The 42,714-nt window shown below is 62.8% G+C and carries 42 protein-coding genes; 12 read left to right on the top strand and 30 right to left on the bottom strand.

Translation table 11 applies throughout. The annotated features are described in order from the left end of the window. From ACK5L9_RS17455 to glmU, 4 genes are all read right to left on the bottom strand, one after another. Positions 1-295, bottom strand: a 295-nt coding sequence (locus ACK5L9_RS17455) for a transposase (protein WP_416912729.1), incomplete at its 3' end; no start/stop codon positions are given. 132 nt (positions 296-427) lie between these two features. Then, on the bottom strand, positions 428-619 hold the full coding sequence (locus ACK5L9_RS17450; protein WP_416912728.1) for a hypothetical protein: 192 nt from the start codon (positions 617-619) through the stop codon (positions 428-430). Positions 620-1,120: 501 nt separating this feature from the next. Then, the gene (gene glmS, locus ACK5L9_RS17445; RefSeq protein ID WP_416912727.1) at positions 1,121-2,938 is read right to left on the bottom strand and encodes a glutamine--fructose-6-phosphate transaminase (isomerizing); all 1,818 of its coding nucleotides are present in this window, start codon (positions 2,936-2,938) and stop codon (positions 1,121-1,123) included. Further along, positions 2,938-4,281 carry a bifunctional UDP-N-acetylglucosamine diphosphorylase/glucosamine-1-phosphate N-acetyltransferase GlmU gene (gene glmU, locus ACK5L9_RS17440; RefSeq protein WP_416912726.1) on the bottom strand — a complete coding sequence of 448 codons (1,344 nt, stop codon included), beginning with the start codon at positions 4,279-4,281 and terminating at the stop codon, positions 2,938-2,940. Before glmU ends, glmS begins: the two co-directional genes overlap by 1 nt. A 115-nt stretch (positions 4,282-4,396) precedes the next feature. Between glmU and ACK5L9_RS17435 the strand changes: the two genes are divergently transcribed. Then, the gene (locus ACK5L9_RS17435) at positions 4,397-5,071 is read left to right on the top strand and encodes an HAD hydrolase-like protein (RefSeq protein WP_416912725.1); all 675 of its coding nucleotides are present in this window, start codon (positions 4,397-4,399) and stop codon (positions 5,069-5,071) included. A gap of 175 nt (positions 5,072-5,246) precedes the next feature. On the opposite strand, the gene bfr is transcribed toward ACK5L9_RS17435, so the two are convergent. Together bfr and ACK5L9_RS17425 are read right to left on the bottom strand one after the other, a co-directional pair. Further along, on the bottom strand, positions 5,247-5,732 hold the full coding sequence (bfr, locus tag ACK5L9_RS17430) for a bacterioferritin (protein WP_416912724.1): 486 nt from the start codon (positions 5,730-5,732) through the stop codon (positions 5,247-5,249). Next, a complete protein-coding gene (locus tag ACK5L9_RS17425; RefSeq protein WP_416912723.1) occupies positions 5,680-5,973 on the bottom strand; it encodes a (2Fe-2S)-binding protein in 294 nt (97 codons plus the stop codon). The genes bfr and ACK5L9_RS17425 overlap by 53 nt, the downstream gene beginning before the upstream one ends. Before the next feature lie 121 nt (positions 5,974-6,094). On the opposite strand from ACK5L9_RS17425, the gene queA reads away from it, so the two are divergent. The 5 genes from queA (at position 6,095) to ACK5L9_RS17400 (ending at position 11,880) form a co-directional block, all read left to right on the top strand. After that, positions 6,095-7,141 carry a tRNA preQ1(34) S-adenosylmethionine ribosyltransferase-isomerase QueA gene (gene queA, locus ACK5L9_RS17420; protein ID WP_416912722.1) on the top strand — a complete coding sequence of 349 codons (1,047 nt, stop codon included), beginning with the start codon at positions 6,095-6,097 and terminating at the stop codon, positions 7,139-7,141. A 78-nt stretch (positions 7,142-7,219) separates the two neighbouring features. After that, a complete protein-coding gene (locus ACK5L9_RS17415; protein ID WP_416912721.1) occupies positions 7,220-8,464 on the top strand; it encodes an MFS transporter in 1,245 nt (414 codons plus the stop codon). A gap of 80 nt (positions 8,465-8,544) precedes the next feature. Next, entirely contained in the window at positions 8,545-9,936 is a 1,392-nt protein-coding gene (lpdA, locus tag ACK5L9_RS17410; RefSeq protein ID WP_416912720.1) for a dihydrolipoyl dehydrogenase, read from the top strand. Between the two features lie 209 nt (positions 9,937-10,145). Continuing rightward, on the top strand, positions 10,146-11,381 hold the full coding sequence (locus ACK5L9_RS17405) for a hypothetical protein (RefSeq protein ID WP_416912719.1): 1,236 nt from the start codon (positions 10,146-10,148) through the stop codon (positions 11,379-11,381). Positions 11,382-11,478: 97 nt separating this feature from the next. Further along, complete coding sequence (locus ACK5L9_RS17400) at positions 11,479-11,880, top strand: hypothetical protein (protein ID WP_416912718.1); 402 nt, start codon at positions 11,479-11,481, stop codon at positions 11,878-11,880. A gap of 22 nt (positions 11,881-11,902) precedes the next feature. Here ACK5L9_RS17400 and ACK5L9_RS17395 read toward each other — a convergent pair whose 3' ends face one another. After that, entirely contained in the window at positions 11,903-12,661 is a 759-nt protein-coding gene (locus ACK5L9_RS17395; RefSeq protein ID WP_416912717.1) for an N-formylglutamate amidohydrolase, read from the bottom strand. 108 nt (positions 12,662-12,769) lie between these two features. On the opposite strand from ACK5L9_RS17395, the gene pyk reads away from it, so the two are divergent. The 4 genes from pyk to rplT all read left to right on the top strand — a co-directional run bounded on the left by pyk (position 12,770) and on the right by rplT (position 15,161). Continuing rightward, the gene (gene pyk, locus ACK5L9_RS17390) at positions 12,770-14,215 is read left to right on the top strand and encodes a pyruvate kinase (RefSeq protein ID WP_416912716.1); all 1,446 of its coding nucleotides are present in this window, start codon (positions 12,770-12,772) and stop codon (positions 14,213-14,215) included. Positions 14,216-14,248: 33 nt separating this feature from the next. After that, positions 14,249-14,473 (top strand): hypothetical protein, encoded by a 225-nt coding sequence (locus ACK5L9_RS17385; RefSeq protein WP_416912715.1) that lies wholly within the window; start codon positions 14,249-14,251, stop codon positions 14,471-14,473. 111 nt (positions 14,474-14,584) lie between these two features. After that, positions 14,585-14,785 carry a 50S ribosomal protein L35 gene (gene rpmI, locus ACK5L9_RS17380; protein ID WP_143791292.1) on the top strand — a complete coding sequence of 67 codons (201 nt, stop codon included), beginning with the start codon at positions 14,585-14,587 and terminating at the stop codon, positions 14,783-14,785. A 16-nt stretch (positions 14,786-14,801) separates the two neighbouring features. Then, a complete protein-coding gene (rplT, locus tag ACK5L9_RS17375) occupies positions 14,802-15,161 on the top strand; it encodes a 50S ribosomal protein L20 (protein ID WP_416912714.1) in 360 nt (119 codons plus the stop codon). Positions 15,162-15,255: 94 nt separating this feature from the next. Here rplT and ACK5L9_RS17370 read toward each other — a convergent pair whose 3' ends face one another. The 10 genes from ACK5L9_RS17370 to ACK5L9_RS17325 all read right to left on the bottom strand — a co-directional run bounded on the left by ACK5L9_RS17370 (position 15,256) and on the right by ACK5L9_RS17325 (position 26,117). Further along, positions 15,256-16,239, bottom strand: a complete 984-nt coding sequence (locus ACK5L9_RS17370; protein WP_416912713.1) for an aldo/keto reductase — start codon at positions 16,237-16,239, stop codon at positions 15,256-15,258. 210 nt (positions 16,240-16,449) lie between these two features. Next, positions 16,450-17,457, bottom strand: coding sequence for a hypothetical protein (locus ACK5L9_RS17365; protein WP_416912712.1), 1,008 nt, complete (start codon positions 17,455-17,457; stop codon positions 16,450-16,452). Between the two features lie 9 nt (positions 17,458-17,466). After that, positions 17,467-18,552 (bottom strand): ABC transporter ATP-binding protein, encoded by a 1,086-nt coding sequence (locus ACK5L9_RS17360; RefSeq protein ID WP_416912711.1) that lies wholly within the window; start codon positions 18,550-18,552, stop codon positions 17,467-17,469. Positions 18,553-18,559: 7 nt separating this feature from the next. Then, positions 18,560-19,384 (bottom strand): carbohydrate ABC transporter permease, encoded by an 825-nt coding sequence (locus tag ACK5L9_RS17355; protein WP_416912710.1) that lies wholly within the window; start codon positions 19,382-19,384, stop codon positions 18,560-18,562. Positions 19,385-19,388: 4 nt separating this feature from the next. Then, positions 19,389-20,279, bottom strand: a complete 891-nt coding sequence (locus tag ACK5L9_RS17350) for a carbohydrate ABC transporter permease (RefSeq protein WP_416912709.1) — start codon at positions 20,277-20,279, stop codon at positions 19,389-19,391. Between the two features lie 61 nt (positions 20,280-20,340). Beyond that, a complete protein-coding gene (locus tag ACK5L9_RS17345; protein ID WP_416912708.1) occupies positions 20,341-21,753 on the bottom strand; it encodes an ABC transporter substrate-binding protein in 1,413 nt (470 codons plus the stop codon). A 46-nt stretch (positions 21,754-21,799) separates the two neighbouring features. After that, positions 21,800-22,312: a VOC family protein gene (locus ACK5L9_RS17340; protein ID WP_416912707.1), complete on the bottom strand. Its 513-nt coding sequence runs from the start codon at positions 22,310-22,312 to the stop codon at positions 21,800-21,802. A gap of 124 nt (positions 22,313-22,436) precedes the next feature. After that, a complete protein-coding gene (locus ACK5L9_RS17335; RefSeq protein WP_416912706.1) occupies positions 22,437-22,916 on the bottom strand; it encodes a MaoC family dehydratase in 480 nt (159 codons plus the stop codon). Then, positions 22,913-23,929 carry an aldo/keto reductase gene (locus ACK5L9_RS17330; protein ID WP_416912705.1) on the bottom strand — a complete coding sequence of 339 codons (1,017 nt, stop codon included), beginning with the start codon at positions 23,927-23,929 and terminating at the stop codon, positions 22,913-22,915. The genes ACK5L9_RS17335 and ACK5L9_RS17330 overlap by 4 nt, the downstream gene beginning before the upstream one ends. Before the next feature lie 142 nt (positions 23,930-24,071). Continuing rightward, positions 24,072-26,117: an FAD-dependent oxidoreductase gene (locus ACK5L9_RS17325; RefSeq protein WP_416912704.1), complete on the bottom strand. Its 2,046-nt coding sequence runs from the start codon at positions 26,115-26,117 to the stop codon at positions 24,072-24,074. A 98-nt stretch (positions 26,118-26,215) separates the two neighbouring features. Here ACK5L9_RS17325 and ACK5L9_RS17320 point away from each other — a divergent pair, with 98 nt between their 5' ends. Further along, positions 26,216-26,893 carry a TetR/AcrR family transcriptional regulator gene (locus tag ACK5L9_RS17320; RefSeq protein ID WP_416912703.1) on the top strand — a complete coding sequence of 226 codons (678 nt, stop codon included), beginning with the start codon at positions 26,216-26,218 and terminating at the stop codon, positions 26,891-26,893. On the opposite strand, the gene ACK5L9_RS17315 is transcribed toward ACK5L9_RS17320, so the two are convergent. The 12 genes from ACK5L9_RS17315 to araD1 all read right to left on the bottom strand — a co-directional run bounded on the left by ACK5L9_RS17315 (position 26,883) and on the right by araD1 (position 40,595). Beyond that, positions 26,883-27,704 (bottom strand): carbohydrate ABC transporter permease, encoded by an 822-nt coding sequence (locus tag ACK5L9_RS17315; RefSeq protein WP_416912702.1) that lies wholly within the window; start codon positions 27,702-27,704, stop codon positions 26,883-26,885. The genes ACK5L9_RS17320 and ACK5L9_RS17315 overlap by 11 nt on opposite strands. Beyond that, complete coding sequence (locus ACK5L9_RS17310) at positions 27,701-28,585, bottom strand: carbohydrate ABC transporter permease (protein ID WP_416912701.1); 885 nt, start codon at positions 28,583-28,585, stop codon at positions 27,701-27,703. Before ACK5L9_RS17310 ends, ACK5L9_RS17315 begins: the two co-directional genes overlap by 4 nt. Before the next feature lie 59 nt (positions 28,586-28,644). After that, complete coding sequence (locus ACK5L9_RS17305; RefSeq protein ID WP_416912700.1) at positions 28,645-29,922, bottom strand: extracellular solute-binding protein; 1,278 nt, start codon at positions 29,920-29,922, stop codon at positions 28,645-28,647. Between the two features lie 32 nt (positions 29,923-29,954). Then, entirely contained in the window at positions 29,955-31,040 is a 1,086-nt protein-coding gene (locus tag ACK5L9_RS17300; RefSeq protein ID WP_416912699.1) for an ABC transporter ATP-binding protein, read from the bottom strand. A 23-nt stretch (positions 31,041-31,063) separates the two neighbouring features. Then, a complete protein-coding gene (locus ACK5L9_RS17295) occupies positions 31,064-32,581 on the bottom strand; it encodes an alpha-N-arabinofuranosidase (RefSeq protein ID WP_416912698.1) in 1,518 nt (505 codons plus the stop codon). Positions 32,582-32,686: 105 nt separating this feature from the next. Continuing rightward, complete coding sequence (locus tag ACK5L9_RS17290) at positions 32,687-33,613, bottom strand: LysR family transcriptional regulator (RefSeq protein ID WP_416912697.1); 927 nt, start codon at positions 33,611-33,613, stop codon at positions 32,687-32,689. Continuing rightward, positions 33,610-34,554 carry an aldose epimerase family protein gene (locus tag ACK5L9_RS17285; protein WP_416912696.1) on the bottom strand — a complete coding sequence of 315 codons (945 nt, stop codon included), beginning with the start codon at positions 34,552-34,554 and terminating at the stop codon, positions 33,610-33,612. Before ACK5L9_RS17285 ends, ACK5L9_RS17290 begins: the two co-directional genes overlap by 4 nt. Beyond that, entirely contained in the window at positions 34,551-35,399 is an 849-nt protein-coding gene (locus ACK5L9_RS17280; RefSeq protein ID WP_416912695.1) for an SMP-30/gluconolactonase/LRE family protein, read from the bottom strand. Before ACK5L9_RS17280 ends, ACK5L9_RS17285 begins: the two co-directional genes overlap by 4 nt. Before the next feature lie 6 nt (positions 35,400-35,405). Then, the gene (locus ACK5L9_RS17275) at positions 35,406-36,920 is read right to left on the bottom strand and encodes an aldehyde dehydrogenase (NADP(+)) (RefSeq protein WP_416912694.1); all 1,515 of its coding nucleotides are present in this window, start codon (positions 36,918-36,920) and stop codon (positions 35,406-35,408) included. Positions 36,921-36,929: 9 nt separating this feature from the next. Further along, positions 36,930-37,841, bottom strand: a complete 912-nt coding sequence (locus ACK5L9_RS17270; RefSeq protein ID WP_416912693.1) for a Gfo/Idh/MocA family protein — start codon at positions 37,839-37,841, stop codon at positions 36,930-36,932. A 14-nt stretch (positions 37,842-37,855) separates the two neighbouring features. Further along, positions 37,856-39,598, bottom strand: coding sequence for an L-arabinonate dehydratase (gene araD, locus ACK5L9_RS17265; RefSeq protein ID WP_416912692.1), 1,743 nt, complete (start codon positions 39,596-39,598; stop codon positions 37,856-37,858). A gap of 7 nt (positions 39,599-39,605) precedes the next feature. Continuing rightward, the gene (gene araD1 / locus ACK5L9_RS17260) at positions 39,606-40,595 is read right to left on the bottom strand and encodes an AraD1 family protein (RefSeq protein WP_416912691.1); all 990 of its coding nucleotides are present in this window, start codon (positions 40,593-40,595) and stop codon (positions 39,606-39,608) included. A 159-nt stretch (positions 40,596-40,754) separates the two neighbouring features. On the opposite strand from araD1, the gene ACK5L9_RS17255 reads away from it, so the two are divergent. Further along, positions 40,755-41,696, top strand: coding sequence for a LysR family transcriptional regulator (locus ACK5L9_RS17255; protein WP_416912690.1), 942 nt, complete (start codon positions 40,755-40,757; stop codon positions 41,694-41,696). A 745-nt stretch (positions 41,697-42,441) separates the two neighbouring features. Here the strand turns inward: ACK5L9_RS17255 and ACK5L9_RS17250 are convergent. Further along, on the bottom strand, positions 42,442-42,714 hold a 273-nt coding region (locus ACK5L9_RS17250), incomplete at its 5' end, for a Hint domain-containing protein (RefSeq protein WP_416912689.1).

Here is a 42,714-nt window from a genome sequence, read left to right as displayed (position 1 = left end):
TGGTTCCGTCGATCAGCGCGTATTCGAAATCGGGTTCTCCACGTATCTCTTTGAACAGGCGCTCGAAAACACCCCCCTTGGCCCATCTTCGGAAACGCCGGAACACGCTGTTCCAGTTCCCGAATTCCACCGGCAGATCTCGCCAGGGCAAACCGGTGCGCACCCGCCAAAGGACGGCCTCCAGAAACAGGCGATTGTCCCTGCCCGTCACGCCGCTATCGCTCTTCTTGCCGGGAAGATGGGGTTCGAGATGCGCCCAAATCTCATCCGTCACCACAAACCGCTGCTCGTCCATTCAATCCTCCTTTTGGAAAGCTTGAATCAGAAATCACGCAGCTAAGGAACCAAAAATGTCCACGGACCCTAACCCGAGGCTGATAGATTCTATTGGTGTGAGATATTTCAAGCCTCGGAAATTTCCGGGGCTTTACCAATCGTTGTTCGGACCTTGAACGCCATATGCGGCGGAGATGTCTTTATCGCTGTAGGCAATCAGCGGAATACCATGCTGATCTGTGATCTCCGAAGGCTCAACATAATGGGTCGTTTCGTCCCATGTTGCGCCTTGATGGCCCTGGTCCGCAAAGAAGTTCTGGATCTTCCCGATGATGCTGATCATGGCGACCTCCGCTTAATCCTACCTCTCAGATAGGCGTTGAGATCAGCCTTAGCACGGAAAGTTTCAATTGCTCATGCCGGTCGGGCAAGACGCAATCTCGGCGTGGCAGAATTGTCACGCAATCTGGGGTTACGGCCTTGTTTCAAGCCCTATTTGCCGTGGGGCAGGCTGAAATCCGGGCTCAGGAGCCGGTAGACAAACTCGCTCTTCGCGCTCGGGGAGAGGCTTGCCACGCTGAAACCGATATAGGCGATGAGCAGGAGAACCAACCCTTTGATCCCTCGTTCAAACCGAGGGACTGCGGTTGTGATTTTTGTATTCGGATCTGTCTTTTGGTGAGCGCGCGGCGGGCGCGAGGCTGCCAAGAAGGACGGGGCCTTGAATACTTGCCAAGGTGGATCGAAGGTTCGAAGCATCCTGCCGTGCCTGTCAACATGGGTTTTTCCAGTGCCCGATGGCCCGAGGGCGATGACGTTTCACGCCTGCCGATCCACCCGCCATTTACTCTACCGTCACCGATTTCGCCAGGTTGCGGGGCTGGTCCACGTCGGTGCCTTTGGCGACGGCCGTGTGGTAGGCGAGGTACTGGATGGGGACGGTATAGAGGATCGGCCGGAAGGCGCCGCCGCCAGAGGGCATTTTCAGGGTGGCGCGGGTGCCTTCGCTGCCCTCGGCGATACCTTGCTCGTCCGAAAGCAGCAGGATCTGGCCGTGGCGGGCCATGACCTCGTGCATGTTCGAGATGGTCTTGTCGAACAGCGCGTCATGCGGGGCAACCACGATCACCGGGACATCGCGGTCGATCAGGGCGATAGGGCCGTGTTTCAGTTCGCCTGCGGCATAGCCCTCGGCGTGGATATAGCTGAGTTCCTTCAGCTTCAGCGCCCCCTCCAGCGCGACCGGATACAGCGCGCCACGGCCCAGATAAAGCACGTCGCGGGCCTGGGCCAGCCAGTCGGACAGGGCGCGGCATTCGTCGGACAGGCTCAGCGCCTGCTGCATGAGGCCCGGAATCCTGCGCAGGTCGGCCAGATGTGCGGACAGCGAGGCATCGTCGATGCGGCCACGGTCGCGGGCAGCTTTCAGGGCCAGAATGGCCAGCACGGTCAACTGGCAGGTCAGGGCCTTGGACGAGGCGACGCTGACCTCGATGCCGGCGAGGGTGGGCAGGGCCACGTCGGAATCGCGGGCGATGGCCGAGGTGCCGACATTGACCAGACCGACGGTCCGGCCGACATGTTCGCTGGCATAGTGCAGCGCGGCCAGAGTGTCGGCGGTTTCGCCCGACTGGCTGATGGCGATGAACCAGCTTGCGGGCGACAGCGGAGGTTCGCGATAGCGAAACTCGGACGCGACGTCGATGTCGCAGGGCAGGCCGGCAAGCTGTTCAAACCAGTATTTCGCGACATGTCCTGCCAGATGCGCGGTGCCGCAGGCGACAAGGGAAAGCCGGTCCACACCCGCGAAATCCAGCCCTTCGGGCAGAACGATCCGGTCGTCCTTGACATAGTGGTTCAGCACATCGCCGATCACCACCGGCTGTTCGGCGATCTCCTTGGCCATGAAATGCCGGTAGCCGCCCTTGTCTATGGTCGTTGCCCCCGCGTCGATGCGCGATTGCGGGCGGCTGACCTGCCGACCATGGGCATCATGGATCCACACACCGTCACGGGTCAGCACCGCGTGATCGCCATCCTCAAGATAGGTGATCCGGTCGGTGAAGGGGGCCAGCGCAACCGCGTCCGAGCCAAGGAACATCTCGCCCTCGCCATGGCCGATGGCCAGCGGGCTGCCCTTGCGCGCCGCGATCATCAGGTCGGTTTCGCCCTCGAAAAGGAAGGCCAGCGCAAAGGCCCCCTGCAACCGGGCCAGCGTGGCGCGAGCGGCGGCCAGCGGGGCCATGCCCCGCGCCATGTGATGCCCGGTCAGCAGGGCGACAGTTTCCGTATCGGTCTGCGATTGCGGCTGGATGCCAAATGTAGCCAGTTCCTCGCGCAGTTCGCGGAAATTTTCGATGATGCCGTTATGGACGACCGCCACCGGGCCATGGCGGTGAGGATGGGCGTTGTCTTCGGTCGCGGCGCCATGGGTGGCCCAGCGAGTATGGCCGATGCCGGAATGGCCGGGCAGAGGCTGGTGGACCAGCCGGTCCGACAGGTTGACCAGCTTGCCGACGGCGCGGCGGCGGTCCAGCTTGCCGCTGTCATCCACCGTCGCCACGCCCGCGCTGTCATAGCCGCGATATTCCAGCCGCCGCAGCGCATCGACAAGCTGCGGCGAGACTTCGTGCCTGCCCAGGATTCCAATGATGCCGCACATCAGCTTGTCCCCTTTTTGGCCCGCAGCGCCTGCATCATGCGCAGCGCCAGCGCCGGTTTGTTCGCCTGCCGCGCCCGCCCGATGGCCAGCGCGCCATCCCCGACATCCTGTGTAATGACCGAGCCGGACCCCGTCATCGCGTCATCACCCACCCGGACCGGCGCGACCAGCATCGTATCGCTGCCGATGAAGGCGCGGGCACCGATCTCTGTCCGGTGCTTGGACACGCCGTCGTAGTTGCAGGTGATCGTGCCCGCGCCGATATTCGTCCGCTCTCCGATATGGGCATCGCCCAGATAGGTCAGGTGGCCGACCTTGACGCCCTCGTCCAGCACGGCGTTCTTGATCTCGACGAAATTGCCGACATGGACATCGCCGCCCAGTTCCGCGCCGGGGCGAAGCCGGGCGAAGGGGCCAACGGTTGCCCCGGCCGAGACATGGCAGCCTTCGAGATGGCAGAAGGGCAGGATTTCGGCCCCCGATTCCACGGTCACGCCGGGGCCGAAGACGACATTCTGCCCGATGACCGCATCGCGGCCGATGACTGTATCCAGCGAGAACCAGACCGTCGCCGGGTCACTCAGGGTCACGCCGTTATCCAGCGCCCCGGCGCGCGCGCGGGTCTGGAACGCGGCCTCGGCGGTGGCCAGTTCGGCGCGGGTATTGATACCCAGAGTTTCATCTTCGTCGCAGGTGACAATATCGGCGCGGCGCCCCTCGGATCGCGCCAGTTCGACCAGATCGGTCAGGTAATATTCGCCCGCCGCGTTCTCGTTTTTCAGCCGCACGATCAGTTGCCGCAGCAGGGCGGCATCCAGCGCCATCACTCCCGAATTGCACAGCGCGATCCGGCGGGTGGCGGCATCGGCATCCTTGAACTCGACGATCCGTTCCAGCCCCTTGCCGGTAACGACAAGCCGACCATAGCGGCCCGGATCGCGTGCCTCAAAGCCCAGAACCACGACATCCGAGCCATGGCTGGCCAGCGCCGCCAATGTATCCTGACCGATAAAGGGCGTGTCGCCGTAAAGGACGATCACCTTTCCCTCAAAGCCCTCAAGCTCGGGCAGGGCCTGACGGACGGCATGGCCGGTGCCAAGCTGCTCGGCCTGCAGCACGATCCGCGCCTCGGGTTCCAGCCGGGCAACCGCCTTGCCGACAGCATCCGCGCCGTGGCCCGCCACGACGATGATCTGTTCGGGGTCCAGACTGCGCGCGGCGGCAAGCGCGTGGCCAATCAGGGGAACCCCGCCCAGACGGTGCAGCACCTTGGGCAGATCCGACTGCATGCGACTGCCCTGCCCGGCTGCCAGAACCACTATCGCGACCGGAATATCTGCCATTGCCCGCCTCATTGCCTGTTCAAATTTGTTGACCGGCGTTCTAAAGGGATGGGCGCGGGCTGAAAAGCCCCGCACGTTCACCTTTGGTGTCGAAACATTGCGCGACGAGGGACGAATGGCAGGCACGGTGGTTTTCGATCTGGACGGCACGCTGGCCGATACCTCGGGCGATCTGATCGCTGCGGCGAATGCCTGTTTCCGGGCGCGCGGTCTGGGCGATCTGCTGGATCCGGTCGCCGACGCGCTGATCGCCTTTCACGGCGGGCGGGCCATGCTGCGGACGGGCTATGGCCGGATCGGGGCTGGCACATTGCTGCCCCCCGGTGCCGAAGATGAGGATTTTCCCCGGCTTCTGGCCCATTACGGCGACAATATCGCGCGGCATACCCGGCTGTATCCAGGGGTTGAGGCCGCGCTGAACCGGCTGGCGGCGGATGGACACCGGCTGGCTGTCTGCACGAACAAACCCGAGGGGCTGGCCGAATCGCTGCTGCGCGAACTGGGGGTGCGTGACGCCTTTGCCGCGATGATCGGGGCCGACACGCTGCCGGTGCGCAAGCCCGACCCGCGCCCCTATCGCGCCGCGGTCGAGGGCGCGGGCGGCCGGATCGCGTCGTCCTTTCTGCTGGGCGATACCGAAACCGACCGCAATACGGCAGCGACTGCCGGTGTGCGCATCGCCCTTGTCGCCTTTGGCCCCGAGGGCGAGGGGATTTCGCGCCTGCGTCCCGACGCGATGATCGGTCATTACGACGAACTGCCCGATCTGGCGCGGCGCTGGCTTGGCTGATCCGGACAGACCAAGGCGCATTTTGTCCGCGCATTAACGATTTCTTAACCAATTTCGCGCAAAGAAGTCATGCGGACCGACCTTGAGGCAGTCCTCCGCGTCTCCTGCCGCCCCGTCCCGCCCCCGCTGCCATAACCGGGGCGGGCGGGGCGTCTTTCATCCGGCCCGGTTTCCTTTATTCGGCCTCATCGGCGGGTTTGGCGTTCAGCAGGCCATAGTGTTTTTCACCGATGGTGTCATACAGGCCAATCTGGGTTTCCAGAAAGTCGATATGGCCCTCCTCGTCGCCGATGAGATCCTCGAACAGGGCCTTGCTGACATAGTCGCCAACCTTTTCGCAATGGTCGCGCGCCTCGATATACAAGCTGCGGGCATCATTCTCGCTTGCCAGATCGGCATCCAGCGTTTCCTTCAGCGTCTGCCCGATCCGCAGCGGGTCCAGCTTTTGCAGATTCGGGTGGCCTTCAAGAAAAATGATCCGCTGGATCAGCCGGTCGGCGTGATGCATTTCCTCGATGGATTCGGCGCGGGATTTGGAGGCGATGCGGCCATAACCCCAATCCTCTTGCAGCCGATAGTGCAGCCAGTACTGGCTGACGGCGGTCAGTTCAGACCGCAGCGCGGCGTTCAGATATTCGATGACTTTGGCGTCGCCCTTCATGCTGGATACCTTTCCCGGTGTCTGATTTCGATCGTAAAACAGGTGGCAAAACCCCGAAACTATCAGAGCTGCGCATGGTGTCCAGAAAAAGGGGCATGCAGCCGCCGCAATCGGCGCGTTTGCCCAGGGCATGATAAATCTTGCCGGGCGTGATGATCGTGTCAGGATCGGCCGCCCGCATCCAGTCGATTGCGGCGCGGATATCGTGATCCGATATTTGGGTACAGTGGCAGACGATCATGATGGCCTCCGTTCCAGAATGAACTTAGTGAAATTGTCGGATATGTAAAGACCAAGTATTTCAGTCAGACGTCACGTTCCGGCATTGACCGCCCTGCGACAAGGGCGCAGAAGCACCTGCCATGAAGCTGTCCGATTTCGATTTCACCCTGCCCGAGCGGCTGATCGCCACCCGTCCCGCCCGCCCGCGCAGCGCCGCGCGTCTGTTGCTGGCCAAAGGTGACGTGATCGGCGATCATCATGTCCTTGACCTGCCCGACATCCTGCATCCCAGAGATCTGCTGGTCCTGAACGACACGCGGGTGATTCCGGCGCGGCTGACCGGCACGCGGACGCGCGCGACCGCACAGGGCGAGGCGGTGGCAAAGATCGAGGTCACGCTGCTGGAACCCGCTGCGCATGGCTGGCGGGCACTGGCCAAGCCGCTGCGCAAGCTGCGCGAAGGCGAGGTGATCCGCTTTGACGGCACGCTGTCGGCACAAGTCCTGTCCATCGCCGGGGGCGAACTGGTTCTGGGCTTTGACGCAGAAGGCGATGCCTTCGACGCGGCGCTGGCGCAGGTGGGGGCGATGCCACTGCCGCCCTATATCGCCAGCCTGCGCGCACCGGATGCGCAGGACCATCACGACTACCAGACCGTCTGGGCCGCCCATCAGGGCGCTGTCGCCGCCCCCACCGCCAGCCTGCATTTCGATGCGCCTCTGTTGCGGTCGCTGGCCGCGCGCGGCGTCGAATTTGTGTATGTCACCCTGCATGTCGGCGCAGGCACATTTCTGCCCGTCAAGGTCGAGGACGTGACCACCCACCGCATGCATGCCGAAAGGGGCGAGGTCAGCCCCGAGGCCGCCGATACGATCAACCGCGCCAAGGCCGCAGGCCGACGGGTGATTCCCGTCGGCACCACCGCCCTGCGGCTGATCGAATCGGCGGCCCTGCCTGATGGCCTGATGCAGCCCTTCAGCGGCACGACCGACATCTTCATCTATCCCGGCTATCGCTTTCGGGTCAGTGACGGGCTGATGACCAATTTCCACCTGCCGAAATCAACCCTGCTGATGCTGGTCTCGGCGCTGATGGGGGCCGAGAGGATCCGGCGAATCTATGCCCATGCCGTCGCGCGTGACTACCGGTTCTTCAGCTATGGCGATGCGTCGCTTTTGCTGCCCTGAGGTCGCATTCAGACATGCGCCCGCCCCCGTCCGGGATTAGGACAGTCAGACTGACCGACTCGACAAGGCGACTTCTGCATGACTTCCGTATTGCGCAGCACCTGGACGCTGCTTCTGGGCATTCTGCTGCTGATGGTGGGCAACGGGATGCAGGGCACGCTTCTGGGGATTCGCGGCGGGATCGAGGGGATTCCCACATTTCAGATGTCGGTGGTCATGTCGGCCTATTTCGGCGGTTTCCTGCTGGGCAGCCTGATCGTGCCGCGCCTGATCCAGAGCGTCGGCCATGTCCGCGTCTTTGCCGCGCTCGGTTCGCTGATATCGGCGGTACTGGTGCTATATGCCGCCGCTCCGGACTGGATCATCTGGTCCGCGCTGCGCCTTGTCATCGGTTTTTCCTTCTGCGGGGTCTATATCACCGCCGAAAGCTGGCTGAACGCGGGCGCCACGAACGAGACGCGCGGACAGGCACTGTCAGCCTATATGATCGTGCAGATGCTGGGAATCATCTTTGCGCAGATGCTGCTGAATGCGGGCGATCCGGCGGGTTTTTTACTGTTCATCATCCCCTCGGTGCTGGTGTCGCTGTCCTTCACGCCGATCCTGCTGTCGGCCCAACCCGCCCCCGCCTTCGAGACGATCAAGCGCATGTCCTTCGGCCGGCTCTACCGTGTCTCGCCGCTTGGCTTTGTCGGAATTTTCCTGATGGGCGGGGTGTTTTCCGCGCTGTTCGGCATGTCCGCCGTCTGGGGCTCGGCCAGGGGGCTGACGGTGCGCGACATCTCGGTCTTTGTGGCGGCGATCTATGCGGGCGGGCTGGTGCTGCAATTCCCCATCGGCTGGCTGTCAGACCGGTCCGACCGCAGGGTGCTGGTGCTGATCCTGTCGGTTCTTGGCACCGCCGTTGTCGCCGCAACCGTCCTGTTCCAGCCTGGCATTCTGGGTCTGACACTGGTGGGCGCTTTGATCGGAGGGGTCGCGAATCCTGTCTATGGGCTGCTGCTGGCCCATACCAACGACTATCTTGAACCGTCGGACATGGCGGCGGCTTCGGCCGGGCTGCTGTTCATCAACGGGCTTGGCTCCATGGGCGGGCCGCTGATCACCGGCTGGCTGATGGGATGGCTGGGGCCGGACGGATACTGGGTCTATATGGGCGTTCTGCTGGCCCTGCTCAGCCTTTATGCGGGCTGGCGCATGATCCGCCGCCCGGCCCTGCCCGTCGCCGAACAGGGCAGCTATCCCGTGGTCACACCCACCGCCACCGTTACCGCCGTCGAGGCGGCGCTGGACGAGGCGCAATCCCCCCCGGCGCAAGGCTGATATGCAAGCCTTCTGCCCTGCTTGCTGACGCGGGACGAATGGTTTAACGCTGAACCATCTTCAGCAACCGGAGGAACAATATGGCCCGGAATTTCGACTTGATAGTAATCGGCGCGGGCCCCGGCGGCTATGTGGCGGCGATCCGGGGCGCTCAGCTTGGGCTGAACGTGGCCTGTATCGAGCGAGAGCATCTGGGCGGCATCTGCCTGAACTGGGGCTGTATCCCGACCAAGGCCCTGCTGCGCAGCGCCGAGGTGTTCCACCTGATGCACCGCGCCAAGGATTTCGGCCTTTCCGCCGACAAGATCGGCTTTGACCTTGGCAAGGTCGTGGACCGGTCGCGCGGGGTCGCCAAACAGCTTTCCGGCGGCATCGGACACCTGTTCAAGAAGAACAAGATCACCTCGATCATGGGCGAGGCAAAGCTGACCGCCCCCGGCAAGATCACCGTCACGACCGACAAGGGCAGCGAGGAACTGACGGCAAAGAACATCATCGTTGCCACCGGCGCACGGGCCCGCGAATTGCCGGGGCTGGAACCCGATGGCAAGCGCGTCTGGAACTACAAGCACGCGCTGAAGCCGCCGCATATGCCGAAAAAGCTGCTGGTTATCGGCTCGGGCGCGATCGGCATCGAGTTTGCCAGCTTTTTCAACACGCTGGGGGCCGACACCACCGTCGTCGAGGTGATGGATCGCGTGCTGCCGGTCGAGGATGCCGAAATCAGCGCCTTCGCCAAAAAGGCCTTTACCAAGCAGGGCATGAAGATCATGGAAAAGGCGTCGGTCACGGCGCTGGACCGCAAGGCCGACAAGGTGATCGCCACCATCGAGGCGGGCGGCAAATCCGAAAAGGTGGAATTCGACACGGTGATTTCCGCCGTCGGCATTGTCGGCAACGTGGAAAACCTTGGCCTTGAGGAACTGGGCGTCAAGCTGGACCGCACCCATATCGTCACCGACGAATTCTGCCGCACGGGCGTGGCCGGGCTTTACGCCATCGGCGACGTGGCCGGCGCGCCCTGGCTTGCCCACAAGGCCAGCCACGAGGGCGTGATGGTTGCCGAACTGATCGCGGGCGGCCACCCCCACCCGATCAAGCCGGGCAGCATCGCGGGCTGCACCTATTGCCACCCGCAAGTCGCCAGTGTCGGCCTGACCGAGGCCAGGGCGAAAGAGGCCGGCCACGAGATCCGCGTCGGCCGCTTCCCCTTTATCGGCAACGGCAAGGCCATCGCACTTGGCGAACCCGAGGGGTTGATCAAGACCGTGTTCGACGCGAAAACCGGCGAATTGCTGGGTGCCCACATGATCGGTGCCGAGGTGACGGAACTGATTCAGGGCTATGTCGTCGGACGCGCGCTGGAAACGACCGAGGCCGAACTGATGGAAACCGTATTCCCGCACCCGACGCTTTCGGAAATGATGCACGAGGCGGTTCTCGACGCCTATGGCCGCGCGATCCATTTCTGACAGAACCTGATCCACGACACCCAAAGGACCGGCCCCGCAAGAGGCCGGTCTTTTTGCATTCCGGCTGAATACTTGCACAAGTTTAAAATGAAATATTTTGCGCAAACCCATGAAATATATCCACTTCAGTATCTATTATTAAAAATAATATTTTTGATTATTTTTGAGCCTCAAGATAAACTGATTCCATTTATCAGAGGAACCGCACGATGAATATTTCCAGGATTCTAGTCGCTCCGTTGCTGGTTCTTCTTCTTGTGATCAGCGCATACAGTGTCATGGAACTTGCCAACAGAGTTTCCGCCAAACGGTTCGTAACAAGCGAATTGGTACTGGCACGCAGCAGCGTGACCGCGCTGGTCAACAATGAGGGCAAAACCATAGCCGAAGCCAGTGCCCTGCCGATCAAGACCGAAGAGAAGTTACTAACGCGCACGCTTCAAAGGCTCGAAGCTCTGGAATTTACTGGCGCAGATGATACCAACGCAACTGTTTACCTGTTGATGAAAGAGCTTTTCAACCTGCGGAAGGCAAGCTCTGACGAGGCCGTCATCCGCGCAGCAAACAGCGACACTCAACTTACCCTCGCTAATCTGGGACAGGAAATGTCGTCGCTAGCGAGTGGCCTTGCTGCACTTCAAGGGGTTGTCGGTTCTGGTAAAGTTAATGACACTCAGTGGGCGATCAAGATTCGTGCAGCTTCCAACCAGATCCCGGTAATCGTTGAGCCCAAAAACCCAACGGAGACAATTCTGCGCGGGATAGACTTGCAATTTTTATCGGCAATTCGAGAGTTGGATACCCCGCAGAATGCCGAGGTCGATTACGATAGTATCAGTAGCAGCGTTCAGGACTCCATTGCACAGCTTAAAGCGCGACAACAGGCAATCAATGAATTGCGAAAATCGGTCGAACAGCAATTGCAGAAGGTCAGGGAGACCATTCCATCTACACCCCCATCGTTGCAGCAGCGTCCGGGCTGGGCCGGCCCGCTTTTTTTCCTGTCCACGTTTCCAAGCGATCTGATTTTGATCCTCGCGGTGGTTTCAGCCGCAGGGGTAGGTTCGCTTTTCGCGGGACTGCACCGTCCAGGCGATGACCTGTTTTTTCGGATTGTCAAAGGCTTCATCGCAGGTTTTGTGGCGCTTCTGGTCATCAAGGGCGGCACCTTGCTGTTCACCGTCGATCCCGAACTGGCACTGGACAACAGCAACCCGTTCTCGGCGGCTTTTCTGGGTGTCGTTGCAGGGTTGTTCACAGACCGTGCCTTCGACGCGCTGGAAGGCGTGGTGAAAACCCGGCTAACGACCGAGCAAACGCCAGCAGAAGTCACGCCCGATGTTCAGGCACCGCAACCCGACGCCCCGAAGGAACCCGCAATCGATCCCGCTGCATCCGAGGCGCAAGAAGAACCTGTTGGGAAACGGCGTTTTGCGCAAACATAATCTGGCGATTATGGTCAAAGTCTGACAAACGCGGCATTGCGAAGAACGAAACCCATAATCCGGCGGCAAGATCCAAACCAACGGCGGCGCGATCACCATGACCCATCCCTATGACTGGACCTTGCAACGCGGCCCTGTCGGGGTGTGGGGGACTGTCGAGGGCAGTTTTTCGGCGGTGACGACCTCGACCGTCACTTTTCGGGCGGATGGTACGGGGCTGCTTCTTCAGCAGGGCCGGCTTGGCGGCGATCACGAGATGGCGTTTCGCTGGAGGCTGGACGGACCCGGAGAGCTGGCGGTGCTTCCACTGACCGATGCCGATCCGGACCGGCCCGAGGACTGGGACCGTTTCCGCTTTCGCACCGGATGGCGGCGGCATGATGTCGGCGAGGGGCCGGTTCTGGAAAATGACGGCGCTCAGGGACTTTTCCCGGCGGACGGATTTTACGGGTTTCTTGCGCCGGTCCGCCTGATTTCCCGCCCGCCCGAGGGTGCCTGACAGCGCGCGCCGCGGCTGCCGGTCACGCGCCCGCAGCGGCCAGAACGCCGGTCAGCACGGGGGCAAGGCGAGCAGCCCAATCCTGTTGACCTTCAGGGGTGGCGATCAGGTCGTTGCGGATCTCGATCAGCAGGTTCGGGCGGCCATGGCGCAGCGCATGACGGTCGATGGAATCGCCGTCCAGATGCCCGCCATAGGGCTGGTTCTCGCCAGTGATCCAACCCTCATCGCGGCAGGCCTGCACCATCGCCGGCCCCAACCGCGTATCCAGATGCGAGAACAGGATCCCCACCTGCCAGGGACGGGGAGGACGGCCGCGCAGTTGCGGGGTAAAGCTGTGGACGGCGCAGATGCAGCGCGCCGGATGGGCAGCGGCCAGCACCTCAAGCGCGCGGTGATAGGGGCGGTGCAGCCGGTCCAGCCTGCGCTGACGCTCGGCCTCGTCGGCATGGCGGTTGGCGGGGATGACAGTGCCGTCATAAAGCCGCATCAACAGGGTCGGGTCGTCCTCGCCCCGGTTCGGGTCGATCACCAGCCGCGAGAAATCGGAAAAGATCGCCGGCGCGTCCAGCCGTTCGGCAAGCAGTCCGGCAAGCCCCGCCGCGCCCGGATCAAAGGCGATGTGGCGGGCCATGTCTGCGGGCGCGATACCCAGATCGCCGCCATTCACCCAGACCGGCACGCGGTTCGTGGCATGATCACATGTCACCAGCCAGCGCGACGGGCGACCCCCGCCGGTGATGAGGAAAGCGCGCTCTGTGAGGATACTGTCATCTTGCATGATTCAGGCTGAATACGGGATTTGCGGAACAGACGCCAGTTGCCGCCATCAGGCAGTTGGTTTATCGCTAACGGCAATCGCGGCAGGGCACTTGAAGGGCGAACCAGCATGAGACGACATCGCAACGTAAAGATCGTGGCAACGCTGGGGCCAGCCTCCAGCAGCAAAGAGATGATCCGTGCCCTGTTCGACGCCGGGGCCGATGTATTCCGGCTGAACATGAGCCACGGGAATCACGACGATCACCGCGCGCGTTACGACGCCATCCGCGAGGTCGAGGCCGAAACCGGTCGCCCCATCGCGGTTCTGGCGGATTTGCAGGGGCCAAAGCTGCGGGTCGGGCAGTTCGTCGGCGGCGGGCACGATCTTGAGGATGGCGACCGCTTCCGCTTTGATCTGGACGCGGCCCCTGGCGATTCGCGTCGGGTGCAACTGCCCCATCCCGAAATCTTTGCCGCGCTGGAACCGGGCAGCGAATTGCTGGTCAATGACGGCAAGATCCGCTTGCGCGTAGAGGCCTGCGGCAAGGATTTCGCCGATTGCACCGTGACCGTGGGCGGCACGATCAGCGACCGCAAGGGCGTGAACGTGCCCGATGTGGTTCTGCCGCTGGCAGCGCTGTCGGACAAGGATCGCGACGACCTGGAATTTGCCTGCGAACTGGGCGCGGACTGGCTGGCCCTGTCCTTCGTACAGCGCGCCGCCGATGTCGAAGAGGCCAAGACCCTGGCCCGTGGCCGCGCCGCCGTGCTGTCCAAGATCGAAAAACCCGCCGCCGTGCGCGCCTTTGACGAGATTCTCAAGGTCTCGGACGGGATCATGGTGGCGCGGGGCGATCTGGGCGTCGAACTGCCGGTGCATTCGGTCCCGCCGATCCAGAAACGGCTGGTCCGCGCCTGCCGCGCCGCCGCCAAGCCGGTGATCGTGGCGACTCAGATGCTGGAATCGATGATCGAAAGCCCGATGCCAACGCGGGCCGAGGTCAGCGATGTTGCCAATGCCATCTATGAAGGCTCGGACGCGGTGATGCTGTCGGCGGAAAGCGCGGCAGGGGCCTATCCGGTCGAGGCGGTCAGCACGATGGACAGCGTCGCGCGGTCCGTCGAATCGGATCCGACCTATCGCGTGATCATCGACGCCTCGCGTTCGGCCAAGCGTCACGGCGTGGCCGAAGCCATCGTGACCGCCGCCCGCGAGATCGCCGAGACGGCGGATGTCGCTGCGATCTGCGCCTTCAGCCAGTCGGGCAAGACGGTCGGTCTGGTGGCCCGCGAACGTCCGCGCGTGCCGATCCTGGCGCTTAGCCCGCTGGTGCCGGTTCTGCGCCGCATGTGCCTGACATGGGGGACGCATTGCGTACCGACCCCGCGCCTGACCCGCTTCAAGGAGGCGGTGGTCAACGGCACCCGCGCCGCCCGCGATTTCGGTTTCGCCGACGAGACGCGGCAGGTGGTGATTGTGGCCGGCGTGCCCTTCAACGTGGCCGGCAGCACCAACATCATCCGCATCGCCCCCTGCGACGAGCGGTTGATTTACGCCAGCGATCCGGAATAGACCCGGAAAGCCAAGGAAAAACGGGGGTTCGCTATGTCGGATTATCTGCTGCTGGGTGGTGTCGCGCTGTGTCTGATCTCGGTCGTGGCGGCGCTGCTGCAACTGTTGCAAAATCAGGCGCCTCGCGGGGCGGTGATCACGCTGGTCGTCGGCATCGTGCTGATCTTTGGCGGGGCCTATACCGCCCCCGATCCGTTCCAGCCGCAGGACATTCTGGCGGCATGGCACCGCGTGGCGGGCGAAGCAACGCAGCCCTGACCCCCTTGCCAATTCCCCTGTGCGCCCTTATACGGCGCGCTTTACTGCCCGCGCGGCCGGCCGATATGGCATTGCCGAGTCGCGTGTTCACTCTGATACAAGGAGACGAAAATGCCGAAGATGAAAACCAAGTCGGCCGCAAAAAAGCGGTTCTCGATGACGGCTTCGGGCAAGGTGAAATCCGCCCAGGCCGGCAAGCGCCACGGCATGATCAAGCGCACGACGAAGTTCATTCGCGACGCGCGCGGCACCACCGTCCTGTCGGACGCGGATGCAAAGATCGTCAAGAAATACATGCCCTATAACCGCTGATCGAGGGATCTGAACAATGGCAAGAGTTAAATCCGGCAAGGTCACGCATGCCCGCCACAAGAAGGTTCTTAAGGCGGCCAAGGGCTATTACGGGGCGCGTTCGCGCAATTTCCGCACCGCCACGCAGGCCGTGGACAAGGCCAACCAATACGCCACCCGCGACCGCAAGACGCGCAAGCGCAATTTCCGCGCGCTGTGGATTCAGCGGATCAACGCGGCGGTCCGTATGATTGATGCCGATCTGACCTATTCGCGCTTCATCAATCTGCTGGCCAAGGCCGGGATCGAAGTTGATCGCAAGGTTCTGGCCGATCTGGCCGTGAACGAACCCGAGGCGTTCGGTGCCATCGTCGAAAAGGCCAAGGCAGCCGCCTGATCCGGGCGATGCCGGAATGAACGGCCCGTGCCCGAAAGGCGCGGGCTGACCCGGTCCGGCCCAGTGGATGCCGACCGGGACACAGGCCGCGCCGTCAGCTATAGACCGCCGGCCCCCGCGCCATTGCCGTGCCGTATCGCGGACCATGCGCCCAGCCAACCGGCAAGATGCTGTTGATCCCCTGAACCAGTTCCGGGGACAGCTTGATCCCCGCCCCCGCCGCGTTCTGCCGCCAATGTCCAGCGCTGCGCGATCCGGGCAGCGCAATCACGTGATCGCCCTGCGCCAGCAGCCAGGCAATCGCCAAAGAGGCCGGGCTGTGCCCGTGATCCTGCGCGAACGCCGCAAATTGCCGCAAACGGATCAGATTATGCGGCCAGTTCACCGCGTCAAAGCGTGGCATGGCTTCGCGGAAATCGCCTTTGCCAAAGGCCGCCGGGTCAGGAGGAATATCGCCAAAGACCCCGCGCCCGACAGGCGAGAACGCCACCAGCGCCGCCCCTGCCCGCACACAGGCCTGCGACATCCCCAGTTCGACCTGACGGGTCCACAGCGAATATTCCGACTGCACCGCCGCCACCGGTCCCACCGCCAGCGCCCGCTCCAGCGTCGAGGGCGCGATCTCGGACAGGCCGATGGCACCGATCTTGCCCTCGTCGCGAAGACGCAGCAGCGTCTGCATGACATCCTCGACGGGATGGGCGATGTCATGACGATGCAGATAGTACAGGTCGATGTGATCCACCCCCAGACGGCGCAGCGATCCCTCAAGCGCGCTGCGCAAATAGGCGGCTGAATTGTCAAAGGGCTTGTCACCGTCGCGGGTGATCCCGCCCTTGCTGGCCAGCGTGACCCGGCCCGGATGGTTCTTCAGAAAACGCGCCACCAATTCCTCGGCCCGGCCCGCGCCATAGATATCCGACGTGTCCAGATGGTCGATCCCCATCTCAAGACATTCCGCCATGACGCGCAGGCTGTCTTCGGGGTCCGCCGGGCCATAGGTGCCGCAGAAATTCATCGTCCCCAATGCCACCGCCCCGACCATCGGGCCACCCTGCCCCAGTTGCCGTTTCTGCATCACTACCTCGCTTCGTTGTCCGGCCCGATCATGCAATGCACAACAGGAAAGGGAAAGCGGCACATGCCGCGCCAGCAGTCGAGGCCGTCCTTGGTCTCATACAGCCACACTACGCACAAGAACGCGCTTGCCGCCCGTGCCCGGCACAGGGCCAGACCTTCTTGAACGGTCGCTTGTCAGGGCTGTTATATCAACGCCATGACCGCTTTATCAGCCATCGCGGCGATAACGGTCCCAGTCATAGACGATGAAGGGTTCGGCGATCACGCGGGCGCGGATGTCGGCATAGATCCGGGTGGGATCGGCGGGCGATACATGGGCAAGCAGCCCGTCCGTGCGCACCCGGCCCTCGCTCAGCCATCTCAGCGCCCGCGCGAACCCGCCAAAGGTGTCGTGCGGCGCGTTGTTATAGCCCTCAAGCAGCTCTTCCCAGACGAAATCGCGCGACAGGACGGGAATTTCCCATTCCCAACCGCTGCGCAGCGTCACAAGGTTGAAAAAGACGGCGTTGGCGATCTCATGCGCGGTCAGGTCTGTATGCCGCCGCCACGGCACGCCGACCAGAACGACCTCGCCCGTCTTGCGGACAATCCGGCATCCGTCCAGCACCGCGCCCTCATGCCCGGAACAATCGACGACCAGAGCCACCTTGCCAAGGTAATCCGGATCCTCCAGCGGCATGGCGGCGTGTGTTCGGACGATGCCGCTGCGGCCTGCCTGTTCGCGGCGCAGCGCATCGGGTTCAACCACCGACACATCATAACCGCCAATAGCGAAATTATGCGCGGCCAGAATGCCCACCGGCCCGGCGCCGCAGATCACCACCTTGTCGCCGGGCCGCGCCCGCGTCGTCATCAGCGTGGTCATCGACACCCCCATCAGCCGCGCCAGCAGCGCGGTTTCCGGGGTCATGCCATCAGGCAAAGGCAACGTATAGCGGACGGGATATTGCTGGGTTTCCCGGTGATAACCCATGCAAAACCGCAATTCGCCGCGCGCGACGCCCGTGGCCGCCTCGCCGGTTTCCGTCACGCGGAACACGGCGGCATAGCCGGGCCGGACCGGAAAATCACTGCCATCGGCCCATCCCAGTTCCGTGCCCTGGCTGATCAGCGTCGCGATGGTCGGCCCCCGGATTTCGTCAGGCCCCAGCGGGCCGTCCTGATAATCGGCAAGGGTAAAGCTGTTTTGCGCCGGAAAGACGATTTCCTGTGCCATCATAACCTCCTATCGGGCAAGGGTCAGGCCGGTGCCGGTGTCGAACAGGTGCATCGCGGCCTGGTTCAGGCGTACGCGGATCGCCTGCCCCGGCTGGACGCGGTCGGCGGCAGGCACTTCGGCCACCATCTCGTGGGCACCGACGCGCAGATCCAGCAGCGCCTCGTTGCCCAGATACTCTGTCACCTCGACCTGCGCCTGCATCGCGCCAGAGTCTTCGGCGGCGGCGATCCTGACCTCGACGGGGCGAATGCCCATCGTCACCGCCTGCCCCTCGTCCACCGCAAAGCCATCGGGCACCGCAAAACCATCGGGCACCGCGACCGACAGGCCCGGCGCGACAAAGCGCCCGGCCTCGATCCGGCCCTCGATCATGTTCATGGCCGGGCTGCCGATGAATGTCGCCACAAAGGCCGTCCGGGGATGGGCATAGACCTGTTCGGGCGTGCCGACCTGTTCGACATGGCCATCGCGCATGATCACGATCTTGTCGGCCAGAGTCATCGCCTCTACCTGATCATGGGTCACATACAGGACCGTGGTGCCAAGTCGCTGATGCAACTTGCCGATTTCCCACCGGACCTGAGTGCGCAGCTTGGCGTCAAGGTTCGACAAAGGTTCATCGAACAGGAACACGTCGGGCGTGCGCACCATTGCGCGGCCCATCGCCACCCGCTGCCGTTGACCGCCCGACAATTGCGCGGGGCGACGGTCCATCAATTCGCTGAGGCCAAGGATTTCGGCGGTGTCGGCGATGCGCCGGCCCAGCTCGGCCTTGTCCAGACGCAGCGGGCGCAGCGCAAATTCCATATTCTGCCGCACCGTCATATGCGGATACAGCGCATAGTTCTGAAACACCATCGCGACGCCGCGATCCTTGGGCGCGACATCGTTGACAACCCGTCCGCCAATGGACAATTCGCCCGCCGACACGTCCTCCAGCCCCGCGACCATGCGCAGCGTGGTGGTCTTGCCGCAGCCCGACGGTCCCAGCAGCACGACAAATTCTCCGGCCTCTATGTCCAGATCGACGCCATGGACGACCTGCACCGCGCCGTAACGCTTGATGACATTTTTCAGTGTGATTGCAGACATGTGCGCCCTATTTGACAGAGCCCATGGTCAGCCCGCGCACCAGCCAGCGTTGGCAGGTCAGCACGAAAATGACGCCGGGAATGAGGATGATGAACGATCCGGCCATGATGCGGCCCCATTGCACCGCATCCGACGACCAGAAAGACATGACCGCAACCGTCGCGGTCTGTGCGCTGGAACCGGTCAGCATCAGCGCAAACAGAAATTCGTTCCACGAAAAGATGAAACAGAATACCGCCGAAACCGCCAGCCCCGGCGCAGCCAGCGGCAGGGTGATCCGCCAGAAAATCGCTAGCAGGCCATATCCGTCTACCGCCGCCGCCTCTTCCAGGGCGGTCGGAACCTCGTCGAAAAAGCCCTTCATCAGCCAGACGGTCAGCGGAATATTGGCGGTCGAATAGACGATGATCAGCGCCAGCGGCGTATCCAGCAGGCCCGCCGTCTTGAAGATGATGTAATAGGGCACCACCACCGCAATCGGCGGAAACATCCGCAGCGACAGGATCCAGAAGGCCACGTCATTCATGCGCCTGTGCCGGATCCGGCTGATCGCATAGGCCCCAAGCGAGCCAAGGCAGACGCTGAAAGCAGTCGATCCAAGGGCTACGATCAGGCTGTTCAGGATGAACTTGCCAAAGGGGCGCATGGTGAACAGGTCGATATAATGGTCCCATGTCACCGCAAAGACGAAGGCCGGCGGCTTCTGGAACATGATCGGCGAAGGTTTCACCGAGGATGAGGCGATCAGGTAAATCGGCGTCAGAAACACCACCAGCACGATCGCCAGCAGCAGATAGACAAGGACCGACTGTTGGCGCGAGGGTTTGTTCATGGCCTTATCCCCCTTGGGTCTGGCCGCGTTGCAGCGATTTGAAGAACAGCGTGATCAGCACCGAGATGATGATCAGCGACACAAAGGACGCCGCAGCCCCAAGGCCCATGCGCCAGAAGGTGAAGGATTGCCGATAGATGAACAGCGACAGAACCTCGGTCGCGTCCGCCGGGCCGCCCTTGGTCAGCACGAAGATGATGTCGTAAATCTTGAACGCGTCGATGGCGCGCAGAAACATCAGGCTGATCAGCACGGGTTTCAGTTGCGGCAGGGTCACGCGCGTGAACACATCCCAACGGGAGTTGCCGTCGATCCGCGCGGCCTCGTAGGGTTCGGGCGACAGGCTTTGCAGCGCCGCCGCCGTGCCCATCATGACGAAGGGGGTCCATTGCCATATATCGGCAATCGCGATGGCCCACAGCGCCCAATCGGTCGAAGTGATCCAGGCGACCGGCCCAAGCCCGGCAAGCCCAAGGAAATAGTTCAGATACCCCAGTTCCGGGAAATACAGGAACAGCCAGACAAGCCCCACGATCACCGGAGAAATCATCATCGGGATCAGCAGCAGCGTCCGCGCCAGCCCCATGCCGCGCAGGTTCTGCGTGACCAGCAGCGCGATCCCGACGCCAAGCACCAGTTGCACCGACAGGGTGATCGCCATCAGCTTGAAGGTGGTGATCAGCGCGTGCAGAAAGGGGCCGGATGACAGGATCTCGGCATAATTGGCCCAACCGACAAAGATGCGCGGGATGAACGGCTTGGCCAGGTCATAGTTGCGAAAGCTCAGCCAGCCCGCATACAGCATGGGATAGATCGTGGTCAGGAACAGGACCAAAATCACCGGCAACAGGAAAATCAGGAAGATGCGCCTGTTCCGCTTCTGGATATAGGCCATGGGGTTTCACCTTCTCCAAGGGATGCCGCCCCGTCCGGGTCAGGGGCGGCAACGAGGCGGATCAGTTCTGCAAGACAGCGGCGGGAACGTCGTTGATCCAGCGCAGGCGCATGTCGTCGGGGAACATCTTCAGGCGCGAATTGACCGCGTTGCAGGCTGTCGTCAGGGCCTCAAGCGCGGTTTCGGTCTCGCCTGCCATGTATTTGTTCAGTTCGATCCCGAAATTTTCCTCCATGTCCTGATAGAAGGGATGAAAAATCCGACGTTCGGCGTTTTCTTGCGCGGTCATAAGAACCTGATAATAGGGATATTTCTCTTGCAGCGCGGGATCGGACAGGATCGATTTGCGGAACTGGCTGACACCGTTGCCCTCCTCGGCAAAGCGGCGCATCATCGCCTCGCTGGTGCCCCATTTGATAAAGGCCCAGGCGGCCTCTTTTTCTGCATCGGACGCCTTGGAATTGATGCCAAAGGACAGCGACCCGGTATAGGTGGGCTGCGGCTGGCCATCGACGGTCGGCGAGGGCGCATAGCCGACGACCAGCCCCTTTTCGGCGATCTTCGCCTCGGCCGGGTTCGTCAGGCGCACCGTCCGCACCGACCAGTAACTTGACAACGCAGCCTCGCCCCGCTCCATATAGCCGGTGCGCAGATCCCACATCAGGCCCAGGTAATCGGGCGGATTGAACGGGATAAGCGATTTCATGAACTCGGCCGCCTGAACATGCGGCTCGCCCGTCATGGCGCAAAGTCCTGTTTCGGGATCCCAGTAATCGCCGCCGAAGCCGCGCATGATCGGGAAATAGTCATGGGTGATCGCACCGGCAACGCGGCTGAAAGCCTGCGCGTTGCCATAGAAATCCTTGTCCAGCGTCTCACCGGCCAGCGTTTCGCCAGCCTTGCGGGTAAAGAACTCGGCCTGATCGCGGTACTGCGCCCATGTGACCGGCGCGGCAAGGCCATAGCCGTATTTCGCGCTGAAATTTGCCATTTCCTCGGGGTTTTCGTACAGATCCTTGCGGTAATTGGTGGACCAGATCATCCCCGAGGCAGGAAAGGCCAAAAGCCGCCCCTGCCAGGTGTTTTCCTGTAACTGGATCGGCACGATGTCATGCAGGCCGATTTCCTCGGCATCGCGCAGCGCAAGATCGGTCAGATCCTCCAGCGCACCGGCCTCGCCCAGCATCCCGACCCAGGGGCTGTCCACCCATAAAAGCTGATAGGATGGCCGGTCCGAGCTGGCCTCGATGATGATCTTGTCGATCAGGCCGGGATAGGGGAACATGTCGATCTGCACCTTGGCACCGGTCAGTTCCTCGAACTCGCCGACGATGGGGGCAAGCCGCGTCACCGAGGTGTCGCCGATGCCCAGCATCCTGATCTCGACCCCGTCGAATGCCTTCTGGGCCTGCGCCGTCCCGGCCACCCCGGCCAGCATGGCAGAGGCAAGCGCCATCGTTCTGAACATTGTCATCTTTTCCTCCTCTGTTATTCGTTCTGCGGCACAGGTGCCCCAGCAATTATGCCCCCCCGGACGGGGTCCACAGCCGTGGCCCGCCCGCCGCCTCGTACCCAAGCGGCCCGTTATGGCTGACGATTTCCAGGTACTGGCCCCAGGGCGCGCGCAGATACAGCCAGACCAGGTTGCCCATCGGGCCGCCCTCTATCAGCGTCGGCCCCTCCAGCAGATCCACCCCGGCCGCGCGCATCCGGTCGGCGGCGGCAAAGGCATCATCAACCTGAAAGGCGATATGCATCGCACCGATTTCGCCATTATGTTTCAGGCGCTGTTCGCCTGCGACGCCCGAATATTCGAACAATTCGATGGAACCGCCGCGCCCGACCTGAATCACCCGCTGATCGGCGATCCTGATGCCGCGCGGCACACCCAAACGCCGCGCCATGAACGCGTCGTCAACATCGACCGATCCGCATTCCATGATCGTGACCGCCCCGAACACATCGCGAAAGAACGCGACGGCCTGTTCCATGTCCGGCACTGTCAGGCCGATATGATGCAATCCCGTTATCATTATCCCCCCCTGAAATCAGCCAGGAAATTCCGAAATTCTATCGCATCTAGGGCTTGTCCGATGCGACTCATCTAACTATCCGGTTACTTAGACGATTGTTCGGCCCGGCCCATATGTCAAGGCTTTATGCGACGCGATCCCGATCAGGGCTGCGCCAGACCATAAGACGGTTCGTGCCTTTCTGGATTGGTTCGTCGCGCTGGTTGAATGCCTCGACCGCGATGGTCAGCACACCGCGCTGCCCGTCGCTGGTGGCCCGCATGGACCGGATGGTGAAAATCGCGCGGACCAGATCACCCGCGATTACCGGTTTCGAGAAGGTCCAGTCCCAGCCAAGCGAGGCAATGGCGCGGAACTGGGCCGGGGCGCGATTCTTCAGCCCGTCAATGACCGACAGCACCAGCAAGCCATGGGCGACCCGCGCCGGAAAGCCCATGCTGCGCGCGCCCTCATCCGTCATGTGGATGGTAAAGCGGTCGCCGGTCATATCGGCAAAGGCGTCGATCAGCGCGGGCGTGATTTCCTGCGCGGCGGTCTCGACCCGGTCGCCGCTGCGCAGATCGTCAAAGCCGTATTCGCCTGCGGTCAGTGCCCGCCCGATCATGCCGGAACCGGGGCGTCGTCACGCAGCAGGCCCCGCTCTTTCAGCGCCGCCCAGAACTCCGCCGGGATCGGATGGTCGAACCATGCGAGATTCTGTTCCAGTTGCTGAACCGTCCGCGTGCCCGCGCAGAAGGACGCCACCGCCGGATGCGCGACCACGAATTGCAGCGCGGCAGCGGGCAGGGGCACGTCAAATTCGGCGCAAACGGCCTCGATCCGGCTGACCTTGTCCATCACATGCGCGGGCGCCGGGCCATAGTTGTATTTGGCACCCGGCCTTGCGCCCGTGGCTAGGATGCCCGAGTTGAACCCGCCACCCACCACCACAGCCGCCCCCCGCGCCTGACAAAGCGGCAGAAATTCGTCCAGCGCCTCTTGTTCCAGCAGGGTATAGCGCCCGGCCAGCAGGAAGCAGTCGAAATCGCGCTGGATCAGCGCCTCGTGGCAGACTTGCCATTCGTTGACGCCAACGCCAATGGCCTTGACCAGCTTTTCGTCGCGCAGCCGCTGCAACGCCTTCCAGCTTCCATCCATGGCCTGCCGGAACACCTCGGGCTGCGCGTCGCCACGGGTATAGACGTCGATGTCATGGATAAAGACCATGTCCATCCGTTCCAAGGCCAGACGTTGCAGACTGTCCTCAAACGCGCGCATCGTGCCGTCATAGGTATAGTCGAAATCCATCGTGAAGGGCGCGGCATTGACCCAGGGCGCAAAGTCGATCGTATCGCGCCCCGCCGGATGCAGCACCCGGCCCACCTTCGAGGCCAGCACGAAATCGTCCCGCTGTTTCCAGCGCAGCGCCTGCCCGGTGCGCAACTCCGACAGCCCGTGACCATACATCGGCGCGGTGTCATAGAACCGCACCCCGGCGTCCCAGGCATGCTGAAACATGGCTTCTGCGGTTGGCTCATCAATCTCGGCGAAGATGTTGCCAAGGGGCGCGGTACCAAAGGCAAAAGCCGTCACATTCAGGTCCACTCGACCGAACTTACGCAGGGTTCCGGGCTGCATCCTGTTCTCCCATCAAGTAACCAGATTGTGTATTAATGACAGGACAAGGGGATTTGCGCAAGGAAAAAGGGGCAGATGCGTGATTGCGCGGATTTTGCATAGGTGCTGCCTTGCCGCTGCAACCTCGGCGGCCGCAAGAACGTCATATATCCTTCACCAGCCGCAGCGCGTCATAGATCGCTGCGTGGGTGTTGCGGGCGCTGACGGCGTCGCCGATGCGATAGAGGGCGAACCGCCCGTCGAGGTTCCGGACGACATCTTGCGGGCGTCCGGCGATCAGCGCGTCGTAATCCACCGCACCCAGATTCCGGGACAGCGGCTTCAGGTCGAAATACAGATCCGCCATCGGCAGCGTGCCATAGTTTATCACCACCTGGTCATAAAGCCGGTCCGACGTGAATTTACTGTAATCGGTCCCAATTTTCGCGCACAGCCGGTTTCCCTCGCGGGTGACGTTCAGCAGGCGGCGGGTGACGGTAAAGGTCACGTCCTTGTCCTGCAGCGCCCGCATATAGGGGACCAAATTCATCCCCATGACTTCGGGCGCAAAGGTCCGGTCGGGGGTCATCACCTCGACCTTCGCGCCTGCATTTGCGGCAATCTCGGCGGCCATAAGGGCCGGGTGATCGCCGCTTTCGTCATAGATCAGCACCGATCGCGCCGGTTTCGCGTCGCCCGCAATCATGTCCCAAGCCGTCACCACCAGTTCCTGATCCTTGCGGGATTCGAACAGTTCCGTGTTGGGCAGGCCACCCGTCGCAACGATCACCACATCCGGATTCAGCGCGGTGACGTCATCGGCCCCGGCCCATGTGTTGAAGCGAAAATCGACATCGCGCGCGGCGCATTGCGCCATCCGCCAGTCGATGATGCCGATCATTTCGCGACGGCGCGGGTTCTGCGCGGTCAGCCGTACCTGCCCGCCCGGATCGGGCTGCGCCTCGAACACGGTCACGTCATGGCCTCGTTCGGCGGCGACACGCGCGGCCTCCAGCCCGGCGGGACCGGCACCCGCGATCACCACCTTGCGGCGCATCGCTGCTGCGGCGACCACATGCGGCATGGTCAGTTCGCGCCCGGTGGCGGCATTATGGATGCACAGCGCCTCGCCCGCCGCATAGATCCGGTCAAGGCAGTAGGTCGCGCCGACGCAGGGCCGAATGTCGTCTTCGCGCCCTTCGACGATCTTTCGCACGATATGCGGATCGGCCATATGGGCACGGGTCATTCCGACCATATCCAGAAGCCCGGCGGAAATGGCATGGCGCGCCGTCGCCACATCGGGGATTCGCGCGGCGTGAAAGGTCGGCATGCCGGTCGCCGCGCGTACCGCGCCCGCAAAATCCAGATGCGGGGCACTTTTCATACCCTGCACCGGGATCACATCGGTCATGGCCGGGTCGGTATGGATGCGCCCGCGAATGACATTCAGGAAATCGACCATCCCCGAAGCCGCGACCCGGCGCGAGATTTCAAGCCCCTCTTCGGCGGTGATGCCGCCCGCTTCGGCCTCATCCGCCGTATAGCGCAGGCCGACGATGAACCCGTCACCCACGCGCGCGCGGATGCCGCGCAGCACGTCCATCAGCAATTGCATCCGGCTGTCCAGCGTCTGTCCGCCATAGGGACCATCCAGATCGTTGGTCAGGGGCGACCAGAACTGATCCAGCAGATGCCCATAGACCTGCAACTCGATCCCGTCCATTCCGCCGGCCTTCATCCGCTCGGTCGCGTCGGCAAAGTCGCTGACAATGCGCTGGATGTCCCAGTCCTCGGCCAGCTTGGGAAAGGCACGATGCGCCGGCTCGCGGTGTTTCGACGAGGAAACCGAGGGCAGCCAGTCGCCCTTGGACCAGATGGTGCGGCGGCCCAGATGGGTCAACTGGATCATTACCGCGCAGCCGTGATCGTGGCAGGCATCGGTCAACATGCGGATCCAGGGCACGACCTCGTCCCTATAGGCAAGGATGTTGTTGAACACCGGGGGGCTGTCGCGCGACACTGCCGCCGATCCTGCCGTCATCGCCAGCGCCACCCCGGCCCGCGCCCGTTCCGCGTGATAGGCGGCATAGCGTTCCCTGGGCATCCCGTCCTCGGGATAGGCCGGTTCGTGACTGGTGGTCATGATCCGGTTGCGCAGGGTCAGGTGCTTTAGCTGATAGGGTTGCAGCAGGGGATCGGTGGACATGGCGGGCTCCGGTCTGGCTGAGGCGATGATTCCAGAAATGTTCATTTGCGTCAAGTTTCAGTTCATCTGCGGCGATTCCATTGTGCAGCCGCGCCTGAATGGCTATCTTCGCGGCCATGACCAGCACGGAACCCGACGATCACAGCGACAAGACAAGCGGCTGGCGCGGCTCTCGCGAGGGGTGGCTGGCCGCCGCGCGCAAGGCTTTTGTCGAATCCGGGCTGGACGCCGTGAAAATTCAGCCTCTGGCCTTGGGGCTGGGGCTGTCGCGCACAAGCTTTTACTGGTTCTTCAAGGATCGCGCCGCGCTGCTGGACGCGCTGCTTGCAAGCTGGGAGGAAACGAATACCGGCAGCCTGCTTGCCGCCACAGAAGCCTATGCCGAAACAGGCACCGAGGCGATGCTGAACCTGATCGGCATCTTTCTGGACGACGGCCCGTTCAAACCCGGTTTCGACCTGGCCGTGCGCGGATGGGCGCATCAGGATCCGGCGGTCGCGGCGCGGGTGCATACCGCCGACGAAACGCGGCTGGATGCGATCCGGCGGATGTTCGGGCGCTTTGGCTTTGCGCCCGGCGAGGCGGATGTCCGCGCCCGCGCCGTCTATCTGACCCAAATCGGCTATATCGCGATGCAGGTCAGCGAAAGCCTTGAAACGCGGATGAGCCGCATTCCCGATTATGTGAAAACCTATACCGGGCAGAAACCGCAGCCGCATGAATTGCGGCGGTTCCACGCAAGGCACGGCTTTGCCGACCCTGCCATCAGCCCTTGACCCCGGCCGAGATCATCACCGCCTCGGTCACGCGCTTCTGAAAAACCAGATAGGCCAGAATCACCGGCGCGGCGGCCAGCAGCGCAAGCGCCATCATCCGGGCATAGGCCACCCCGAACGTGTCATTCACCTGAGTGATGCCGACCGGGATGGTCATCATTTCCTCACTGGTGACGATCAGGAACGGCCAGAAGAAATTGTTCCACGCGCTGATGAAGGTGATGATCGCCAGTGCCGCCGTGATTCCCCAGTTCAGCGGCAGAGACAGCTTGAACAGCAGGGTAAATTCACCGCCGCCATCCAGCAGCACGGCCTCGCGCATTTCCTTGGGGATGGCGTCGAAGAACTGTTTATAGACGATCACCACTACCGGCACGATCAGTTGCGGCAGGATGATCCCCCACCAGCTATTGACCAGCCCCAGATCGTTCATCAGCACGAATTGCGCAACATACAGCGCCGGGACCGGCACCATGAAGCTGGCCACGATCAGCAGATACAGCGCCTTTCGCCCCGGAAAGCGCAGTTGCGACAGCGCATAGGCGCACATCATCCCGCTGAGCAGAACCAGAACGGTGATGATCACCGAGGTGCCAACCGAATTCAGATACCAGTATCCCAGCCGGGAATTTGACAGCACCTCGATATAGGCGCCGAAATTCAACTGGTCGATCAGCACCCCGCCCTGAACAACCCGTTCCTCGCTGCGCAGCGACGTGGTCAGCGCCCAGTACAACGGAAAAGTCCAGATGGCGGCGGCGATCAGCGCAAGGGTGGCGAATGCGATGTTGCGTGCGCGTTTCGCGGTCATTTACGGCCTCCAATGCGCAAAAGCTGGAATTGCAGGACCGAGACGATGACAATGACCACGAACAGAACCATCGCGATGGCCGAGGCATAGCCGCCGTGGTTCAACTGGAACGCCTCGCGATACATCTGCAACAAAACGACATAGGACTGGTTGAACGGCCCGCCCTTCGACAGCAGATAGACCTGATCGTACAGCTTGAGTTGCAGGATCAGTTGCAGCGTCAGCACCAGCGCCGTAACCGGCCACAAAAGCGGCCATGTGACGCGCCAGAACCGCTGCCACGGTGTCGCGCCATCCAGGGCCGCGGCCTCGTACAGATCGGGCGGGATGTTGCGCAAACCGGCGATGAACAGCAGCACGTTAAAGCCGTTGGTCCACCAGACCGTGACGACGGCAATCATCGGCATGACCCAGTGGGGGTTCTTGAACACTGCCACCGGCTTGCCCGTCACCGTCGCGATCAGCGGTTGCAGCACGCCGAACTGGAAATCCAGCATCCAGTCCCAGATCAGCGTCACGACCGAAACCGGCAGGACATAGGGCAGAAAGAACATCGTCAGCACCAGCGCCTGCACCCGGCCCTTCAGACGGCTGACGGACAGCGCGATCAGCAGCGCGATCACCGTGGTCGGGATCACCGTCAGCAGCACGAAATAGAAATTGTTCCACAACGAGGTATAGAACAGCTTGTCGCGCAGCAGTTTGGCGTAATTGCCAAGCCCGATCCAGTTGCCCTCGCCGATCAGCGGCGCGTCGGTAAAGCTGAGAAGGATGACCCGAAAGGTCGGATACAGGAAGAACGCAGTAAAGATGAACAGGAAGGGGGCGACAAGCAGGGCTGCCGACCGCATCTCTCTGATCTGGCGCTTGTTCTGGGACATGGCTGCACTCTTGCGCGGAACGGATGAGGGGCGCGGCCGCGCCCCTCGGGTGACATGTATCAGTTCAGCAGCGACTGAAGCTGTTCCTTGACCTGCTGCGCCGCATCCTCGGCACCCAGATAGCCGTGCATCGCAGGCGCGATGATGTTGTCCACTGCTTCATAGATCGGCGATGCTACGCCCGCGACCTTCGAGCGTGGATCGAAAGCCGCGTGATCGGCCAGAGAGGCATAGGTCGCATTCGGCTGAAGCTGTTGATATTCGGCGCTTTCGACGGTCGCCTTATAGGCCGGGATATGTCCCGCCCCGGCCCAGTCCAGCGAATGCTTTTCCATCCAGCCGATCACCGTCAGCACCGCGTCACGGGTTTCGGCCGACATGTTCGGATCGTTCGGAATGGCAAAGGCATGCGAATCCGCCCATGTGGCGGGCTGGTCCAGCAGTTGCGGAACCTCGTTGGCGAACCAGTCGAAACCCAGCGTGCCCGCCGCCGCCTGATCCTTGAATGTCGGCACCTCCCAGACGCCGTTGATGAACAGCACTGATTTGCCACCCGCAAACAGCGCGACTGACGCCTCGTAAGAGGCCTGCTCGGGGATCAGCCCGGCCTCGCGCCAGTCGGTCATGATCTGGATGGCCTTGGCCGCCTTGGCCAGATTGTCGCCCGCCAGCACCTCGCCATCCGTGATCACCTCGCCGCCCTGCTGTTTCAGCAGGGTATAGAACACCCGCCAGACACCGCCGCCGCCGATGGTCTGAAAGCTCATCGGATCGGAAAAACCGTTCTCTTTCGCCCAGGTCAGCAACTCGGTCATCGCCTCGACCGAGTCGATGCCGGTCAGGTTGCCATCCGCATCCAGCCATTTGCTGCCGTCCAGCGCCGTCTTGTTGTAATAGGCAACAATGGCATGAATATCGAAGGGGATGGCCATCAACTGCCCGCCGGAATCCGACGCTGCCTCGATCGCGGCGGGGAAGAAATCGTCCCTTGTCAGCCCGGCCTTGCCCAGATCCTCGTCGCTGATCGGGGACAGCACGCCCTCTTCCAGCGCAAGGGGCAGGCGCGACAGGTGATAGGTCATGATGTCGGGCCCCTGCCCGACCGCGATCGAGGTACGCACCTTGGTATAGAAGGGCATGCCCCATTCCAGCGTCGTGCCCTTGATCGTGATGTCGGGATGTTCCTCGTTGAACTGGCTGATCAGCGCCTTCATGCGAACGCCGTCGCCGCCCGCCAGAAAATCCCACCACTCGACCTCGACCGCAGCCCAGCCCGGAGCGGCCAGACCAAGGGAAAGCGCGGCGGATGCCAAGAGACGTGTCAGTTTGTTGTTCATTATTTCCTCCTCCTACAGATGGACTGTGAAATTCAGCGGATCCTTTCGCCGCCCTTGCCGAACACGAACATCCGCCCCGGTTCGGGCAACAGCGCCTGCACCGTGCCGCGCATGCCGTGCCGCGCGCCGGTTTGTTGAAAGATCACGGCATCGCCACCTTCCAGGGTGCCGTGCTGATAGGACACACCGCCCAGTTCCTCGGCCACATCGACCGTGACGCGCATGCCCGCGCCCTCGGCCACGGCCAGATGCTCGGGGCGGATGCCAAGGGTGACGGACTCGCCCTCTGCGGGGCGCGCCTCCAGCGGGACGACGAATTGCAGATCGGACTGGCCGTTCAATTTCGCCTTGATGCCGTCCGCCGTATGTCCGACCACCACCGCATCGAAGAAATTCATCGACGGAGATCCGATGAACCCCGCCACAAAGCGGTTCGAGGGGTCGTCATACAGATCCAGCGGCGCGCCCCATTGCTGGACATAGCCGCCCTGAAGCACAAAGATATTGTCGGCCAGCGTCATCGCCTCGACCTGATCATGGGTGACATAGATCATCGTCGCGCCAAGCGCCTTGTGCAGCCGCGCCAGTTCCAGCCGCATCTGCACGCGCAACTCGGCATCCAGATTGGACAGCGGTTCGTCGAACAGGAACACGTCGGGCGCGCGTACGATGGCCCTGCCGATGGCGACGCGCTGCCGCTGACCGCCCGACAATTGCGAGGGCTTCATGTCGAGCTGTTCCGTCAGTTGCAGGATCGCGGCGGCCTCGCGCACCTTCTGATCGACCTCGGCCCTGGGCCGTTTGGCCAGCCGCAGGCTGAACGCCATATTCTCGAACACGGTCAGATGCGGGTACAGCGCATAGGACTGAAACACCATCGCCACGCCGCGTTTGGCCGGATCCTCGTGGGTGACATCATTTTCGCCGATGCGGATCGTCCCGGCGCTGGTATCCTCAAGCCCCGCGATCATCCGCAGCAGCGTGGACTTGCCACAGCCGGACGGGCCGACGAACACCGCAAATTCGCCCTTGCCGATATCCATATCGACGCCGCGAATGACATCGACCGCGCCGAAAGTCTTTTTGACCGCGTTCAGATGGACGCCGATTGCCTCCATGTCGTTCCCTCCCCCCGATATGCTCAGTCCAGCGCCAGCCGGACCAGATGGTACGAAAACGCGGGTAATTCGCCCCTCAGCGCGCCATCGACCATGGCCAGCCCGTCACCCTTGCGAGGGGCGATGCGCGTCGGGTTCAGGCTGGTATTCGCCTCGCGCGCGCCGGTGCCGTCACCGCCGATGATCTGATGATCGATCAGGCGCGCATTGCCGAAGCCGTTCAGCGCGGCGCTGAATTCCATCGCCTCATCCGGGCTGCGGTTGATGGCAAAGACAGTCAGTGACTTGCCATCCGGCGCCAGAACCGCCGCGATGTCCAGATAATTCACGTCCTGCGCCGCATCCTCGTCATAGCGCGGGCCATCGACCGCCACATTCAGCGCCGTGCCGCGCCCGTAAAGGCTGGCGAACTGATAGGGGAAATAGATCGAAGTCGCCCAGGCCCTGCCGCCCTTTTCGGCGCGGATCGGCGCGATGATGTTCACCAGTTGCGCGATGCAGGCGATGCGGACCCGGTCGGACCGGCGGATGAATTCGTTCAGCAGCCCGCCGACGAACAGCGCGTCCTCAAGGTTATAATCCTCTTCCAGCAGCGCGGGGGCCTCGGGCCAGTCCCACTCCTGCCAGTTCTTTGAATCCTGCTCGCGGTTGTGGTACCAGACATTCCATTCATCAAAGCAGATATGAACGTCATTCTTCGCCCGCTTTTTCGCCTTGATAAAGTCGATCACCCCGCCGATGGTCTGGATATAGCGACCGGTTTCCTCGATCTTGGCAAAGAAATTCAGGCTGTTATGGCTGTTATTACCGAAATACTTGTGCAACGAGATATAATCGACATTCTCATAGCATTCATCCAGCACCTGCCGTTCCCATTCGGGATAGGTGGCCATCTGGTCATTGGACGAGCCGCAGACAACGGTTTCGATGCCTTTGCCGAATGCCTTGATCGCCTTTGACGTCTCGTCCGCCAGACGGCCATATTCCTTGGCCTCTTTCGCGCCGATCTGCCAGGGACCGTCCATTTCATTGCCCAGACACCACATCCTGACGCCATATGGCTGTTCGATGCCATGGCTGCGGCGAAGATCGCTCCAACAGGTGCCTTGGGGATGGTTGCAATATTCGACGAAATTGCGCGCATCCTCGATGCCGCGCGTGCCCAGATTGACGGCCAGCATCATCTCGATTCCGGCATCCTTTGCCCAACCGGCAAATTCGTTGATGCCGACCTGATTTGTCTCGCGGCTGCGCCATGCCAGATCCAGCCGTACGGGTCGGTCGGATTTGGGGCCGATGCCATCCTCCCATTTATAGGCGGAAACGAAATTGCCGCCCGGATAGCGGATCGCGGGAATGTTCAGCCCACGTACCAGTTCCAGCACATCCCTGCGAAAGCCCTGCGCATTCGCGGTTGGGTGATCAGGCTCGTAAATGCCGGTATAGATCGCCCGTCCCATATGTTCGATGAACGCCGAATACAGGCGGTCGTCGATCTGCGAGATAGTGAAATCCCGGTGGATTGTGGCGCGGCTTTTCACTTTCCCCTCCTTGCTGAAGCTGGTGACAGTTCCACGCTAAGGGAAAAAGATGTTACCAAACAATTTACTTTTTTGCTGATCGCGTTACCAGAACCGGCAATAGGATCAGCCCGTCAATTTCGCCCTGACCAGCGCCAGCAACCGCTCGGCTGCGGCGGACAGCACGCGGTCGCGTGGACGCAGGATGTGATAGGGTTCGATAGTGATCGACCGGGTTGTCGGCAGCAGCACCAGATCAGCGGAATAGGGCGGCGACAGCAGCAGGTCGGCGACCTCTTGCGTGACCACGGCGATAATGTCGGAATCGCGCAGCAACGCCATGATCGCGACGACCGAGGCGGTCTTGATCAGATTCGTCGGCAGATCGGCACCTTCCTCGTGAAAGGCGATCTCAAGCGCGTGGCGGATCGGCGCGCCCCGATCCTGCATGGTCCATGTGAACCCGGCCAGTTGCGCCAGCGATACCTGCCGCGCACAGGCCAGCGGATGATCCTTGCGCACCATCAGCAGAACTGCCTCGTCCTGCGCAGGAAAGATGTCGAAGTCGCGCGAATAGTCGTCCGGCCCCAGACGGCTGAGCGTGAAATCATATTCTCCACGATCCAGCCCCCACATCAGCCGCGACGACGAGGATACGTCCAGCGTCACATCGACCAGCGGCGCGTCCTGTTTCATTTGCAATATGGCCGGGATCACGGCGGCCAGTGCCGCCCCCGTCACCGCCCCGATCCGGACGGATCCGCCCCGTCCGTCCAGATAGGCGACGAAATCCTTGGCCATCTGGTCGATGTCATGGGCCAGCTTGCGCGCGTGCCGTACCAGAACATGCCCGGCAGGCGTTGCAACCATGCCCTTGGGATTGCGGGTGAACAGCGCTGTGCCAAGCTGGGTTTCCATATCGGCCAGCATCCGCGAAGCTGCGGGAACCGTCATGCTGCATGCGTCCGCCGCCAGCCCCAGCTTGCCATGCAGCGCGATGGCCGAGACCAGCCGCAACTGCACAGGCCGCAGGGATCGCAGATACGGGCTCATCCAAAGACGTAGCGGGTGGTTTCCCTGTATTCCCGACCGGGCCGCAGAATCGCGTCGGGAAAGCCGGGGCGGTTTGGCGCGTCGGGCCAGTGCTGCGTTTCCAGCGCCAGCCCCGCATGAGGCCCATAGCGGCGCCCCTCAAGCCCCGGCACGTCGCGCATATAGGCCCCGTCATAGAATTGCAGGCCGCAGGCGGTCGTCTCGACCCGCATCGACAGCCCGCTTTCGCCCGTCAGCCATGCAACCGGGCGCAGCGGGCGCGGCCCGTCGGAAAGGCAGAAATTATGATCATAGCCCGCCGTGCCGATCACCCGCGCCGCGCGGAAATCGAACGCCGTCCCGGCGACGGGCGCGATCTGGCCAGTCGGGATCAGGTCGCTATCGACCGGTAGATAATGATCTGCCGCGATCCGCAGCCAGTGGCCGCGAATATCGCCCTGCCCGTCCAGATCGAAAAACCCGTGATGGGTCAGGTTGCATGGCGTGGGCGCGTCGCTTTCGGCGCTTAGCGTGAAATTCAGCGCCCCATCGCTCAGCAGGATTTCCGCGCGCATACGGATTTCGCCCGGAAAACCCATATGCCCGTCAGGCAGCGTCAGGGTCAGGGTCACACTGTCCCCGGCCAGGGCTTCGACCTGCCAGATCTGCGCATCGGCCCCGTCAGCGCCACCATGCAGCGTATGACGGCCCAGAAAATTCGGATCGGTCCGGCAGGTCGCGCCATCCAGATCAAAGCGCGCGCCACCGATACGGTTGGCAAAACGCCCGATCATGGCCCCGAAATAGCGCGCGCGCCCAAGATAGTCCGCCGGATCGGGCGAACCCAGCACCAGCGGATGCGTCACACCCTCCAGCCGCAGATCCTGCACGATCGCGCCCAAAGTCAGCACCTGCGCGGTCAGCCCGCCGCCGCGCAGGGTGATACGCCGAACCTTGTTCACAGGATCACCCGCGCCTCGGGCAGGCCCGGCACGGTGGCGCGTGTCAGATAGGTCAGGCCCTGCGCCTGATCCGGCGCGTCAATGCCTTCCTGCGCGGTCGTAACCAGCAGATCGCGCATATCCGCGCCGCCGAAGGCCGGGCAGGAACTGTGCCGCCCGGCGACGGCGTAATCATCCAGCCGCGTGCCGTCGGGCGCGAAACGGATCACCTTGCCCTCGCCCCAGCAGGCCACGCAGAACGCGCCTTCGGCGTCTATCACCGCGCCATCCGGGTTCAGCCCGGCAGGCCCGAGATCAAGAAACACCTGCGGCTCACCCATCGGCCAGCCATCGCCATCCAGAGGCTGACGCCAGACCACCTGACGATGTGTATCCGCATAATATGCAAGCTGACCGTCAGCCGAAAAGCAAATGGCATTCGGAATGGTGACACCCGGAACCAGCCGCCGCACCTCGCCCCGGTAAAAGCGATAGATCGCGCCCTTTTCCGGCTCGGCCCCCTTGCCCATCGTGCCGATCCAGAAACCGCCCTGCCGGTCGGCCCGCCCGTCATTCGAACGGGTCGAGCCGTCATCCGCCTCGATACCCGCCACAGGCAGCAGCGCGCCATCGGCAAGATGCAGCAGCGCCAGCCCGGTTTCCGTGCCAATCAGCATCCGGTCCCGGTCTACCCAGCCAGCAGCCGAGGCCATGCGGTCGAACCGCCAGTCCCGCGCGCCGGTCTCGTCTCGGGACAGAAGCCGACGGTTCAGAATGTCGAACCAGAAGAACTGGCCGCGTTGGGGATGCCACATCGGCCCCTCACCCAGTTCGCACACCCTGTCGTCAAAGATCTGCGCCGACATCGCCGGTCAGCCCAGATCGTCCGGCAGAACCTCTGCCGGGATGTTCTGAAAACAGACAGGGCGCAAAAAGCGGCGGATTGACAGGGTGCCGACGCTGGTGGCGCCGAAATTGGTGCTGGCGGGGTATGGGCCGCCATGGACCATCGCGTCGGCGACCTCGACCCCGGTGGGGAAGCCGTTGGCCAGCACCCGTCCTGCCTTGTGCTCAAGGACTGGCAGCAGGCGGCGGGCATCGGCGGCATCGTCCCTGTCCAGATGGATGGTCGCGGTCAGTTGCCCCTCAAAGCCGCGCGCCAGTCGTTCCATCTCGTCGATGCCACTGGCGCGGATCACCAGACCCAGCGGGCCGAACACCTCTTCGCCAAGTGCGTGATCCTGAAGATAGGTCGCCGCGTCGGTTTCATAGAGATTCGGGTTCGCCTCGCGCCCCTGACTGGCAGTCCTGTGAACCGGGGTGACGCTGTTCCTGCCCTCGAACCGGGCCTGACCGTCGCGATAGGCCGCCGCGATGTCGTCGGTCAGCATGACCTGCGGGCCGACCTGCGCCAGCGCGTCCCGCGCCGCCGCCACAAAGGCATCGCCCGCCGCGCCCTGTTCAACGACGGCGATGCCCGGATTGGTGCAGAACTGCCCCGCACCCATGGTCAGACTGCCGGCCCAGCCCTTGCCGATTTCCGCGCCACGCGCGGCGGCGGCATGGCGCAGGACGAACATCGGGTTCACGCTGCCAAGTTCGCCAAAGAACGGGATCGGCTCTGGCCGCTGCGCACACAGGTCGAACAGCGCCCGACCCCCGCCCAGACTGCCGGTAAAGCCCACCGCCCTGATCAGCGGATGCTGGACCAGCGCCGTGCCGACATCGCGCTTGCCCCCCTGAATCAGACTGAACACCCCGGCGGGCATGCCGGTCCTGCCGATGGCCGCATGAACTGCCTCGGCCACGATTTCAGCCGTGCCGGGATGGGCGGAATGGCCCTTGACCACCACCGGACAGCCCGCCGCCAGCGCCGCCGCAGTGTCGCCCCCCGCTGTCGAGAAGGCCAGAGGAAAGTTCGAGGCCCCGAACACCGCCACCGGCCCGATGGGCCGCTGGATCATCCGCAGATCGGGACGCGGAAGAGGCTGACGGTCGGGCAGCGCGGGATCATGGCGGCGGTCCAGATAATCGCCCTTGCGGATGTGATCGGCAAACAGCCGCAACTGCCCGGTCGTCCGCCCGCGTTCCCCCTGCAACCGCGCCTCGGGCAGGCCGGTTTCCTGCGCGCCGATTTCGGTGATCGCATCGGCCCGCGCCTCGATTTCGTCGGCGATGGCATCCAGAAAGGCGGCGCGCTGGTCGCGGCTGGCATAGCCATAGGCCCAGAAGGCGGCCTCGGCCGCCTCGGCCGCACGCTTCACCAGATCGACCGTGCCGACGCTGAAATCATGCGCAGGGCCATGTGCAGGCGCGGACCGGAAACTTTGGTCTGCGCCGACCCATTCGCCCGCGATCAGGTGCTTGCCATGGGGGGTAAAACTCATCTCAGCCTCTCAAAATTCGAAGTTTTCCACGATTTTCCGCGCGCCAAGGGTAAAGGCGTCCGCGACCAGCCGCATCGGCGACAGATCCACATCCGATGCCCCCGTGCGAACCAATTCGGCCATCCGGGCATAAAGCGCCGGGTATTCGCCCATGATACTGTCCTCGCCCCCTGCGGGCCTGCCGCCAATCTCAAGGATATTGCCGCCCATGCGCAAGGCCAGAGTTCCCGCGTCGGTGACAAATTCCATGTCCCAGGTCTGCGGACCCTGCTGGCGAAAGTCGAAATCGGCGCTGATATTGTCGGTGAATGTCAGGCGTGCCGCGATGGGGGCCTGACGGTTGGCGGGGAAATCCAGTTCCGCCCCGGTCAGATGGACGGGGGCGGGCAGGATTTCAGTCAGGATCGACAGCGCGTTGATGCCGGGGTCAAAGACGCCCATGCCGCCCGCCTGAAAAATCCAGTCCTGACCGGGATGCCATTTGCGCACATCCTCGCGCCAGATGATCCGGCCTTCGCGGATCCTGCGCCCCGCCAGCCCTGCCTTTGCCGCAGCGACCGCATGGGCCATGCGGCTGTGCCATGTGGCGAACAGGCTGACGCCCCGCGCTGCGGCCAGACCGGCCAGGGCATGAACCTCGGACAGGGTGGCACCGGGGGGCTTTTCCAGCATCAGGTGACGGCCCGCGTGCAGCACCGCCTGCGCGGCGGCAAAGCGCGGCACGGGGGGCAGGCACAGGCTGACCGTGCCAATATCGGGGCGCGCGGCCAGCATGTCGTCAATCGCGGTGAACGCCTGAACCCCGTCCACGATGCCCCTGCGGGACACCGTCGCGGCCAGTTCCCAGTCAGAGCTGGCCGCCAGCGCCGGAACATGCTGATCCAGCGCAATCTTTCCGATGCCGACAAGCGCAAGTTTCATCGCCGCCCCTTCCCTCAGTGGCTGTCCCGACCGACCGGATTGCCCCGGCACCCCAGCAGAAAGTCCAGATCGGCCCCGGTATCGGCCCCCATCACATGCTGCTGATGCAGCCAGGCATAGCCGCTTGCGGGGCGTTCATGAACCGGTTGCCATTCCGCCAGACGCGCGGCCAGTTCGTCATCGCCGATCTCAAGATGCAGGCGGCGGTTGGGCACATCCAGTTCGATCGTGTCGCCATCGCGTACCACCGCCAGAGGCCCGCCCGCCGCCGCCTCGGGCGAGGTATGCAGAACCACGGTGCCATAGGCGGTACCGGACATGCGCGCGTCGCTGATCCGCACCATGTCGGTGATGCCCTTTTTCAACACCTTGGGAGGCAGGCCCATATTTCCGACCTCGGACATGCCCGGATAGCCCTTGGGCCCGCAATTTTTCAGCACCATCACACAGCTTTCGTCGATATCCAGCGCGTCATCGTTGATACGCGCCTTGTAATCGTCGATGTCCTGAAACACCACCGCCCGCCCGCGATGGGTCAGCAGATGCGGGCTGGCAGCGGATGGTTTCAGCACCGCGCCCCTTGGGGCCAGATTACCGCGCAGAACCGCGATGCCGCCCTGTTCGGTCAGCGGCCTGTCGGCGGGCAGGATCACGTCCTCATTATGGTTAACCACGTCCCTGACCTCGTCCCAGATGGCGCTGCCGCTGACGGTTAGCGCATCCTTGTGCAATTGCCCCGCCTCGCCCAGACGTTTCAGCACCACGGGCAGGCCGCCGGCATAAAAGAACTCCTCCATCAGATACTTGCCCGATGGCATCAGGTTCACAATGGTCCGCACATCGCGCCCGCAGCGATCCCAGTCATCCAGCGTCAGATCGACCCCTACCCGGCCCGCCAGCGCCAGCAGGTGAATGACGGCATTGGTCGATCCGCCGATGGCACCATTTGCGCGGATCGCATTTTCAAAGGCCCGCTTGGTCAGAATATCCGAGGGCTTCAGGTCGTCCCTGACCATCTGCACGATGCGCCGCCCGGAAAGCTGCGCCATCATCCGGCGGCGGCTGTCCACTGCCGGAATCGCGGCATTGCCCGACAGCGCCATGCCCAAAGCCTCGGCCATCGAGGCCATGGTGCTGGCCGTGCCCATCACGTTACAACTGCCCGAAGACCTGCTCATCGATGCCTCGGCCTGCGTGAAATCGGCCTGCGTCATCTCTCCGGCCTTCACCGCCTCGGAGAATTTCCACAGATGCGTGCCCGAGCCGACACGCTCGCCCCGGAAATAACCGTTCAACATAGGCCCGCCGGTCACGACAATGGACGGTATGTCGCATGACGCCGCCGCCATCATCAGGCTGGGCGTGGTCTTGTCGCAGCCCACCATCAGCACCGCGCCGTCAATGGGCTGGCCACGAATGGTTTCCTCGATGGCCAGTGCCGCAAGGTTGCGAAACATCATCGCCGTAGGGCGGAACGTGTTCTCGCTGGCCGAAAACACCGGCACCTCGACCGGAAAGCCCCCGGCCTCCCACACACCGGCCTTCACCTTTTCGGCCAGTTCGCGCAGGTGGCCATTGCAGGGCGTCAGTTCGGACCATGTGTTCAGCACGCCGATAATTGGACGCCCATCGAACAGATCATGCGGATAACCCTGATTTTTCAGCCAGCCGCGATGATAGATCGCATCGCGCGAAGTGCCGCCATACCATTCCTGGGAACGCAGCCTGCGGGGCCATGGGGCGGGTTTGAAGGTCATGAAAACCTCACAGCGGCTTGACGGCGGCCGGGGCCGCATCGCCGGGTTGCTGGATCAGCGGATTGCGCAGCGGCAGGCCGAATGCGTCACAGACGATCTCGAACATGTCGCCCTGTTGCGTATTGATGCCGTCGGCAAAGGACAGGGTGGCGGTGCCGAAAAAATGCACATGAACATCGCCGGGCTGGCGGAACAGGTCATATTTGAAATGGTGATGTTCCAGATTGGCAAGGCTGTGCGACATGTTCGCCTCGCCCGACAGAAAGGGCTTTTCCCAGATCGTCGCGCCGTCACGGATCACCCGGCTGATACCCTCGACATGGTCGGGCAGGTCGCCCAACAGCATTTCAGGACCGAAACTGGCGGGGCGCAGCTTGGAGTGGGCCAGCCACAGATAATTCCCGCGCTCGGTTACATGATCGGAAAACTCGTTGCCAAGGGCAAAACCCAGACGAAAGGGCGTGCCGTCATCGCTGATCAGGTACAGGCCCGCAACCTCGGGTTCCTCGCCCGCGTCCAGCGCGAAACCGGGGCTGACCAGCGCCGCGCCGGGGGCCGCAGCGGCATGGCCGTTGCCCTTGTAGAACCATTCGGGCTGCGCGCCGATCCGGCCTGCGCCGGGCTTGCCCCCCTCCAGCCCCATGCGGAACATCTTCAGGCTGTCTGTCATGTCCTCGGGATCGGCCTTCTGATGCATGGCATCCCGCGTCGCGGCCGAGCCCAGATGCGTCAGTCCGGTCCCGGTCAGGTGCAAATGGGCGGGGTCGGGGTGATCGACAGGCAACAGCACGCGCCCTTCGGCCAGCGCCGCCACCAGATCCACCGCCGCGCCCGCACCCCGCGCGGCGATTTCATCCGCAAGACCGCGACCGGCAGCAATCGCGGCAAGCGCAAGGTCGCGCGTGGTGGTGGCTCCGGGCACAAGATGCGCGGCCTCGCCGGTTCGAACCGCTACTGCACGTGCGCCGCCGGGCAGGTTTACTTGCGACAGAAACATTCCTGATTTCCTTGTTCCTGGTAAATGCCTGAGGTGCCGCAGCGACCGTCAGCCTGAATCTTAGGCATTTCGTCCGGTGCCGGGCCGTAAGATGACGATAGCAATCTTCCGACATAATGGTAAAATGACATCTTGGCCGATCTACATACCGAAAATGATATGTCTAGCCCTCCTGCCCGCCTGATGCTGAAGCCTGCGCAATTGCGGCTGATCCAAAGCATCGCCGAACACGGCCAGTTGCAGCTTGCCGCCGAAGCCTGCCTGATGACCCAGCCCGCCGCATCACGCATGCTGTCCGAGACGGAACGCCAGATCGGCGCGCCGCTGTTCCTGCGCAAACCAAAGGGCATGGAACCGACCGAGATAGGCCAGACCGTCCTGCGACGCGTGCAGGCCATCCTGCGCGAAATGGCCAGCATGGCCTCGGATGTGGGCATGCTGCGAGACGGGCTGGCAGGCGAAATTCGCGTCGGCGCCGTCACCGGCCCCGCCGTCAGCTATCTGGTGTCCGCCATCCGCGAGGTCAAACTGCTGGCCCCGGATGCTGACATCACCGTCGATGTCCTTCCCTCGCGCGCACTGCTGACACAGCTTTCGGCAGGCGAGGTGGATTTCGTGCTGGCCAGAATCATGCCGGAATTCGACAGCCGCGACTTCAGCATCCTTCCCCTGCGCGACGAAAAGGTCAGCCTGCTGGTCCGGGCCGCGCATCCGCTGGCCCGCGCGCCCGTGGTCACATTGACCGAACTGACCGATCAGGAATGGATCATGCAGCAACGCGGCTCTCCGATCCGCGAGGCCGCGCTGAGGGCCTTTGCCAGCCTCGGCCTGCCCGAGCCCCGGAACATCGTCAACAGCCCTTCGCTGCTGCTGACCGTCGCCTATCTGGCGCAGGGCGATGCGGTCGCGCCCGTCTCGGACGAGGTCGCCCATCTGCTGATCAAACCGCCTGTCCATGCCGGTTTCACAACGCTGCGCATCCTGCGGGAAATCCGGGTTGCGCCCTACTATCTGCTGCATCTCCAACGGCGCCCCCTGTCGCCGCTGGCCACAAGGCTGCGGGACATCGTGATCCGGCATGCCCGCTCTGACGGCGGATAAAGCCTGACGACGTTTATCTGATCCTGTTGTCAAGCGTTAACTTTCTGATTTTACGCTGATGCTGTGCAGATTTGATGATCGAATCTGCTTCGTCAGCTTTACCGCCAGCCCCTGAGAATGACCGTTCCCAAGGGCCGGAGGCACGGATATTCGTCCCGTTGGGGCAACGGCTGAACGACAGACCCGACCCAGAGCCAAGCCGCATCACGCCGCCGGGCCAGCGGACGACCGTCCTCCCCGACCGCCACCTGTGTGGCCGCTTTTGTGCCGGTCCGCATCGAACGGTTGTTCGAGGTGACGGCACCATAAAACACTCCGCACCGCGCCACCAGCGGCCGACCGCTGGCCCTCGGTTACGCTTGTCATCAGGATCGCCAATGGCTGAATGCAGCCATTGGCGTTGCCACGGATCAGCCTTCAAGGCCGTTGGCATAGCTGACGAAATTTGATCTTGATCACAAAATCTGCACAGCATCAGCGCCAAATCAAAAGGTTATAGCCAGACAGAACGATCACTTTCAACGCGCCTGGCTATTTGATCCGGAACGATCCCGCCGATTGCCGCCACTCCGCAGCCGACAACGCGGCCACCACCTGTAAGGACAAAGCCAACCTGCGGCCTCGGCCCGCCGATCCGCACAGAGCAACCATCCGCCAAAGCCGGTTTGCAACCCGCCTCCATTCGGCCCACCAGGCGGCAACCCACAGCAATAGCCAGCTCCGACCCGCCCATCCCGCACCTTTTTCATGCATTCCCGCTGTGCCCCTGCAGATCGCGGCCATGCATCCTGCTTCGCTCGGCGAGTTTTCGTGCCTGTTTTCCGCTTGGGACCATTCGGGCCGGGGTGGGTGTGCACTCTGTGCTTCCGTCGAAGAGCTGCGGAAAGATTGCGCGGATTTCGTCGCGGGCCTCGGGGCTGAGCGATTTCATTGCCTCGGGGCCGGTGAACAGGGATTCCGCCTCGGTTCCGTTGGCGCGGACGATCTCGTGCCGGTCAAAGAGGATGTGGAAATATTC

It is taken from the genome of Paracoccus sp. (in: a-proteobacteria) (assembly GCF_047973135.1).
In the GTDB taxonomy this organism is placed as follows: Bacteria; Pseudomonadota; Alphaproteobacteria; order Rhodobacterales; family Rhodobacteraceae; genus Paracoccus.
Note: the sequence above shows the minus strand (reverse complement) of the source record. Positions and strands in the feature narration are given on the sequence as shown.

Excerpts from the sequence above, each read along its gene's own strand:
- ACK5L9_RS17300 (WP_416912699.1), bottom strand. The coding sequence starts at position 31,040 with ATGGAGGCAATCGGCGTCCATCTGAACGCGGTCAAAAAGACTTTCGGC.
- bfr (WP_416912724.1), bottom strand. The coding sequence starts at position 5,732 with ATGAAGGGCGACGCCAAAGTCATCGAATATCTGAACGCCGCGCTGCGG.
- glmS (WP_416912727.1), bottom strand. The coding sequence starts at position 2,938 with ATGTGCGGCATCATTGGAATCCTGGGCAGGCACGAAGTCTCGCCGCAG.
- queA (WP_416912722.1), top strand. The coding sequence starts at position 6,095 with ATGAAGCTGTCCGATTTCGATTTCACCCTGCCCGAGCGGCTGATCGCC.
- ACK5L9_RS17365 (WP_416912712.1), bottom strand. The coding sequence starts at position 17,457 with ATGGCACAGGAAATCGTCTTTCCGGCGCAAAACAGCTTTACCCTTGCC.
- ACK5L9_RS17395 (WP_416912717.1), bottom strand. The coding sequence starts at position 12,661 with ATGCAAGATGACAGTATCCTCACAGAGCGCGCTTTCCTCATCACCGGC.
- ACK5L9_RS17355 (WP_416912710.1), bottom strand. The coding sequence starts at position 19,384 with ATGAACAAACCCTCGCGCCAACAGTCGGTCCTTGTCTATCTGCTGCTG.
- ACK5L9_RS17415 (WP_416912721.1), top strand. The coding sequence starts at position 7,220 with ATGACTTCCGTATTGCGCAGCACCTGGACGCTGCTTCTGGGCATTCTG.
- ACK5L9_RS17255 (WP_416912690.1), top strand. The coding sequence starts at position 40,755 with ATGTCTAGCCCTCCTGCCCGCCTGATGCTGAAGCCTGCGCAATTGCGG.
- ACK5L9_RS17305 (WP_416912700.1), bottom strand. The coding sequence starts at position 29,922 with ATGAACAACAAACTGACACGTCTCTTGGCATCCGCCGCGCTTTCCCTT.
- pyk (WP_416912716.1), top strand. The coding sequence starts at position 12,770 with ATGAGACGACATCGCAACGTAAAGATCGTGGCAACGCTGGGGCCAGCC.
- ACK5L9_RS17340 (WP_416912707.1), bottom strand. The coding sequence starts at position 22,312 with ATGATAACGGGATTGCATCATATCGGCCTGACAGTGCCGGACATGGAA.
- ACK5L9_RS17325 (WP_416912704.1), bottom strand. The coding sequence starts at position 26,117 with ATGTCCACCGATCCCCTGCTGCAACCCTATCAGCTAAAGCACCTGACC.
- ACK5L9_RS17425 (WP_416912723.1), bottom strand. The coding sequence starts at position 5,973 with ATGATCGTCTGCCACTGTACCCAAATATCGGATCACGATATCCGCGCC.
- ACK5L9_RS17435 (WP_416912725.1), top strand. The coding sequence starts at position 4,397 with ATGGCAGGCACGGTGGTTTTCGATCTGGACGGCACGCTGGCCGATACC.
- araD1 (WP_416912691.1), bottom strand. The coding sequence starts at position 40,595 with ATGTTTCTGTCGCAAGTAAACCTGCCCGGCGGCGCACGTGCAGTAGCG.
- ACK5L9_RS17335 (WP_416912706.1), bottom strand. The coding sequence starts at position 22,916 with ATGATCGGGCGGGCACTGACCGCAGGCGAATACGGCTTTGACGATCTG.
- ACK5L9_RS17450 (WP_416912728.1), bottom strand. The coding sequence starts at position 619 with ATGATCAGCATCATCGGGAAGATCCAGAACTTCTTTGCGGACCAGGGC.
- lpdA (WP_416912720.1), top strand. The coding sequence starts at position 8,545 with ATGGCCCGGAATTTCGACTTGATAGTAATCGGCGCGGGCCCCGGCGGC.
- ACK5L9_RS17280 (WP_416912695.1), bottom strand. The coding sequence starts at position 35,399 with ATGTCGGCGCAGATCTTTGACGACAGGGTGTGCGAACTGGGTGAGGGG.
- glmU (WP_416912726.1), bottom strand. The coding sequence starts at position 4,281 with ATGGCAGATATTCCGGTCGCGATAGTGGTTCTGGCAGCCGGGCAGGGC.
- ACK5L9_RS17360 (WP_416912711.1), bottom strand. The coding sequence starts at position 18,552 with ATGTCTGCAATCACACTGAAAAATGTCATCAAGCGTTACGGCGCGGTG.
- ACK5L9_RS17290 (WP_416912697.1), bottom strand. The coding sequence starts at position 33,613 with ATGAGCCCGTATCTGCGATCCCTGCGGCCTGTGCAGTTGCGGCTGGTC.
- ACK5L9_RS17330 (WP_416912705.1), bottom strand. The coding sequence starts at position 23,929 with ATGCAGCCCGGAACCCTGCGTAAGTTCGGTCGAGTGGACCTGAATGTG.
- ACK5L9_RS17350 (WP_416912709.1), bottom strand. The coding sequence starts at position 20,279 with ATGGCCTATATCCAGAAGCGGAACAGGCGCATCTTCCTGATTTTCCTG.
- ACK5L9_RS17345 (WP_416912708.1), bottom strand. The coding sequence starts at position 21,753 with ATGACAATGTTCAGAACGATGGCGCTTGCCTCTGCCATGCTGGCCGGG.
- ACK5L9_RS17405 (WP_416912719.1), top strand. The coding sequence starts at position 10,146 with ATGAATATTTCCAGGATTCTAGTCGCTCCGTTGCTGGTTCTTCTTCTT.
- ACK5L9_RS17275 (WP_416912694.1), bottom strand. The coding sequence starts at position 36,920 with ATGAGTTTTACCCCCCATGGCAAGCACCTGATCGCGGGCGAATGGGTC.
- ACK5L9_RS17315 (WP_416912702.1), bottom strand. The coding sequence starts at position 27,704 with ATGACCGCGAAACGCGCACGCAACATCGCATTCGCCACCCTTGCGCTG.
- ACK5L9_RS17370 (WP_416912713.1), bottom strand. The coding sequence starts at position 16,239 with ATGCAGAAACGGCAACTGGGGCAGGGTGGCCCGATGGTCGGGGCGGTG.
- rpmI (WP_143791292.1), top strand. The coding sequence starts at position 14,585 with ATGCCGAAGATGAAAACCAAGTCGGCCGCAAAAAAGCGGTTCTCGATG.
- ACK5L9_RS17385 (WP_416912715.1), top strand. The coding sequence starts at position 14,249 with ATGTCGGATTATCTGCTGCTGGGTGGTGTCGCGCTGTGTCTGATCTCG.
- araD (WP_416912692.1), bottom strand. The coding sequence starts at position 39,598 with ATGACCTTCAAACCCGCCCCATGGCCCCGCAGGCTGCGTTCCCAGGAA.
- ACK5L9_RS17400 (WP_416912718.1), top strand. The coding sequence starts at position 11,479 with ATGACCCATCCCTATGACTGGACCTTGCAACGCGGCCCTGTCGGGGTG.
- ACK5L9_RS17270 (WP_416912693.1), bottom strand. The coding sequence starts at position 37,841 with ATGAAACTTGCGCTTGTCGGCATCGGAAAGATTGCGCTGGATCAGCAT.
- rplT (WP_416912714.1), top strand. The coding sequence starts at position 14,802 with ATGGCAAGAGTTAAATCCGGCAAGGTCACGCATGCCCGCCACAAGAAG.
- ACK5L9_RS17320 (WP_416912703.1), top strand. The coding sequence starts at position 26,216 with ATGGCTATCTTCGCGGCCATGACCAGCACGGAACCCGACGATCACAGC.
- ACK5L9_RS17310 (WP_416912701.1), bottom strand. The coding sequence starts at position 28,585 with ATGTCCCAGAACAAGCGCCAGATCAGAGAGATGCGGTCGGCAGCCCTG.